At 59.3% G+C, this 56,911-nt stretch carries 55 protein-coding genes and 1 tRNA gene (1 of these 56 only partly in view); 20 read left to right on the top strand and 36 right to left on the bottom strand.

Going from position 1 to position 56,911, the window contains the following annotated elements; genetic code table 11:
• Positions 1–284: 284 nt before the first annotated feature.
• Positions 285–734, top strand: a complete 450-nt coding sequence (rpiB, locus tag JNX03_RS01895; protein ID WP_203210782.1) for a ribose 5-phosphate isomerase B — start codon at positions 285–287, stop codon at positions 732–734.
• Positions 735–896: 162 nt separating this feature from the next.
• On the opposite strand, the gene JNX03_RS01890 is transcribed toward rpiB, so the two are convergent.
• The gene (locus JNX03_RS01890) at positions 897–2,606 is read right to left on the bottom strand and encodes a LysM peptidoglycan-binding domain-containing protein (protein ID WP_203210781.1); all 1,710 of its coding nucleotides are present in this window, start codon (positions 2,604–2,606) and stop codon (positions 897–899) included.
• Positions 2,607–2,706: 100 nt separating this feature from the next.
• Here JNX03_RS01890 and JNX03_RS01885 point away from each other — a divergent pair, with 100 nt between their 5' ends.
• Positions 2,707–3,258, top strand: a complete 552-nt coding sequence (locus JNX03_RS01885) for a TIGR00730 family Rossman fold protein (protein ID WP_203210780.1) — start codon at positions 2,707–2,709, stop codon at positions 3,256–3,258.
• A gap of 314 nt (positions 3,259–3,572) precedes the next feature.
• On the opposite strand, the gene JNX03_RS01880 is transcribed toward JNX03_RS01885, so the two are convergent.
• The 8 genes from JNX03_RS01880 to JNX03_RS01845 form a co-directional block, all read right to left on the bottom strand.
• Entirely contained in the window at positions 3,573–4,028 is a 456-nt protein-coding gene (locus JNX03_RS01880) for a host attachment family protein (protein ID WP_203210779.1), read from the bottom strand.
• A complete protein-coding gene (locus JNX03_RS01875; protein ID WP_203210778.1) occupies positions 4,025–4,234 on the bottom strand; it encodes a hypothetical protein in 210 nt (69 codons plus the stop codon). Before JNX03_RS01875 ends, JNX03_RS01880 begins: the two co-directional genes overlap by 4 nt.
• A 302-nt stretch (positions 4,235–4,536) precedes the next feature.
• Entirely contained in the window at positions 4,537–5,136 is a 600-nt protein-coding gene (locus JNX03_RS01870) for a superoxide dismutase (RefSeq protein ID WP_203210777.1), read from the bottom strand.
• Between the two features lie 96 nt (positions 5,137–5,232).
• On the bottom strand, positions 5,233–5,649 hold the full coding sequence (locus tag JNX03_RS01865; RefSeq protein WP_203240779.1) for a hypothetical protein: 417 nt from the start codon (positions 5,647–5,649) through the stop codon (positions 5,233–5,235).
• 14 nt (positions 5,650–5,663) lie between these two features.
• The gene (locus JNX03_RS01860; protein WP_203210775.1) at positions 5,664–6,065 is read right to left on the bottom strand and encodes a hypothetical protein; all 402 of its coding nucleotides are present in this window, start codon (positions 6,063–6,065) and stop codon (positions 5,664–5,666) included.
• Between the two features lie 141 nt (positions 6,066–6,206).
• Positions 6,207–6,776 (bottom strand): sarcosine oxidase subunit gamma, encoded by a 570-nt coding sequence (locus JNX03_RS01855; RefSeq protein ID WP_203210774.1) that lies wholly within the window; start codon positions 6,774–6,776, stop codon positions 6,207–6,209.
• Entirely contained in the window at positions 6,769–9,786 is a 3,018-nt protein-coding gene (locus JNX03_RS01850; protein WP_203210773.1) for a sarcosine oxidase subunit alpha family protein, read from the bottom strand. The genes JNX03_RS01855 and JNX03_RS01850 overlap by 8 nt, the downstream gene beginning before the upstream one ends.
• A gap of 58 nt (positions 9,787–9,844) precedes the next feature.
• Complete coding sequence (locus JNX03_RS01845; RefSeq protein ID WP_203210772.1) at positions 9,845–10,174, bottom strand: sarcosine oxidase subunit delta; 330 nt, start codon at positions 10,172–10,174, stop codon at positions 9,845–9,847.
• Positions 10,175–10,224: 50 nt separating this feature from the next.
• On the opposite strand from JNX03_RS01845, the gene JNX03_RS01840 reads away from it, so the two are divergent.
• Positions 10,225–10,413 (top strand): hypothetical protein, encoded by a 189-nt coding sequence (locus JNX03_RS01840; RefSeq protein WP_203210771.1) that lies wholly within the window; start codon positions 10,225–10,227, stop codon positions 10,411–10,413.
• Positions 10,414–10,495: 82 nt separating this feature from the next.
• Here the strand turns inward: JNX03_RS01840 and JNX03_RS01835 are convergent, their stop codons facing one another.
• From JNX03_RS01835 to JNX03_RS01825, 3 genes are all read right to left on the bottom strand, one after another.
• Positions 10,496–10,651 (bottom strand): hypothetical protein, encoded by a 156-nt coding sequence (locus tag JNX03_RS01835; protein ID WP_156026898.1) that lies wholly within the window; start codon positions 10,649–10,651, stop codon positions 10,496–10,498.
• 192 nt (positions 10,652–10,843) lie between these two features.
• Positions 10,844–11,089: a hypothetical protein gene (locus tag JNX03_RS01830; protein ID WP_203210770.1), complete on the bottom strand. Its 246-nt coding sequence runs from the start codon at positions 11,087–11,089 to the stop codon at positions 10,844–10,846.
• Between the two features lie 103 nt (positions 11,090–11,192).
• On the bottom strand, positions 11,193–12,437 hold the full coding sequence (locus JNX03_RS01825) for a sarcosine oxidase subunit beta family protein (protein ID WP_203210769.1): 1,245 nt from the start codon (positions 12,435–12,437) through the stop codon (positions 11,193–11,195).
• Positions 12,438–12,701: 264 nt separating this feature from the next.
• Between JNX03_RS01825 and ccmI the strand changes: the two genes are divergently transcribed.
• The 3 genes from ccmI to JNX03_RS01810 are packed head-to-tail and all read left to right on the top strand — an operon-like array spanning position 12,702 to position 14,643.
• The gene (gene ccmI, locus JNX03_RS01820) at positions 12,702–13,931 is read left to right on the top strand and encodes a c-type cytochrome biogenesis protein CcmI (RefSeq protein ID WP_203210768.1); all 1,230 of its coding nucleotides are present in this window, start codon (positions 12,702–12,704) and stop codon (positions 13,929–13,931) included.
• Positions 13,928–14,413 carry a Holliday junction resolvase RuvX gene (gene ruvX, locus JNX03_RS01815; protein WP_203210767.1) on the top strand — a complete coding sequence of 162 codons (486 nt, stop codon included), beginning with the start codon at positions 13,928–13,930 and terminating at the stop codon, positions 14,411–14,413. Before ccmI ends, ruvX begins: the two co-directional genes overlap by 4 nt.
• Positions 14,410–14,643 (top strand): DUF1289 domain-containing protein, encoded by a 234-nt coding sequence (locus tag JNX03_RS01810; protein ID WP_025048683.1) that lies wholly within the window; start codon positions 14,410–14,412, stop codon positions 14,641–14,643. Before ruvX ends, JNX03_RS01810 begins: the two co-directional genes overlap by 4 nt.
• 14 nt (positions 14,644–14,657) lie before the next feature.
• On the opposite strand, the gene JNX03_RS01805 is transcribed toward JNX03_RS01810, so the two are convergent.
• From JNX03_RS01805 to JNX03_RS01775, 7 genes are all read right to left on the bottom strand, one after another.
• Complete coding sequence (locus tag JNX03_RS01805) at positions 14,658–14,894, bottom strand: hypothetical protein (RefSeq protein ID WP_203210766.1); 237 nt, start codon at positions 14,892–14,894, stop codon at positions 14,658–14,660.
• A 119-nt stretch (positions 14,895–15,013) separates the two neighbouring features.
• The gene (locus tag JNX03_RS01800; RefSeq protein WP_231024121.1) at positions 15,014–15,763 is read right to left on the bottom strand and encodes a hypothetical protein; all 750 of its coding nucleotides are present in this window, start codon (positions 15,761–15,763) and stop codon (positions 15,014–15,016) included.
• Positions 15,757–16,578, bottom strand: coding sequence for a sulfite exporter TauE/SafE family protein (locus JNX03_RS01795; RefSeq protein ID WP_203210765.1), 822 nt, complete (start codon positions 16,576–16,578; stop codon positions 15,757–15,759). The genes JNX03_RS01800 and JNX03_RS01795 overlap by 7 nt, the downstream gene beginning before the upstream one ends.
• A gap of 29 nt (positions 16,579–16,607) precedes the next feature.
• Positions 16,608–17,624, bottom strand: a complete 1,017-nt coding sequence (gene dusA / locus JNX03_RS01790) for a tRNA dihydrouridine(20/20a) synthase DusA (protein WP_203210764.1) — start codon at positions 17,622–17,624, stop codon at positions 16,608–16,610.
• A gap of 117 nt (positions 17,625–17,741) precedes the next feature.
• Positions 17,742–19,142 (bottom strand): TRAP transporter large permease, encoded by a 1,401-nt coding sequence (locus JNX03_RS01785; RefSeq protein WP_203210763.1) that lies wholly within the window; start codon positions 19,140–19,142, stop codon positions 17,742–17,744.
• Positions 19,142–19,771 (bottom strand): TRAP transporter small permease subunit, encoded by a 630-nt coding sequence (locus JNX03_RS01780; protein ID WP_203210762.1) that lies wholly within the window; start codon positions 19,769–19,771, stop codon positions 19,142–19,144. Before JNX03_RS01780 ends, JNX03_RS01785 begins: the two co-directional genes overlap by 1 nt.
• A gap of 90 nt (positions 19,772–19,861) precedes the next feature.
• On the bottom strand, positions 19,862–20,875 hold the full coding sequence (locus JNX03_RS01775; protein ID WP_203210761.1) for a C4-dicarboxylate TRAP transporter substrate-binding protein: 1,014 nt from the start codon (positions 20,873–20,875) through the stop codon (positions 19,862–19,864).
• 322 nt (positions 20,876–21,197) lie between these two features.
• On the opposite strand from JNX03_RS01775, the gene acs reads away from it, so the two are divergent.
• Positions 21,198–23,153: an acetate--CoA ligase gene (acs, locus tag JNX03_RS01770; RefSeq protein WP_203210760.1), complete on the top strand. Its 1,956-nt coding sequence runs from the start codon at positions 21,198–21,200 to the stop codon at positions 23,151–23,153.
• Positions 23,154–23,205: 52 nt separating this feature from the next.
• Here acs and JNX03_RS01765 read toward each other — a convergent pair whose 3' ends face one another.
• Together JNX03_RS01765 and JNX03_RS01760 are read right to left on the bottom strand one after the other, a co-directional pair.
• The gene (locus tag JNX03_RS01765; RefSeq protein WP_231024120.1) at positions 23,206–23,616 is read right to left on the bottom strand and encodes a response regulator; all 411 of its coding nucleotides are present in this window, start codon (positions 23,614–23,616) and stop codon (positions 23,206–23,208) included.
• Positions 23,613–24,773, bottom strand: coding sequence for a sensor histidine kinase (locus JNX03_RS01760; protein WP_203210759.1), 1,161 nt, complete (start codon positions 24,771–24,773; stop codon positions 23,613–23,615). Before JNX03_RS01760 ends, JNX03_RS01765 begins: the two co-directional genes overlap by 4 nt.
• Positions 24,774–25,014: 241 nt before the next feature.
• Here JNX03_RS01760 and JNX03_RS01755 point away from each other — a divergent pair, with 241 nt between their 5' ends.
• A complete protein-coding gene (locus JNX03_RS01755) occupies positions 25,015–25,575 on the top strand; it encodes a flavin reductase family protein (RefSeq protein WP_331000441.1) in 561 nt (186 codons plus the stop codon).
• Between the two features lie 3 nt (positions 25,576–25,578).
• Here the strand turns inward: JNX03_RS01755 and JNX03_RS01750 are convergent, their stop codons facing one another.
• The 6 genes from JNX03_RS01750 to JNX03_RS01725 all read right to left on the bottom strand — a co-directional run bounded on the left by JNX03_RS01750 (position 25,579) and on the right by JNX03_RS01725 (position 36,475).
• On the bottom strand, positions 25,579–29,373 hold the full coding sequence (locus JNX03_RS01750) for a translocation/assembly module TamB domain-containing protein (RefSeq protein WP_203210758.1): 3,795 nt from the start codon (positions 29,371–29,373) through the stop codon (positions 25,579–25,581).
• Positions 29,373–31,121, bottom strand: coding sequence for an autotransporter assembly complex protein TamA (locus JNX03_RS01745; protein WP_419584928.1), 1,749 nt, complete (start codon positions 31,119–31,121; stop codon positions 29,373–29,375). The genes JNX03_RS01750 and JNX03_RS01745 overlap by 1 nt, the downstream gene beginning before the upstream one ends.
• A 276-nt stretch (positions 31,122–31,397) precedes the next feature.
• Complete coding sequence (gene eda / locus JNX03_RS01740) at positions 31,398–32,045, bottom strand: bifunctional 4-hydroxy-2-oxoglutarate aldolase/2-dehydro-3-deoxy-phosphogluconate aldolase (RefSeq protein WP_203210757.1); 648 nt, start codon at positions 32,043–32,045, stop codon at positions 31,398–31,400.
• 3 nt (positions 32,046–32,048) lie between these two features.
• The gene (gene edd, locus JNX03_RS01735; RefSeq protein ID WP_203210756.1) at positions 32,049–33,857 is read right to left on the bottom strand and encodes a phosphogluconate dehydratase; all 1,809 of its coding nucleotides are present in this window, start codon (positions 33,855–33,857) and stop codon (positions 32,049–32,051) included.
• 11 nt (positions 33,858–33,868) lie between these two features.
• Positions 33,869–35,317 carry a glucose-6-phosphate dehydrogenase gene (gene zwf / locus JNX03_RS01730; RefSeq protein ID WP_203210755.1) on the bottom strand — a complete coding sequence of 483 codons (1,449 nt, stop codon included), beginning with the start codon at positions 35,315–35,317 and terminating at the stop codon, positions 33,869–33,871.
• A 249-nt stretch (positions 35,318–35,566) separates the two neighbouring features.
• A complete protein-coding gene (locus tag JNX03_RS01725; RefSeq protein ID WP_203210754.1) occupies positions 35,567–36,475 on the bottom strand; it encodes a LysR substrate-binding domain-containing protein in 909 nt (302 codons plus the stop codon).
• 109 nt (positions 36,476–36,584) lie between these two features.
• Between JNX03_RS01725 and JNX03_RS01720 the strand changes: the two genes are divergently transcribed.
• From JNX03_RS01720 to JNX03_RS01695, 6 genes are read left to right on the top strand one after another with little or no spacing between them, the layout of a single operon-like run.
• Complete coding sequence (locus JNX03_RS01720; RefSeq protein ID WP_203210753.1) at positions 36,585–37,646, top strand: dipeptidase; 1,062 nt, start codon at positions 36,585–36,587, stop codon at positions 37,644–37,646.
• Positions 37,647–37,697: 51 nt separating this feature from the next.
• Positions 37,698–39,293 carry an ABC transporter substrate-binding protein gene (locus tag JNX03_RS01715; RefSeq protein WP_203210752.1) on the top strand — a complete coding sequence of 532 codons (1,596 nt, stop codon included), beginning with the start codon at positions 37,698–37,700 and terminating at the stop codon, positions 39,291–39,293.
• A complete protein-coding gene (locus tag JNX03_RS01710) occupies positions 39,294–40,367 on the top strand; it encodes an ABC transporter permease (RefSeq protein WP_203210751.1) in 1,074 nt (357 codons plus the stop codon).
• Positions 40,368–41,279 (top strand): nickel transporter permease, encoded by a 912-nt coding sequence (nikC, locus tag JNX03_RS01705; protein ID WP_203210750.1) that lies wholly within the window; start codon positions 40,368–40,370, stop codon positions 41,277–41,279.
• Positions 41,279–42,136, top strand: a complete 858-nt coding sequence (locus JNX03_RS01700) for an ABC transporter ATP-binding protein (RefSeq protein ID WP_203210749.1) — start codon at positions 41,279–41,281, stop codon at positions 42,134–42,136. Before nikC ends, JNX03_RS01700 begins: the two co-directional genes overlap by 1 nt.
• Positions 42,133–42,873, top strand: coding sequence for an ABC transporter ATP-binding protein (locus JNX03_RS01695; RefSeq protein WP_203210748.1), 741 nt, complete (start codon positions 42,133–42,135; stop codon positions 42,871–42,873). Before JNX03_RS01700 ends, JNX03_RS01695 begins: the two co-directional genes overlap by 4 nt.
• Before the next feature lie 9 nt (positions 42,874–42,882).
• Here the strand turns inward: JNX03_RS01695 and JNX03_RS01690 are convergent, their stop codons facing one another.
• From JNX03_RS01690 to JNX03_RS01660, 7 genes are all read right to left on the bottom strand, one after another.
• Positions 42,883–43,878, bottom strand: a complete 996-nt coding sequence (locus tag JNX03_RS01690; protein ID WP_203210747.1) for an aldose epimerase family protein — start codon at positions 43,876–43,878, stop codon at positions 42,883–42,885.
• A gap of 48 nt (positions 43,879–43,926) precedes the next feature.
• Positions 43,927–44,712 (bottom strand): SDR family NAD(P)-dependent oxidoreductase, encoded by a 786-nt coding sequence (locus JNX03_RS01685; protein WP_203210746.1) that lies wholly within the window; start codon positions 44,710–44,712, stop codon positions 43,927–43,929.
• Complete coding sequence (gene dgoD / locus JNX03_RS01680; RefSeq protein ID WP_203210745.1) at positions 44,706–45,854, bottom strand: galactonate dehydratase; 1,149 nt, start codon at positions 45,852–45,854, stop codon at positions 44,706–44,708. Before dgoD ends, JNX03_RS01685 begins: the two co-directional genes overlap by 7 nt.
• A 33-nt stretch (positions 45,855–45,887) precedes the next feature.
• The gene (locus JNX03_RS01675; protein ID WP_203210744.1) at positions 45,888–46,871 is read right to left on the bottom strand and encodes an ABC transporter permease; all 984 of its coding nucleotides are present in this window, start codon (positions 46,869–46,871) and stop codon (positions 45,888–45,890) included.
• 5 nt (positions 46,872–46,876) lie between these two features.
• On the bottom strand, positions 46,877–47,872 hold the full coding sequence (locus JNX03_RS01670) for an ABC transporter permease (RefSeq protein ID WP_203212096.1): 996 nt from the start codon (positions 47,870–47,872) through the stop codon (positions 46,877–46,879).
• 2 nt (positions 47,873–47,874) lie between these two features.
• A complete protein-coding gene (locus JNX03_RS01665) occupies positions 47,875–49,401 on the bottom strand; it encodes a sugar ABC transporter ATP-binding protein (RefSeq protein ID WP_231024119.1) in 1,527 nt (508 codons plus the stop codon).
• 67 nt (positions 49,402–49,468) lie between these two features.
• Positions 49,469–50,434, bottom strand: a complete 966-nt coding sequence (locus JNX03_RS01660; RefSeq protein ID WP_203210742.1) for an ABC transporter substrate-binding protein — start codon at positions 50,432–50,434, stop codon at positions 49,469–49,471.
• Positions 50,435–50,571: 137 nt separating this feature from the next.
• Here JNX03_RS01660 and JNX03_RS01655 point away from each other — a divergent pair, with 137 nt between their 5' ends.
• Positions 50,572–51,618: a LacI family DNA-binding transcriptional regulator gene (locus JNX03_RS01655; RefSeq protein ID WP_231024118.1), complete on the top strand. Its 1,047-nt coding sequence runs from the start codon at positions 50,572–50,574 to the stop codon at positions 51,616–51,618.
• Between the two features lie 255 nt (positions 51,619–51,873).
• Here the strand turns inward: JNX03_RS01655 and JNX03_RS01650 are convergent.
• Positions 51,874–51,959, bottom strand: a tRNA-Leu gene (locus tag JNX03_RS01650).
• 122 nt (positions 51,960–52,081) lie between these two features.
• Positions 52,082–53,413, bottom strand: coding sequence for a peptidoglycan-binding domain-containing protein (locus tag JNX03_RS01645; RefSeq protein WP_203210741.1), 1,332 nt, complete (start codon positions 53,411–53,413; stop codon positions 52,082–52,084).
• A gap of 156 nt (positions 53,414–53,569) precedes the next feature.
• Here JNX03_RS01645 and JNX03_RS01640 point away from each other — a divergent pair, with 156 nt between their 5' ends.
• From JNX03_RS01640 to JNX03_RS01620, 5 genes are all read left to right on the top strand, one after another.
• Entirely contained in the window at positions 53,570–54,247 is a 678-nt protein-coding gene (locus JNX03_RS01640; protein ID WP_203210740.1) for a DsbA family oxidoreductase, read from the top strand.
• A gap of 82 nt (positions 54,248–54,329) precedes the next feature.
• The gene (locus tag JNX03_RS01635) at positions 54,330–54,722 is read left to right on the top strand and encodes a hypothetical protein (protein ID WP_203210739.1); all 393 of its coding nucleotides are present in this window, start codon (positions 54,330–54,332) and stop codon (positions 54,720–54,722) included.
• Between the two features lie 39 nt (positions 54,723–54,761).
• Complete coding sequence (gene lipB, locus JNX03_RS01630; protein ID WP_203210738.1) at positions 54,762–55,442, top strand: lipoyl(octanoyl) transferase LipB; 681 nt, start codon at positions 54,762–54,764, stop codon at positions 55,440–55,442.
• 168 nt (positions 55,443–55,610) lie between these two features.
• Entirely contained in the window at positions 55,611–55,916 is a 306-nt protein-coding gene (locus tag JNX03_RS01625; protein WP_231024117.1) for a Dabb family protein, read from the top strand.
• On the top strand, positions 55,917–56,911 hold the 5' portion of the coding sequence (locus tag JNX03_RS01620) for an aminodeoxychorismate synthase component I (RefSeq protein ID WP_203210736.1). It continues 136 nt past the right edge of the window; only the first 995 of its 1,131 coding nucleotides appear in the window; it begins with the start codon at positions 55,917–55,919; the stop codon falls past the right edge of the window. It abuts the gene before it with no gap.

Raw genomic sequence — 56,911 nt, 5'->3', positions numbered from 1 at the left:
GTTCCAGTTCGGGTTCCCCGTTACATAGGCCGCTGATCCGGCAGTTGCCAGTGGTTGCGGTGTTTTCCGGCTTTCATCACCCCACTTGCAGGACAATTCTTCCGATCTGACCCTTTTCGCCAAAGGCCTTTTGTGCCACCCCAATATCCGCAACCGGATGGGTCTCTGGCAACGGAGGGCTGATCTCTTTGCGCTCAATGCGCCCATCAAAATTGACAAACCCATGTACAGGTGGTCCAAGGGCGGCACATTCCAATCTGCCTTGAATACGGGACGCCCCTTCCATGACCGCCACAAAACGCATCGTGCTATCAAGTGACCACTCGGCTATTGATCTGCGCCAAACAATTGCCGCGCATATCACATCGCTTGGGTGGGAGGCCGTGGATATCGGCCCAACAACACCTGAAAGCACTCATTACCCCGATCATGGGGAAGCCGCCGCGCAAAAGGTGGCATCGGGCGATTGTCGCTTCGGGATCATCCTGTGCGGCACGGGTCAAGGGATCATGATGGCGGCCAACAAGGTCAAAGGCGTGCGCTGCGGCGTCTGCTCTGACACCTTCTCGGCCGCGATGATCCGACAGCACAATGACGCCAACATTCTGTCTTTGGGCGCAAGGGTGATCGGCGAAGGGCTGGCGTTGAGCATCGTCGACGCCTTCCTAAGCGCCGAGTTTGAAGGCGGACGCCACGCGATCCGCGTTGACATGATCAAGGCTCTTGAGGCCTAGAACCAACTCTCGCCAGCGCCTGAAGCAGATACCCGGGGCTTTGCCCCGGACCCCAGAGGTTTAAGGGCCAAATGAAGAAAAAGGCGCTCTTGTCTTCATTTGGCCAAAAAACCTCCGGGGGAAGCGCCGCGCAGCGGCGATGGGGGCTGGCCCCCTTTTCCATCAGTCGGGCAGATCAAACACCTGTCCGGGGTAGATTAGATCAGGGTCGCGGATCGCATCGCGATTGGCGTCAAACACCCGCACATAAAGCAACCCGTCACCGTAACGGTCCCGCGCAATGGCCCAAAGCGTTGCACCTTTCTGGACCGTGATCGCTTTGATCGGCCCTTCAAGGTCTTGCGTGGCCTCGGCCAGAACCGTCTGGGATTCACGTTTGAAGGGGGTTTCAAGCCGGTGTGTCACGCTGCCGGATGGGGCAAGCCCGTCAACCCGAAGGGTATAGATGCCCGCCGCGATGCCTTGCACCGTACCGCCCCAACGCCCGTCATCGGCAACCGGGAAATCGGCGATGGCAGCATTGTCCAGATAAGCCCGGATGCTGCGTGTGTCACCCTTTGCCCGGCCCGACAGCAAAACGTCGCCGTTGTCTGCATAGCTGATCGTGTCAAGTGCGACGCTATTGTCGATCACCGGCGTGGCAGGGTTGAGCAATTCAACACCTTCCGAGGTGGATTTGAGCACCGCCACCTGCGCTGGGGCTTCTTCCTTAGGCGTTTCCTCGGCCTTGGGTTCGACCTTTGCTTCGGCTGTCGGTGCAGCCTCTGCCACTTTGGTCTCAGTCGGCTCTGGCACAGTAACTGATGCTACGGGTGCAGCTTCAGCCGTTTCTTCCGATGTTGTTTCTGCGGTGGCGACGGTTGCGGGGGCTGACGCGGCAGGTGCTTCTGATACCTTCGGTGCTTCGGTGGGTTCAGCGTCTGCTGCGGCGACCCCTTTTGCCGGTTCCGCTGTTTCGGTGGGAGCCTCCTGCACCGCCTGCGGGACCGCTGCCGAAGGCGTGGCGCTTTCGCTGCTTTCTTCCCCCGCTTGCGCGACTTGGGGCGCCGGTTGGGTCACGTTTTCTGACGCTACCTGCGCTGTGGGCTCGGGCGTTGCCGGCGTTGCGATCTGCGCTGTCTGTGGCGTCTCACCTGCCTTGGCGGGTGGCTCTGCCGCAGCTGTCACATCCACGGTTTGTGGCGCTGTTGCTTGGGTTCCCGTTTCTGGCGCTTCCGCTTCGGCTTTGGCTTCCGCTACGGCTTTGGCTTCCGCTTCGACTTCGGCTTCGGCGTCCGCTTCGACTTCTGCCACCACCACAGGTGCAGACAGCGGCGCGAGAATGATCTCGCCCTCCGACAAGACCTCAGCCCCGTCGATCACCTGCAACAAGGACAACGCATGCGGCTTTCCGTCAGGCAGGATCATCATCAAGGCCGCAAACTTGCCCGACCCATCAGCCGTGGTTTTGGCAATCTGCACGCCATCTTGAAGGATTTGTACAACTGCACCCGGCACTGCGCGTCCGGCGATCACTGTCATCCCGTCCGCCTCGCGGCGCACTTCGTCAAAGGCTGGCGGCAGGGGGGCTTGGACCACCTCTGGATCTTCCGGGGGGGCTTCGGCTTCGGCTTCTGGCTCTGCTGTGGTTGGGGTCTCCGCGTCCACGTTTACCTCAGGCTCGGAGGCGGTTTCCGGCTTGGACGCGCTTGCGGTTTCGGTCTCCTGCACCACCGGCGCGGGGTCTGGCTCTACCTGTGCAGCGGGTATCACGGCGACGCTGTCCTCGCGGCCAAACTGCACCCATGCCACCACTCCCGCGATGACCACACCGATAACACCCGCCACCGTGACGCCTGACGCGCCACCCAGACCGGCCAAAAACTTGCTCATGACTTTCGTTCCCCCAAGGTTGAGCCTTTCTAGCAAGCAGTCTAACACGGGTCAAAACGCGCCCCCAAAGCGCTGCATTTTTTTTGGCTCAGGAGGCAACATGGCACAGAAATCAGTTTGCGTTTATTGTGGATCGCGCCCCGGCGACGATCCGGCCTATACCGCAGACGCCGAAGGTTTGGGCCGCGGATTGGCCAAATCGGGCCTGCGGCTGGTCTATGGTGCGGGCGATGTCGGGCTTATGGGAAGCGTGGCACGGGCCGCGCAATCGGCGGGTGGAACCACCTTTGGTGTGATCCCCAAACACCTTGTCGACTGGGAGGTCGGAAAGACCGATTTGACCAGTTACGTGGTGACGGAAACCATGCATGAACGCAAAAAGGTGATGTTCATGAACTGTGACGCCGTGGCGGTCTTGCCCGGCGGTGCAGGGTCATTGGACGAGCTGTTCGAGGTGCTGACCTGGCGGCAACTGGGCCTGCATGAGAAACCCGTTTATCTTGTAAATACAAATGGTTACTGGGATCCGCTCATGTCACTTCTGGAGCATGTCGTGGCGCGCGGCTTCGCGGATGCCAGCGTGCTTGGATATATCACGATTTGCGACAGTGCTGCGATTGCATTGGATAAGATTCAAAACGATTTGACCTGACGAAATGGGCATCTCCTCAGGTCTTTTTGGATGCTGCGGCGGGCGGCCTGACCGAGGATTGGCGACCAACTTTCAGTGGCCGGAAAGCCAGTGTCAGGCGCCACCAGTCCAAGTTTCGGCCGGAAAGCCGGGCAGCGGCGCCGACGGACTTGCCGGAACCGCGCTGCGGCTGCCGCCTCCCAAAATGGCCTGCGACAGCCGCTCAAATCAGTGATCTGAACAGATTGCATCATGTGGCGCGTTTGCCACATCTGCTAGGGCCAAAACCGGTCTCCGGCCGCCAGGCCCCTGCCCCGCCACCGGATTGCACAAGCTTAGGCTGCGGCCAACTCCGTGCTCACAATCTTTTCGATCTCGTCAATCGGGTGATTGGTCAGTGTTTTGGGCACTTCGCCGATCACCTTTTGCGTGACCTCCTGATGCAATTCCTGCCGCAATTCTCCCAACGTGTTTGGCGGCGCGACGATCACCAGTTTGTCGAACCGGCCCTTGTGCGCCTGTTTGTAGAGAATATCTGCAAGGTCATGGGCAAACCGGTCCTTGGCCAGTTCATGCCAATCCGTATCATCAACCGCTGAACGATGCACGGAAGGTCCGTCGTTGAACCGTCCTGGCCGATTGGCGGCCTGCTCGCGGTTGGGTGGATTGTCCTGTTCCTCTTCGCGGAAAACTTCGAGAAAAGGATCTTGGCCGTCCGTCTTGTTTTCAAGAAAAAGGGCTTTTTCGCCATCTGCGATCAAAACCCAAGTGCCATTGTCGATCTGGGTCATGCTGCATCTCCATGGTTGCGTTTGTCTTGGCCGGTGACGCGGGTCGCGCCAGCGGGGCGTTCCTTGGCGCGTTTTTCCTCATCCTGCGTCGCCACATCCCGTTGCAAATCTCCGCCGGAGCGGCCTTGCTGGCTGATCCGGGTGGTGTCTCCGAGGATCTTTTCGCTGTCTTTGCTGCCGTCGTTGGAGCGGTGTCGCTCTGCCATGGGGGCCTCCTGTTTGTTGTATTTCCATCTGAAAATCAACGTTTGGGGGGCGGAGTAGTTCCATTGCGAGGTCTGTCTGAACGCTGTTTCTCAAGCCAAAATCATGGACGGAACTCGCCGGGTGGCGCCCGGCTTAGGTCAGGCAAGATCGCCTCGCGGTGACCGACCTGTTGAAGGGTCTAGTTGACGGGAAAGGTAAAGATGCCGGCGGCTTGGCGGATGCAGATGTGCATCGACAGCCAATCTCGAGAGGGGCGCAGCGTGCCGGCCGTGCGGCACGCTGCGCATAACTTAGAAAGGGCTTACAGGCGCGACGCCACGTTTTCCCAGTTCACAAGGTTGTCGAGGAAGTTCGACAGGTAGTCCGGACGCGCATTGCGGAAATCGATGTAGTAGGAATGCTCCCATACGTCACAGCCGAGCAGCGCAGTCTGGCCAAAGCACAGCGGGTTCACGCCATTTTCTGTTTTGGTCACTTTCAAACCACCGTCGGTGTCCTTGACGAGCCATGCCCAGCCAGAGCCGAATTGACCCGCGCCAGCCGCTTTGAATTCGTCTTTCATCTTGTCGACAGAACCAAAGCTTTCGTTGATCGCTTTTTCAAGCTCGCCCGGCATCGCATTGCCATCCGGCCCCATCATTTCCCAGAACTGGTTGTGGTTCCACAGCTGGCTGATGTTGTTGAAGATACCATTCTGCGCAACGGCACCCGCATCATAGGTGCCCTTGATGATCTCTTCGAGCGATTTGCCCTCCCATTCGGTGCCCTCAATGGCTTTGTTGCCGTTCACAACATAAGCATTGTGGTGCTTATCGTGATGAAATTCGAGGGTTTCGGCGCTCATGCCCTTTGAGGCAAGAGCATCGTGTGCATAAGGAAGATCGGGAAGTGAAAAAGCCATGAGGTGGGCCTCCTGATTAGAAATTGCGTCTGCATCACATGGAGTGCCTGAAGGGCATTCGTCAAGGTCCAGTCGTGCAAATGGAGGCTATAGGCGTTATTTCGTCCGTTTCTTGCAAACCCCTGTCGCACGCACACCGGTGTCATAATGGGCCGGTATAGCAGTGACTTCGACCTTGCCCGAACTCTTGCTCAGAGAGGCGCGGTACCGAAAGTTGTTGAAGGTGCGGCCGCTGTCGGCTTTTGCGTTTGTCACCACCCATCTGAGGATCATCCGCTTGCCGTCGTTCCTCAGAACTTTGGTTTCAAGTGGGGCGTTGTTGAAGTGCAGCACCACCCCATCCACAACCTTCACGTCGCCTTGTTCTTCAACGACAAAGGCCATTTTGGGCGTGATCCAGCCATAGGCCTTATCGGTACCCTGCAGGTCGCAGTCATACATATAACCGGGGGATGCCGCCGCAGCTTTCGCAAGGAGAGACATAGCAACGACAGAAAACAAAAAATTCTTCATTACATCATCCTAGTCTACTTGATCTTTTTGCAGGTGCCCGAGGCACTGATCACATTGTCATAACCATGACGTTGCCCGCTCAAAGTGAACTTGTTTAGAGATGTGAATAGCGTGACGCGATAGCTGTTGATGCCTTTGCCGCCGTTTGTCGCCTTGAGGCCTCGCAATTTCCACTTGAAAGTAAAAGACGTGTCAGAGCGTGCGGACCAATCAACTGGAATGGGCGCTTTGTGAAGATGATTGATCATCGAATCAAAGGCCGATCCGACCTTTGCCTCGGTGTCATACGCAAGAATAATCCGCTCAGGCACCCAGCCTCCACTACCAAAATGCTTGGTTTCACAATCGTAGGCTTCAGCCATCGCGCCAATTGGCAAAGCGAGAGCCGTCATGGCGGCAAGGAAAAAACGAGTCATTCATTCATCTTTCAGTTGTGTTTCAAGGTGTGAATATCACTGTACACCTGAGACACAACCCAAAAGTGAAAATGGGCGGCAAATTACCGTTTGGTAATGCCGCCCACTTTCAAATCTATCGCGAAACTGGCATTTTGATTGTCAGAAATGCCCCACTTCCGACCCCGGCTGCGCCGCGATCTTGAGCAGGTCAAACATGTATTGCGCGACGGAGCGGAAACAGATGATCTGAAAGGTTTCCGCGTCGCGCATCCAAAAGGCGGCGGGCACCTGCGCCATCCGGCTGCGGCGGAACATGCCGGGGGTGAAGCTTGCGGGCGTCAGGTCCACGGGGGCCAGTTTGGCCATCACCTCACGGGCATTGGGGCCTTTGACTTCAAACACCGCGCGGGCGTCTGACACATTGGCCACCAACGCATGTTTCCCTGACAGGGCTTCGCTCATGCGGGCCACATGACCGTTCGCCTCTGCATAGGGACACATGACCAGCAATTCATCCGGTGACATCCACGCCAATCCGTTCTCGCCATCCACATGACATTCCCGCACATCGGGAAATTTTGCGCCCGTCAGCTTGGTTGTCAGAGTGCGCAGATAGGCGGCAGACAGATCACCGCGCAGGGTGATCATACCCAGCGGACCCAACTCGCGGATCGCGGCGATGCCATTGGTTTCGCTGGCATTGTTCAGGGCTGTGACGGGCTCAGACATTCTGCTTCTCCCCTTCTTTGTCATAAAATACAGGGTCCACGATACGGGCGTGGTAGGTCTTGCCATCGGTGCCGGGGAAGTCGATGACCTCGCCCATGCGGTCCGGCCCGTTGAGCACCAGACCCATTGCAATGCCGCGGTCCAGATTGGCCGAATGATAGGTCGATGTGACCCGCCCGATCATATTGCGCTGGCCGTTTGCATTGGTGCCTTCGCCCACCGCATAGGCACCATCCGGCAAGGTGCTGCCATCGGTGGTTTCAAGGCCAACCAGCTTCCACCGGGTGGGATCCGCCATATGGCTGCGTTCCTGCGCCCGTTTGCCCAGATAGTCTTCTTTCTTTTTCGACAAGGCCCAGTGCAGGCCCAGATCCTGCGGGATCACGGTGCCGTCGGTCTCGTCCCCGATCATGATAAAGCCCTTTTCAGCGCGCAGAATGTGCAGACATTCGGTGCCATAAGGCATCACGCCCAGATCATTGCCCGCCACCATCAGCGCATCCCAGAAGGCCTGCCCATGGCTGGCATCCACGGCGATCTCGTAAGACAGCTCGCCCGAGAAAGAGATCCGGTAAATCCGGCATTTGAAACCGCCCAATTCACCATCGACCCACTCCATAAAGCCAAGCGCCTCTTTCGAGACATCGGTGCCGCCCAGCTTTTCAAGGCATTTGCGGGCGTTGGGGCCAACGACCGCAACCTGTGCGTATTGTTCGGTCACATTGGCCACATAGACATCCCAATCCCACCATTCGGTTTGCAACCATTCTTCCATGTGACCATGGATGGTTTCCGCGCCGCCGGTGGTTGTGTGGCACAGCCATGTATCCTCATCGATCCGCGCAACCACGCCATCGTCGATCAGAAAACCGTTCTCGCTGCACATCAGGCCGTAGCGGCATTTGCCCGGCTTCAGGGTCGACATCATGTTGGTGTAGAGCATGTCGAGGAATTTGCCCGCGTCCGGCCCTTTGACGATGATCTTGCCAAGGGTGGAGGCATCGAGCAGGCCCATGTTGGTCCGGGTGTTCTTGACCTCGCGGTTGACCGCGTCATGAGTGGTTTCGTTGCCACGTTTGAAGGCATAGGGGCGACGCCACTGGCCGACCGGTTCAAACTCTGCCCCGTTGGCCTCGTGCCAGTCATGCATCGGTGTGCGGCGGATGGGCTGGAACACCGGACCGCGCGCCTCACCGCCGATGGAGGCCATCGAAATCGGGTGATAGGGCGGGCGGAACGTGGTGGTGCCAACCGTAGGGATATCCGCGTCCAGCGCCCCGGCCAACGTAGCCAAGCCGTTGATGTTACTCAGCTTACCTTGATCCGTCGCCATGCCCAAGGTGGTATAGCGCTTGGCGTGTTCGACTGAAACGAAGCCTTCTTGGGCGGCCAGACGCACGTCCGACACTTTCACGTCGTTCTGATAATCAAGCCATGTCTTTTCACGCAGTTTGACGTTTGCGCCCTGCGGCATCAGCCATACAGGGGCCATCGGCGCCTCTTCACGGCGTTCGGCGCTTGGGGCAGCTGCATCCTTGGGCAGTTTGAAGCCAAGGCTGGTGACAACGCCATCGGCCGCCGCATGAGCATCACAGAGCACATCATCAAGCGGGAACATGCCCGATGCCGCGCCTGCCGGGGTCACAAAACCCATGCCGTCTGCGCCTTTAGGCGGGTTGTCCAGATCGGGGCTAAAGCAGGCCTGCGTCGTGTCCCAGCGCAGTTTGCCGCCACAATGGGACCACAGGTGCACCACCGGAGACCAGCCGCCAGACATGGCCACGGCATCACAGGCGATCTCTTCCAGCACAGCGCCTTCGCCCGCTTGCGAACAAACGCTCACGCCTGTGACCCGCTTGCCGCCTTTGACGGAGGCAATCGCGTGGCCCATCATCACCCGTATACCCAAAGCCTTGGCCTGCGCCATCAGCATGCTGTCTTGCGGCAGCACCCGCGCATCGAGGATCGCGGGCACATCAAGCCCCGCATGTTTTAGCGCAATCGCGGTAAGATAGGCATTGTCATTGTTGGTCACGACCACGGTGCGATCGCCAATCGACACGCCCCAGTTGACCACATAGTCGCGCACAGCAGCGGCCAGCATCACGCCGGGAATGTCATTGCCCGCAAAGCTGAGCGGGCGTTCAATCGCGCCGGTTGCGGTGATCACATGACCGGCGCGGATGCGCCACAGGCGGTGACGCGGGCCGGCTTTTTGTGGCGCGTGGTCCGTCAGGCGTTCATAGCCGAGCACATAACCGTGGTCATAAACCCCTGCCCCCATGGTGCGGCTGCGCATCTGCACATTCTCCATGCCCTGCAATTCTGCAACCAGGTCATCGACAAATTCCGCGGCGGGTTTGCCGTCAACCGTACCGCCATCCACTGGCGCACGTCCGCCCCAATGTTCGGTCTGTTCCAGAAGCAGCACCTTGGCACCACTGAGGCCGGCGGTTCGCGCGGCCTCAAGCCCGGCCACACCGCCACCAATCACCAGAACATCACAGAAGGCATAGAAATGCTCATAGGTGTCCACGTCGGTGTTTTTGGGCGCTTTGCCCAGACCGGCGGAATGTCGGATGATCGGCTCGTAGACATGTTTCCACGCGGCGCGAGGGTACATGAACATCTTGTAGTAGAAACCTGCTGGCAAAAACCGGCTGAGGTGCTTGTTGATCGCGCCAACGTCAAATTCAAGGCTGGGCCAGTGGTTCTGGCTGGTTGCCTCAAGCCCCTCGAAAATCTCGGTGGTGGTGACACGCTGGTTCGGCTCAAATTTGCCCTCGGACCCCAGATTGACCAGACCGTTGGGTTCTTCTGCGCCGGAAGCGACCACGCCGCGCGGGCGGTGGTATTTGAACGAACGGCCCATCAACATCTGGTCGTTGGCCAACAAGGCTGAGGCCAGCGTATCGCCCTCATAACCGCGCATCTGTTTGCCGTTGAAGGAAAAATTGACCGGTTTGTCAGTGTTCAGCAGGCGGCCACCTGTGGCAAGTCTTGTGCTCATGAGCGGGGCTCCTTGATAGCGGAGAAATCAGAAAAAAGGACGAATGACAGGCCGCGCATCACGCGCCGCTGCCTTTGGACCAACCGGGCCGGCGGTCTTCGATGAGATCAAGAACCTCTTGCGGCGGAGAAACCGTTTGCGCCGAATAGCTGGTGAAAACCTCAAGCGTGGTGGTGTCACGGGCGACATGGAACCACTTGCCGCAGCCGTTGTTGTGGCGCCAGCGTTCAAAATGCACGCCCTTGGGGTTGGCCCGCATGAACAGATAGTTTTCAAACTCGTCATCCGTCGAACCGGGGCCAAAGCGTTTGAGATGCGCCTCGCCGCCAGCATGGAATTCGGTTTCTTCTGCGGTGACCCCGCAAACGGGACAGGTCAGGATCAGCATAGCGCGGCTCCGGGCTTGAGAATTGGGCGTGAAAGGCCCATCTTGATGGAATGATTGTTTTGTATCTTGTTCTTGGCGCCGTGGCGCTGGCCGGCGTCGGCATCGCGATTTACGAATGGCGCAGCAAGCGAACCTTGCTCAAGCATGATCTGAACAAAGCGCGGCAAGCGGATCCGCACACCGAAAGCCTGCGTGAGCATATCACCGGCGTGATCCGCACGGATACGCATCACCGTTGACCTGATTTTTGCAAAAGCGGCCCCTTGCAGCCGGGCAGCGTGCCGGGCTGGCGCGGGTGTTACTGTCGGGCCGAGCCGAGCGTCAGTTGCTGTCTGACGCTGCCGTGCCTGAGGAGGTGCCGCTGGGCGCAGAGCCGTTGCCGAGCATTGCGATGCCCGCGACAAAGACCCCAAGAACGACAAGCGCGATGATAACTCCGCGTTTGGTTCCGCCGTTGTGAATGGTCTCTCCAGCCATGGTTCAATCTCCTGTGCTGATGCATCAAGGATGCCATCATGCGCATTTAACGCAAGCTTTTGCTGCTTGCCGTTTGATATTTGGCTGGGATTGGCCGACGCGGTTTTGGCGAAAAACGACGCATCGTGAACAGGTTGATCAGCCCCAGCTGCGGGACTGATCCATTTCATAAAACCCTTAAGGAATGACAAATCATTCCGAGGCTGTTGCGGCCCCTTCGACGGCTTCGGCTGCGCCTTGAACGGCGTCGCCTGCCCCTTCGATGGTGATGTTGACGTCATCCGCGCCGCTGCTTTCGCCGCTCGCAAAGACAACATAAGCCAGGACCGCGACGACCACGACGACGGCACCAAGGACAAAGCCCATGCCTGCGCCACCGGTGTTTGTGGTGGTTGTTGTGGTTGTGCGTTCCGAAACGGTGTGATCGGGGTGTGCCATTGTGCGTCTCCTTTTGATCTGGATATCGCAACAACAACGCCCCGCCCTGCGGAAAGGTTCCGCAGCGCCGACATTTGGTCCTGATATGAACAGGATAGGTTCATCAGTGCGCCACGCCCGCTGCAACGCTTTCATCAATGAACCGGCCTTCTTGGAAGCGGTTCAGACCAAAGGCGTCGGTCAGCGGCGAATGGCCCTTGGCCATCAATTCGGCAAAACCCCAGCCAGATCCGGGGATCGCCTTGAACCCGCCGGTGCCCCAGCCGCTGTTGATGAAAATGCCCTCGACGGGCGTTTTGCTGAGGATCGGCGAGCGGTCACCGGTTACATCCACGATGCCGCCCCATTGGCGCAGCATCTTGAGGCGCGACACCATCGGAAAGGTCTCGACCAAGGCCCGCACGGTTTCTTCGATGTGGTGGAAACTGCCGCGCTGGGTGTAATTGTTATAGCCGTCGGTACCGCCACCGATGACCATTTCGCCCTTGTCAGATTGCGACATATACCCGTGCACGGTATTGGCCATCACAACCACGTCCATGCAGGGTTTGATCGGCTCTGACACCAGCGCCTGAAGCGCAACAGATTCGATTGGCAGACGGAAACCGGCCATATCGGCCAGATGGCCCGAATGCCCTGCAACCACCATGCCCAGCTTGTCACAGTCGATATCGCCGCGGTTGGTGCTGACCCCCACAACCTTGCCGTTCTCCTGCCGGATGCCGGTGACTTCGCATTTCTGGATCACGTCCATGCCCATGTCGGAACAGGCCCGTGCATAACCCCAGGCCACCGCATCGTGCCGCGCTGTGCCGCCGCGTGCCTGCCACAGGCCGCCCAGAACCGGATAGCGCGGGCCATCCAGATTGATGATCGGCACCAGTTCCTTGACCTTTTCAGGGCCGATGAATTCGGTGGTCACCCCTTGCAGCATATTGGCATGGGCGGTCCGCTTGTAGCCGCGCACCTCATGTTCGGTTTGCGCCAGCATGATCACGCCGCGCGGTGAGAACATCACGTTGTAGTTCAGATCCTGGCTCATGGTCTCGTAAAGGGACCGGGCCTTTTCGTAGATCGCTGCCGAGGGATCTTGCAGGTAGTTTGACCGGATGATCGTGGTGTTACGGCCGGTATTGCCACCACCCAGCCAGCCTTTTTCCAGGATTGCGACATTGGTGATGCCAAAGTTCTTGCCCAAGTAATAGGCGGTTGCAAGACCATGCCCGCCCGCACCGATTATGATCACATCGTAACGTTTCTTGGGTTGCGCATCGCGCCATGCGCGGTTCCAACCAGTGTGATGGCGCATTGCCTCGCGGGCCACGGCAAAAACGGAGTATTTTTTCATTGCGGTCTTCTCCGACAGGGAACCGGCACCCCTAGATTGGGCCACGGAATAAGATTCGATGCCGTCTAGGACGGCTGTTTCTGTTCTGAAGATATACCCAGAAAAAAGGATACTCACCACGGCATTCCTTGACGGATTTGCGACATGGATGTGGATTGAGAAATCGCGCGGCACTCTGCGTGGGCCGGGAGGGCGAATTGTCCCCTTTTTTCATGCGGTCCCATTGATTAGGTGTGTGAGGCAGAGAATCTAGCAGGGCGACACATGACATTCTGGATCATCACCTTGGCCATGACGGCTGTTGTTTCGCTTTTGTTGATCCGGGCGCTGATCCGAAATGACGGCGGCGACGTCGCAGATGCGGCCAGCTTTGACATGCAGGTGTACCGCGACCAACTGGCCGAGGTGGAGCGGGACGTCGCACGCGGGGTTGTGCCCGCCGAGGACGCGGGCCGCATCAAAACAGAGATTTCACGCCGTATTCTGGCCGCCGACACGGCGCTGCAATCGGGCGCAGCAGCGGGCACGGGGCCAAAACCTGTGGTGATCGCATTGGTGGCGCTGTTGGTGGTTGCAGGCAGTCTGGCGCTGTATTTCCGCATCGGGCAACCGGGCTATGGTGATCTGGCGCTGGCCGACCGGATCGCCTTTGCCGAAGAAATGCGCAAAACCCGCCCCGGCCAGCAAGAGGCGCTGGACCGGATGCCGCCCCTGCCCCCGGCGCAAGATCTCAGCCCGCGTTACGTAGAGCTGATGGAAAAGCTGCGCGAAACCGTGGCGCAGCGGCCTGATGATTTGCAAGGGCAACAATTGCTGGCCCAGAACGAGGCTAGCATTGGCAATTTCGCCGGGGCCGCCGAGGCACAGCGCCGTGTCCTGCAGATAAAGGGCACAGACGCGACCGCCAGCGAGATCACTGATTTTGCCGAACTGATGGTGATGGCGGCGGGGGGATATGTGTCGCCCGAGGCGGAACAGGCGCTCAGCGCTGCACTGGATGCCGATCCCGAAGACGGGCGTGCGCAGTATTACGTCGGGCTGATGATGGTGCAGAATGGCCGTCCCGATATTTCTTTCCGCATCTGGAATGCCTTGTTGCGGCGCGGCCCGGCTGATGCCCCATGGATAGAACCGATCAAGGGCCAGATCATGGAGGTTGCCGCGCTTGCCGGTGAAACCCGCTATAGCCTGCCCGCAATCGGCAACGGTGCGGCCAAAGGCCCCTCCGCCGAAGATATCAAAGCCGCCGGAGAAATGACCGCCGCTGAACGCATGGAGATGATCGGCGGCATGGTGGCGGGTCTGTCCGACAGATTGGCCACCGAAGGCGGGCCGCCCGAAGACTGGGCGCGGCTGATCACATCGCTGGGTGTATTGGGACAAAGCGAACAGGCACTGGCAATCTTCAACAACGCCATGCAGGTCTTTGCCGGCAACCCCGGCGCGTTGGACATCATCCGAAACGCAGGCAGCCAGGCCGGGGTGGCGGAATGATCTACGAAGACATCACCGATTTTGTTGCCGCCCTGCCCCCGATGCAGGCGCTGATCGGTCTTGATCTTGGAGAAAAGACCATCGGCGTTGCGGTCAGTGACAGCTTTCACAGCGTTGCCTCCCCGCTGGAAACGGTTCGGCGCAAGAAATTCGGTCTGGATGCGGCGCGCCTGACCGAGATCATCAACGACCGGCGCATTGGCGGTCTGGTGCTGGGCCTGCCGCGTAATATGGATGGCTCCGAAGGGCCGCGATGCCAATCCACACGCGCCTTTGCCCGCAACTTTGACAAGCTGGCCCCCTTGCCGATCACATTCTGGGATGAGCGTCTGTCCACTGTAGCCGCCGAACGCGCCTTGCTTGAGGCAGATACGACACGCAAACGTCGCGCAGAGGTGATCGACCATGTCGCGGCCGGGTATATTCTTCAGGGGGTGCTGGACCGGATGGCAGTGATACGGCGGCAGGGAGATCAGGAATGACAGACGAGATCTGGAAGCGCGACGAGGTCGAAAGCCCCTGCATCAAGATCTGCGTGGTGCATCCCGAGGCGCGGCTGTGCACCGGTTGTTTGCGATCAATTGATGAGATTGGCCGTTGGTCACGCATGAGCCCCGAAGAGCGGCGCGAGGTCATGGCGGAATTGCCGTCGCGGGCCGGTGCATTTGGCAAACGGCGCGGCGGGCGCGCAGCGCGGATGGCGCGGCGGTAGTCGATTCAGGTAGTTCAGCGCTTGCCAGCGATGTTGAACAGCAGTTCCAAAGCCAGATTTGACGTCACGGCACCCTCATACCCTGTAGGCGCGTGATTGCCATTGGCACCAAATGCCGGAAGCCGGGCAAAACCAAGCGCTTGCTGATGCTTGAACCGTCCCTGAAAGCCAAACGCACGTTTGGTTCTGCGCGGTGTTTGCCGGGCGTAATATGCCAGATTGCCCTGCGGTCCTGTCAGAATGATTTTCATAGCGTTATGCCTCAATAGCATTGTTTCGACACTGGCCATTATCGTTTCCGAAATGGCAACATTGTGGCGACCCCAAGGTGATTGTGGGTAAAAATTCTACTTTGGCGGGTGGAATTATCCTACGAAAGCCAGTCTACGGGTGCAATTTCAGGTCTGAAATAGGCAATCATCCGGCCTTCGGGCGGTGCAATATCCTGCGACCCCCATGGGCCGACACCGTGCAGCAAATGCCGATGCAGCAAGATCGATTGCCCCGGCGCGGCCCGCACCGGCGTGGGGGTGATACTGCCAAAGACCGCGCGGCGGGCCGCATGATAAGCGTCTGTAATATCGACAGTCTTCGGATCGCGTTTGCCGATTTCTGCCCGAAATGCCTGCCCCATGATCTTATGACTTCCGGGCCAGACCATCAGCGGCGCAGCATCGCTTTGGTTCAGGGGCAGACCAAGAATAAACCCGTGCGGTTCCTGCATATACCGGCGGCGATCTGGCCCTATGGCCAACAAGCCATCCACATGCGCGGCAAAGCGGGTCACGCGGTATCGGTGGTTGCCATCACCTTCATCGGCATCCCTTTTGGGATAGCCGGGATAAACAATAGAGAGCTGGGCGCGGTGCCATTCTGCGGGCGGCGCAATATGATCTTGCCATGGACCCGTCAGGGGCACGCCGGAAACCGATCCATCCGGCGCATTGGGCAAGACATCCACCCCGACAAACCATGTCTTGCCATGGCGCAGATTGACCTCCTGCACCTTCGGATCAGCGGCAACCGCCTTGGCCACTTGCCACGCGGCCTGCGCCCAGTTTCGGGTCGCGTCATCCGGTTCAAAGACGGCAAAGCCTTTGCTCCGCAGATCCCTTACCACCCCAGCGCCTTGCGCAACATATTGATGGCCACCAGCACCAGAAACACCGCAAACACCCGTTTGAGCGGTTTTGGGTCCATCGCATGGGCCAGTCTCACCCCCAAGGGTGCGGTGATCAGGGTCATCGCAATGATGATTGCAAAGGCCACCAGATTGACCGCGCCAAGGGTCAGCGGCGGCTTGCCCGACTGCATATCCACGAACAGGAAACCGATCACCGAGGGCACCGCGATCAGCACGCCAAATCCGGCGGCGGTGGCCACAGCGCGGTGGATGGGCGTGTTAAACAGGCTCATCAGCGGCACGCCAAAACTGCCGCCACCAATGCCCATCAGGACCGATAGAAACCCGACACTGGGGGACAGAAACGCCCGCAAACCACCCGTGGGCATCGCTTGCCCCAGCCGCCATTCGGCGCGACCAAAGCCCATGTAGAGGCCCACGATCAAGGCCAGAGCACCAAAGATCGCCTGCAAGGTGCCGGACCTCAGCTGTGCCACCAATAGCATGCCGATGATTGCGCCGATCACAATCCCCGGTGCCCAGCTCCGCAGGATCTGCCAATCCACCGCGCCCTTTTTGTTGTGGCTGTGCACGGACCGTAAGGAAGTAACGATGATCGTCGCCAAAGATGTCGCGAGGCACATTTGCATCAATTGCGGGCCATCATAGCCAAGGGTTTGAAACGCATAGAAAAATGCAGGGACCAAGACGATGCCACCGCCCACGCCGAGCAATCCGGCCAACACCCCGGCAAAGGCGCCGATGGCCATCAACATCAGGGCCATCTGTAACAGCAAAGCGGTCTCCGGCATTTGCACTCTCCCTCAGGGTCTTGGTTTTGCTACACCGCTTCGCGGGTCTGTGCCAGTGTCTCGATCTGCTCCAGCGCTTCGAGCACCAGTGACACATCGGCCCCCGGTTTGCTGACACCTTCGGACAGCGTCCGCCGCCAGATACGTGCGCCGGGACGCCCTGCAAAGAGGCCCAGCATGTGGCGGGTGATCTGATGCAAACGCCCGCCGCTGTCCAGATGCGCCTCGATATAGGGCACCATGGCCCGTACGGCCTCTTCGGGCGTTGTGTCGGCACCATCGCCATAAATCCGCCGATCAGCCTGGCACAGAATATCGGCCGGGCTGTGGTAGGCGCTGCGCCCGATCATCACCCCGTCCAACCCAGCGTCCAGAAACGCCTCCGCCTCCTCAAGCGAAGTGATCCCGCCGTTGACCGAAATATGCAGATTTGGAAACAGCTCTTTCATACGGTGGACCAGCGGATAATCCAGCGGCGGGATGTCGCGGTTTTCCTTGGGTGACAGACCCTGAAGCCAGGCTTTGCGGGCATGGATACTGACGCGGGTACAGCCTGTTGCAATGACCCTTGCAAGAAACTCCGGCAAGATCTCTTCGGGGTCTTGATCGTCCACGCCAATCCGGCATTTCACGGTCACATCCACATCCACCGCCGCCCGCATGGCCGACACACAGCGGGCCACAAGCGCAGGGTTCTCCATCAGCACCGCACCAAAGAGCCCCGATTGTACCCGGTCCGACGGGCAACCCACATTGAGGTTGATCTCGTCATATCCAGCCTCTGCTCCCAGCCGCGCCGCCTCTGCCAGCTCAGCTGGATCCGATCCGCCCAGTTGCAGGGCCACGGGATGTTCAGAGGCGTCAAAGTCCAACAGATGGAGCGCCCCGCCCCGCACCAATGCGGGCGAAGTGACCATTTCGGTGTACAGCAGCGTATTCCGGCTCAGCAATCGGTGCAGGTACCGGCAATGACGGTCGGTCCAATCCATCATCGGTGCGACGGACAGGCGGGCGTGCCAGTCGAGGGTGTTGGACAGATGTTGCATGGGCGCTCTGTGCTTGGGTCGGGTCAGCCCGTGGATTAGAACAAATTGGGCAGGGCAACAATAGAGCCGCCCTGCCGCTGAGAGGTATTGCCCCGCCAAAGCCTCCGCGTCAGACGATCAGCTCACCAGCGAGGGCAGCCACAGGACGATCCCCGGAAAGGCCACCAGCAAGGCGATTGTCACGGCATCGGCGACGAAGAACGGCATCACGCCACGGAACACATCTTGAACCGTCAGATCATCACGCACGCCGGCAACCACGAAACAGTTGAGGCCTATGGGCGGTGTGATCAGGCAGAACTCTGCCATTTTGACCACCAGTATCCCGAACCAGATTGCGCACATCGGACCGGACATGCCAAAGGCACTGTCTGCCGCCGCAACCGCCTCACCGCCGTTCAGGGCCATCACCGCCGGATAGACTACAGGCAATGTCAGCAGCAGCATCCCAATCGCATCCATGAACATGCCCAGTACCGCATAGGCCAAAAGGATACAGACCAAGATCACCAGTGGCGACATTTCCAGCGAGGTGATCCAATCGGCAAAGGCATCGGGCAATTCGGCAAAGCCCAAGAACCGCACATAGATCAGAACGCCCCAGATGATGGTGAAAATCATCACTGTCAGCTTGGCTGTTTCCAGCAGCGCTTCTTTCAGCTGTCCCCAGCGCATGCCCCGATAAAGCGCCATCAGGAAGATGATGAATGCGCCCACTGCGCCGCCTTCGGTGGGGGTGCCCCAAGCATCGCCAAAGGGGTTGTAGACAAAGAAGATGATGATCACGACCACCGCCACAATCGGCAGCGCGGGCGGCAGGGACGCAAAGCGCTCGCGCCAGGTAAAGCCGCTGACCGGCGGTCCGACAGATTTGAAGATGACCGCGATGCCAATGATCAGCATCGCATAGACCACGGCGGAGAACGCACCGGGGATGAACCCGGCCAGCAGCAGTTTGCCCACGTCCTGCTCCACGATGATCGCATAGATCACCAGAATGGCCGATGGCGGGATGAGCGAGGCCAGAGTGCCGCCCGCCGCCACAACGCCAGCGGCGAATTGTTTGTTGTAGCCGATCTTGAGCATTTCCGGGATGGCGATGCGGGCAAAGACTGCCGCCGTGGCCACGGATGCGCCCGACACTGCGGCAAACCCGGCGGTGGCAAATACGGTTGAGACCGCCAGCCCGCCTGGCACCCAGGCAAACCAGCGTTTGCAGGCCTCGAACAGGGCCGTGGTGAGTTTTGCATAATAGGCAAGATAGCCGATCATGATAAACACCGGGATCAGCGACAGCACCTGTGCGCTGACCTTGGAATGGGGTGTCAATCCGGCGATTTTGACGCTGATTTCCAATGCCTTGCCAAACCGATCCGGATCATAATCGAACCCGTTCCAGCGCAGCCAGACCAGCCCGACAAAGCCCGCCATACCGGCGGCAAAGGCCACACGCATGCCCAGCACAACCAAAAGCAGCATCCCGCCCGAGACCCATAGGCCAATTTCAATGGGTTCCATCAGTCGGCCCCTTCCAGCATCTCTGCCTCATGCATGGCCTGTTCTGCCACCGTCAGGTTCAACGGCACCGCCACGGGGTTCTCCAACCCCAGAACGAGGGCACGTCCATAGCCCCACGCCTGCAACAACAATCGCAGGCTGAGCACAAAAAACGCGACCGGGACCACCAGTTTGCTCGGCCAGATCGGGATACCGATATCAATGGAGCTGTCGCGGCTGCACAGGGGGCGCGCGCAGTCAAAGGAACGGTCGAAATGTTCCCAGGCGCCCCATGTCAGGGCCACAATCAGCAAAAGCATCAACAACACCGAGATCAGCTCAAACAGCCATAAAAGCCGCCCCTTGAGCGCCCCGACCAGCATATCCATGCGGATATGGGTGCCGTCGCGCTGTACATAGGACACGCCCATGATCGCAATGATCGGCATTGCCGCTTCGATATAGTCGACATATCCCGCCAAGGGAGAGGCAAAAAACTTGCGGCCCGTGACGGAATAGGCCGCCAGAAACATCAGCGAAAAGATCGCCAATCCACTGAGCAAGGCACAGAACCGTTCGATGGGAAGCAAGGCCCGGTCAAGTTTGCTGAGTATACTGGAATCTTCCAGCACTGCGGCAGATCCAGCCATATGCGTCGTCCTTTTATGGGAGGGCAAGACGGGGTGGACCCCGCCCTACCTATGTAGCTTTGGGGCGGGAATACTCCCGCCCCGAAAGGCTTAGCTGCCTTTGGCCTCGGCCAGTGTTTTCACAACCAGGTCATAAAGCTCCTGACCCGGCAGGCCTTGCGCTTCCATGTCTTTGATCCAAGCATCGCGGATCGGATCGGCCGCCTTGGCGCGGAACTCTGCGATCACCTCAGGGGCGATCTCAACTTTTTGCACGCCTTTTTCGGCCAGCACGCTGTCCCATTTTTCAAGCAATGCGGCGTAGTTGGCCAGATAGTGATCCAGCGCCTCGTCAACCGAGCTGTCCAGCGCCTCGCGCTCTTTGTCAGACAGGGATTCGTAGGCGTCGATGTTCACCACCACAGGGCAGTTCACGGTGCCGGGGTTCAGGTTCGCGGTCCACCAATCGGCCTGGTTGATGGTGCCAAAGCTGAGGTGAGCGTGCTGTGCGAAGGCAACGGTGTCCACCACCCCGGATTCCATCGCTTGATAGGCTTCGGTCGCGGTCACGGATGTCGGCACACCGCCCACTGCTTCAAACGCTTTGCCCAACCCGCCGGTGGCACGCACACGCATGCCCTCGAAGTCGGCCAGTGTGGTGCGCGGATCGCCTGTGCCCACCAGATTGTATTGCGGCATTGGCGAGGTCATCAGCAGCTTGGCATTCCATTGCGCCATCTCATCGGTGGCCGCGGGATGCGCGTAAACCGCCTTGGAGACCGCCACTTCCTGCTCCAGATTTTCAACGCCGAGGAACGGCAGTTCCAGCACGGTCACAACCCGGTTCTTGTCGCGGTGATAGCCGGCACAGAACTGCGCCATCTCGAACGCGCCGATGGAAATCCCGTCAAGGTTCTCGCGGTTCTTGCTCAGCCCGCCATAGCTGACGTTCATGGTGAACTCGCCGCCGGTTTTTTCCGAAACCAGTTCAGCAAGTTTTTCAACATGTTCTGTAAAGGCGCGACGTTTGCCCCAGACCGACACGTTCCATTCGGTCGCGGCCGCTTCGGTGACAAAGGCAAGGCTCAGGGCGCAGGCAGCTGCACCGCTCAAATATTTGGTCATTGATGTCTCTCCCATTAATACGCGCAACACTTTCGTGCGCTTGGGGTCAAGGCTAGCCCGCCAAGACCCGACTGCCAAGCCCGATCGCTGAACAAGATTTGGGCGCCCCACGCCGCACCTTGCATTTGCCCGACAAGCCAAGCGTCGCGCAGCCAATCAGGATCTGCCCGATTGTCTGTAAAATGATGCGCCAAGGCTGCTCGGCGTCACAGTTGCGTGTTCCCTTCCTTTCTCAGCCCGCTATGATCCGCTCAGGAGGGATGCAAAGGGCCATTGGCCCGCACGCATCACAGACGACAGATTGCCAAGGGAGGGGACCATCATGTCCGACGACGCCGCCAAGACCTATCCGCCATCCGCCGAGATGGCCGCAAATGCCCATGTGAATGCAGAGCGGTATGCCCAGATGTATCAGGCATCCATGGATGATCCCGATGGGTTTTGGCGCGAACAAGCGGCCCGTGTGGATTGGATCAAACCTTTCACTCAGGTGCAGGATGTCGATTTCACCTTGGGCAATGTCCATATCAACTGGTACGCCGATGGATCGCTGAATGTTTCGGCCAATTGCATAGACCGGCATCTGGAAACCCGCGGCGACCAAACCGCCATCATCTGGGAGCCGGACAGCCCCGACGAAGACGCCAAACACATCAGCTATCGCGAGCTGCACAGCCAGACCTGCAAGATGGCAAATATCCTGCGCGATATGGGCGTTGGAAAAGGCGACCGGGTAATTATCTACATGCCGATGATCCCCGAGGCGGCCTATGCCATGCTGGCATGTGCGCGGATCGGTGCAATTCATTCTATTGTTTTTGCTGGATTTTCCCCCGATGCACTGGCGGCGCGGGTCAATGGATCAGAGGCAAAGGTGGTCATCACCGCCGATTATGCTCCGCGCGGCGGACGGGCCACCCCGCTCAAGACCAATGCCGATCAGGCGCTGCTGCATTGTCCGGACAGCGTGAAACTTCTGGTGGTCAAGCGCACCGGCGGCCAGACCACATGGGTGGACGGGCGCGATTTTGATTACAACGCCTTGGCAGCAGATGCCGCCGACACCTGTGAGCCCGAAGAGATGAACGCCGAAGATCCGCTGTTTATCCTCTATACCTCCGGCTCTACCGGACAGCCCAAAGGCGTGGTGCACAGCACGGGCGGCTATCTGGTCTATGCGGCGATGACCCATGAGATCACCTTTGATTACCAGGAGGGCGATATTTACTGGTGCACCGCGGACGTTGGTTGGGTCACGGGGCACAGCTATATCGTCTATGGGCCGTTGGCCAATGGCGCGACCACGCTGATGTTTGAAGGGGTGCCAACCTATCCCGATGCCAGCCGGTTCTGGCAGGTTTGCGAAAAGCACAAGGTCAATCAGTTCTACACCGCGCCGACCGCCATTCGGGCGCTGATGGGTCAAGGCAATGATTTTGTTTCCAAATGCGATTTGAGCAGCATCAAGGTGCTGGGCACCGTGGGAGAGCCGATCAACCCCGAGGCATGGAATTGGTACAACGATGTGGTGGGCGGCGGGCGCTGTCCGATTGTCGACACATGGTGGCAGACCGAAACCGGCGGGCATTTGATGACACCGCTGCCCGGCGCCCACGACATGAAACCCGGCGCGGCGATGAAGCCGTTTTTTGGGATCAAACCCGTGGTGTTGGAGCCCACCACCGCCGAGGTGTTAACGGAGAATCCTGTTGAGGGCGTGTTGTGCATCGCCAACAGCTGGCCGGGTCAAATGCGCACCGTTTGGGGCGATCATGAACGGTTCGAAAAAACCTACTTCGCCGATTACCCCGGCTATTACTTCACCGGCGATGGCTGCAAACGCGATGCAGATGGAGATTATTGGATCACCGGCCGTGTCGATGATGTGATCAACGTCTCAGGGCACAGGATGGGCACCGCCGAAGTGGAAAGTGCGCTTGTGGCGCATGCCAAGGTGGCCGAGGCGGCGGTGGTCGGCTATCCGCATGAGATCAAGGGCCAGGGCATTTATTGCTATGTGACCTTGATGGGCGGCGAAGAGCCAAGCGAGGAGCTGCGCCTTGAGTTGCGCAATTGGGTCCGCACGGAAATCGGGCCGATTGCCTCCCCCGATCTGATCCAATGGGCGCCGGGCCTGCCGAAAACAAGATCGGGCAAAATCATGCGGCGGATCCTGCGTAAGATTGCCGAGAATGATTATGGCGCTTTGGGAGACACGTCGACTCTGGCCGACCCGTCGGTGGTGGATGACCTGATCGAGAACCGGATGAACCGCTGATTTTATGGCGGGGGGCCCTGGCCCCCTGCCCCAAGATCACCAGAGCCGGACCCTATTCAACCTCCGCCAGCAGATTGGCGACATGCACCACGTCTTCATGGCTGAGAGGTTTGGAAAGAAAATCGCGCACCGCCTCAAAGCTTGCAGCGCGCGCACGGTCTTCGGGCGCGATGGATGTGGTCAGCATGACAACGCAGACTTTCACAAACCGGGGGCCAAGATCACGGCTCGCCGCCTCCAGAAACTCAAAGCCGTTCATCCGCGGCATATTGATATCCAGAAAAATGACATCGACCTTGGGCCTGTCCTCCCGCGCAAGGTATTCCAGCGCCTCTGCCGCATATGGAAAACCGATCACCTGATCGACCAGCCCGGACCGTTTCAGGATGCGTTCATACATCATTTGGTCAAAGGGTTCGTCGTCAACAATCATTGCACAACCGATGGAGGCCTGGTCTGTCATGATATCTCTCCGCCAGATTTTGCGGGCAGGATCAGTGAAAAACAACTGCCCTCGCCGGGATTGGATGCCACTTCAAGCGTGCCTTGGTGGATCATCGCAATGCGCAGGCACAGCGGTAAACCAATGCCGGTTCCGGCAAAATTTTCGCGGGTGTGCAACCGCTGAAACAGGGCGAAGATGCGCGATTGATCCGCCTCAGGTATGCCAATGCCATTGTCGGTGAACCGAATAGTAACCTTGCCATTCGCCGGATCTGTTTCTGCATCCAAACGCACCACCGGCGCGACACCATCGCGGTGAAACTTGATCGCGTTGTTGATCAAGTTTTGAAACAAGATGTTCATCTGGGTGGCGGCCCCATCAACCCAAGGCAGCGGGCCGATTTGCACCTCACCGTTTGCGCCGCGAATATCGGCCTGCAACGCGGCCACGGCATCGGCTGCGACCTTTGACAGATCAAGCGGTTCAAGCTTGGGCTCAAAGCCGATGACACTGGTGTAATCAAGAATATCATCGATTTGGGTCTGCATCCTCGTGACAGTTTTTTGGGCCATATCCAGAATGGATTGTGCCTCGGACCGCTCTGAGCCAAGGCCAAGATGCTCCAACTCGTCCAAAAGCAGCTTGAGCGTATTTGCGGGGGCTTTCATGTCGTGCGACACGGAATAGGCAAAGGATTTCAGCTCAGAATTGGCCAGTTCTGCCGCCCGCCAGCCATTGCGGGCGTTTTCTTCCGACTTCTTGACAGCGGTCAAATCTGTATGTGCGCCCAGCATTCGAATGGGTTTGCCTGTCTCATCACGGATCGCAAGGCCGCGGCAGCGCACCCAAACCACCGATCCATCCGCATGGCGGTATCGCACCACCTGATCGTATGGGCATTCGGGATCTGCACAATGGGCCTCAAAATTCTTGAGCGCCAAGGCCAGATCTTCGGGAAAGATGATGTCCTGCCATTCATCCGGGCAATGGGTTTTGGTTGCTGGGTCAATGCCGAACAGTTCCCATAACTCGGGGCTCATCCATTCGTTTGCCGGATCTTCGAGATCCCAATACCAGATTCCGTCAAGCGAACCTTGCTGAATAAAATTCCAGGTGCTTTCGTCCGATTGGATCAGATCGGTCAATTCCGCTTTGAGATAATTGTTGTCTTTCACACCTGCTCCGGAATGTCTGTTAGTGTGCTGGTTTGCGGGTGGAACGATCGCTAAAGTGCAATTCTTGAGAAGAGGTTAATTTTCGAATTTTGCCGCCCACAGCGCCGCAAAACACCAAATTCAAACTCACCTGGGCGAAGAATTCTTGGAAATGCCGCATTTTGACCCTGCGCAATGCGCATTCGCGCCCTAGATAGAAGGTCTGAGAAACCGATCCAGAACAGAAAAGGCGCAACCACACATGGCGCGTTATGGACAATTACAGGCAGCCGTGGCACCGCTTGGCGCGATGGATGACGATGTGATCACTTTTGCCCCGCAGTCTGACGATGGCGCGGCCCTGCGCCATGCCTTTGGTCGATTTGGTACCGGTGTGACCGTGGTCACTGTGGATACCCCGATGGGGCCCATTGGCATGACGGCCAACAGTTTCTCGTCGATCTCTTTGGACCCGCCTTTGGTGCTTTGGTCCCCTGCTTTACGCTCGCAGCGTCATGACGCTTTCGTGCAGGCCTCGCATTTCTGCATTCACGTATTGGGCGACAACCAGCAGCCCCTTGCAGACCATTTTGCCCGTAACGGCGATGGGTTTGACCGCTTTGACTGGACCGCTGGTGATCAGGGCACACCGCATCTGGCGGGCTGTCTGGCCGCGTTCCAGTGCGAGACTTTTGCGGTGCATCCGGCTGGCGATCATTCGATCGTTCTGGGCAAAGTGACCGAAGTCACAGAACGACGCGGCAAAGGCGCCGGGTTGATGTTTGATCAGGGCCGGTTCGGGCGTTTTCAGCCCAACAGCTAACCCTCAATAGTCTTTCTCAAAGAAGATCCCCAGACCACTGTTCCCGTCTGAGCCAAGCGTGCCCTTGGCCTTGAGATTTGGCGTAAGATCAAGGTTCAGGGACACCTCACCAGTGCCGTCTGAGGCGGCGGTTATATCGGTATAGATGTTCTCGGATATATATTTGCCCGCCCGCACGGCGGTGGCGCCATTGCTGTTTGTGGTGACATCAAAATCATCCAGACCGAAACCGTCCCGCAGGTTTGAGATCACCCCGCCGCCGCCACGGCCAGCCAAGGTGGCCACGGCCCCCGCCAATTGCAGCGCCTGGAAGGCGGAGATGTCCGATAGGTTGCGGTCAAACAAAAGCTGCGCAAGCACTTCGTCTTGCGGAGCATCAGGTGTGGATTCGAACGACACCCTGGGATCATCGGCGGGGCCCTCCACGATCACCCGTGCCTCACCCATCTTGGTATCGGTCGAGGAGACAAAGCGGATGAAAGGGATCAGATCCCCAAGGAAAGAGATCGATCCCTCGACCAGATTGAACCTCTTGCCCAGAATATCGAGCCGTCCCCGGACCAGATCAAACGCACCGGTAGAGATCACCCGGTTGGTGCTGCCTGTCACCTTGAGACTGCCGCCGAGTTCGGCGTCCAGTCCGCGACCGCGCACAAAGATGCGGCGCGGTGCGTTCACCTGAATGTCCAGAGCAAACCCCGGCCCGCCACCGCGCGCCGCTGGATCTGTGCCCGCGCCTGCACCGTTCAAACCGGCCTTTCTGCGGGTGGACAGAACCGGCCGGGTTGCGCCGATGTGGGTGATCTGCGGAATGTCACCAATGCTTGTCATGCCGGTCGAGGGCACGCTCACATTGGTTTCGCCCACGTCGATCTGCCCGCTGATCCTTGCACCGCCCGTCAATGGTCCGGCAAGGCGCAGCGCCCCGCGCAGCGAGGTTTGGTAAAGCTGGGGATCAATCAGCACCAGATCGCGCAGTACAATGCTCAGATCGGCAGGCAAGGCGGGCGTCAGGGTCACAGCCCCTTCTGCCTGCAGAGAGCCGCCATTGACCGCTTGCCCCTGCACATCAATCACCGCGCGGTTGCCGCCCAGTTGGACCTTTGCCGCGATATTGTTCAACGCGACTCGCAGATTGGGCGCGGTAAAGGAGGCATTGTTCGTGACCACCGTCCCGCTGAGCGAGGACAGCGCGGCCGGGCCGTTGATTGCCAGATCAAAGCGGGCCTGCCCCTGCAAATTGCGCGGCGCCAGAAACGGGCGGCTCAGGCCAAGGGGCGCATCCCCGCGCAGCGTTGCGTTGATCGTGCCGTCTGTGTTGATCAGCCCCGCAAATGTGGCCTGCGTGCCGGACGGACCATTTGCATCGGTATCGACACGCCAGCCGTTCCCTTCTTTGCGGGCGTTGCCTGTGAGGTTGAGCGGTCCGTTCACCTTGTCCACCACAGCCCCGATGTTTGGCATCGCCAGCGTAAAGTTCACTGCCGCATTCGGGCCTGTTACCACACCCTGAACAGAGGCGCGGGTGGCATAAGGTCCGGTGGCATTCGTATCCACGGCGATCCCCTCCGGGGTTTGCCGCAAGACCCCTTTGGCCGCCAGGGGACCGGAAACACCGGGGGCGAGCGGGCGTACATCGGGCAGCGAGACATCAAAGGTCAGTGACATGTCCGGCCCTGTGGCAAGCCCTTCGACCAACGCCTTAGCGCCAAAGGGGCCGCTGGCCGCCGTGTCGATGAAAAAGCCTTTGTCGGTTTGTTTGACCGTGCCGGTTGCCTTGAGTGGTCCCCTAAGCTGTTCGGCCAGCGGGCGCACCTCCGGCACATCCAGATCGAAGCGGATATCCACCGCAGGCGTCACCGCGCCGTTCACTGTGGCCACAGCGCGGTAAGGCCCGTCGGTCTGCGCCTCGATGCGCCAGCCGCTTGCGTCTTGGGTAGCGACCACTGCCGCCTGCACCGGTCCGCTGTATTGCGGCAGGACCGTCCCGATATTCTTGAGCGTTGCGTTCAGCTCAGCGCGGCTGCCTTCGCTGCGCAATTCGGCATCACCGCTGAGGTTCAGCGCCGCGTTCCGCAAGGAAAGATCGCGCAGGAAGGTACCATCGGGAGTGCGTTTGGCCAAAACATCCAGAACCGTGCGCCCGCGCAGCAGGGCATCCGCCTGCGGCACTCCGAGGGCGAGATCCTGGGTCGTGCCCTTGATTTGCACATCGAATTCCCCGCTCAGCGGCGTCACCTCACCGGCCACGGCCAAATCGCTGCGCCCGTCCAGTTCCTGCCCCGCCAGAGCCGAGAACCGGCTCAGGTCATCGGCCTTGAGCAGCAGATCCAACTGGGTGGCAAAGCCCTCGGCAAGCCCCTGAACCACAGCCATGCCTGACAGCCCGTAGTCCGTTCCGGTCAGCGTCAGACCGTCGATTCTGGTGGGCTGGCCCTCGCTATAAGAGACCGCCGCCGCGCCCGTAATCCGCTCACCCAGCGCCTCAGACAGAGCCGGATCAGAAAGCGCGATGCCCGTCGCCTCAAGCGTCACATCACCGTCAAAGGCCCGCAGATTGCCCTGCGCCGATTGCAATGTCCCGTCCAGCGCGACCCGGCTTTGCCGTACCGCAGTGCCGCCGGCGACCAAGCCTGCCGTATCAAACACCGCTTTGACAGCTTCGCCCCTGGATGCGTCATAGACGATTTTCAGGTCCGTCTTTTCCACGCTCAAACCCGCGCCACCTGCGGGCAAAACCACAGGCGTGCCGTCAGGGCTGGCGATCTGGCCGTCGATGTCGATGAGCACAGGCCAGCTTTCCGCATTCAGCGCCAACTTGCCCTGTACCTGCGCCGATTGCGCCTTGAGGGCGAAGGCATCCACTGCCAATGCGCCGTTGGCCTCCTGCACCGCATCAAGAGTCAGGCGCACGTCATCGCCAAAAAAGGCGCGATATCGCGGGGCGAGCAAGGCGGTGATGTCGCCTCCGATGTCCGCCTGAATGCGCCGGTCCGGCGTGTCGCTGGCGCGGCGCGGGGCCTGCGCGCCAATGGTGATCTCGCCAGACAGCCGTTCCTGCCCTTCTGTCGCAACCACAACGTCAGTGGCAAAATCATCCAGCGGGCCTTTGCCTGCCACTTGCAGATCCACCGAAGGTTGCCCCGGCAGGTTCAAGAGCCTGGCTGCGATGCCATTCTCGCCTTCGCTGAGTTTGACCAGCAGATCCAATATGTTGTCACTGCGGGAAAAACTGGCCCGGATCGCAAAGCTGCCGCGTTTGGCGTCTGTGCGATCTGCGGTCACATCCACATCCGCCACCGTATCAGTCAGCCGCGCCGACGCCCGCACCGAAAGCTGCGCCGCCTCGCCCAGCAATGGCGCGCCCAGATTGATCTGCCGCACAGCGAATTCGGCCAATTCCACCGAGACCGGCAATTCCGGCAGGCTGAACGGGGTGGCCTCTGCCTGCGGCAATGCGTTTTCATCGGGCAAAGGCAGGCGCGGAATGTCCAGTGTTTGGGCGGTAAGCTTTTCCACCTCAAGACGTCCGCGCAGCAAGGCCGACCGGTTCCAGACCAGTTCAACCCCATCAAGGGTCAGCCAGACGCCATCCCTGTCGGCGATGGTCATCCGGTCAAAGGACGCAGAGGAGCTCAGCGCGCCTTTGAACCCATCAATACTGACATCGCGCCCCGCCCCGCTGAGGGCGTCTTGGATGCTGCGGGTCAAGAAGCCTTTGTCATCCTCTTGGGCCAAGGCCGCTGTCAGCCCCAAAGCCCAGAACACAATAACGAGGAGGAAACGAAAACAACCCATCAAAACGACTGCCCGATACCGATATAAACTTGCACATTCTCGCCCGTGTCGGGGCCGGAGGTCGGCACCGCCACGTCAAAGCGGATCGGCCCGATGCCTGTGGCATAGCGCAGGCCAAGCCCGGCGCCGGAATGCCATTCGCCCGAGCCGTCAATAAATTCTTCCGCGCCGATATAGCCGGCATCGGCAAAGCCGACCAAACCGATACGGTCTGTGAGGGACATCCGCGCCTCTGCCGACAGGCCGACAAAGCTGCGCCCGCCAACCACGTTGCCGCCGCCCAGATCAACGCCAAGTGCCTGATAGGGTTGTCCGCGCACTGTCCCGCCCCCGCCGGAATAAAACAGGTAATCCGCCGGCGCCGTGCTCAGATCCGGGCCATAGACCGATCCGAACTGTCCGCGAAACGCCAAAGTGACCGGACGGGCGCTGCCAAAAGTGCGATAGGCACGGGCGTCCACATAGGTGCGCAAACCGTTGTCAGACCCGCTGAGCGCGACAAAGGGGGTCACGGCAGCCTTGAGGTAATAGCCTGATTTGGCGTCCAGCCGGTCATCGCGATAGTCAAACTCCGCCGACAATGGCAGGGTCAGCAACGTATACCGGTTCGTACCAAAGGCATCGCGGGTCTCGGCCCGGCGCAAACCAAGGCCCAGCGTATAGGTACGCTGTTCATTGGCATAGCGTTTGATCCCTGCCTCCAGATCCAATTGGCGCGAGAAGAAATTGACCTCGTCCAACTGCGCAAGGCTGGCCAGCGCATAGAAATCCGTATCCGCGTTAAAGGTCGCCGGGCGATCAAAACGCGCGGACAAACGGTAATCCTCGCCGCCTGAATTGCCGCCGATGCCCTTGACCTCACCCTCCAGCCGCAGGCTTTCCGCCCCGCCCAGCAGGTTGCGATGCAGCCAGAATCCGCTCAGCGTCAGACCTTCCAGCGAGGACAGCTCTGCACCAAAACCGAACCGACGCTTGGGCGCTTCGGTGATTTGGGCGGTGATGGGCAATGTATCGCCTGGCCCGATCATGTCGGCCTCGATCAAGGCGGCAGAACTGAACGCACCCGTGCGGCGCAGACGGCGCTGGGATAATTTCAGATCATCCGGCGAAAACACCTTGCCCACTGGCAGATCGGCGATCTGGCGAATGCGTTTGGTGCGCACATCCTTGTTGCCCTTCACCTGCAACGGACCGAAGCGCAGCTTGGGTCCGGGGGCGAGGCGCAGTCTGGCGTTGATGGTCTTGTCAGGATGCCGTGCCGTCAGTTGTTGATCCGCCAGCGCGGCCTTGGCATGGCCCTGCGCCCGCCATCCGTCGATGCCATCCGACACGGTCTCTTTCAAAACCCCCAGACCTGCCACTTGCCCCTTCGCAAACCTTTCGGGAAGCTCTGTGCCGGGGGCCAGCGGCGCGATTTCCACACCGCCAAAGCGGAACAGGGGGCCAGGCGTGACCGAGATCACCGCGCGGTCGATGCGGCGCGGCGGTCTGACGGGAGGGATATTGGCCGCATCCGTGCCATCCAGCGTGATCTTGATTACGGGGCCAAAATACCCGTTGTCATAAAGCACCGCCAGAAGACGACCATAATCGGCCTGCGCTGCCGCGACGGTTTCCTGCGTGGTGGGCTGTGTGTCGGATTGCCCTTGCTCAACCAACAGCGAGCCGCCCAGAAGTGTTTGATAAAGATCGCTGCCTTCAGGCACGCCAGTGATGCGGACATCCGCTGCCTCAGCCGCAAAAGCCATACCAATAGACACGGCTGCGCTCAGCACAGCCAACCGCCCGGCCTGAAAACCCATAGACATCACACGCACTCAATTGCCCTTCGCTACACCACCGCCGCGGTTGTCCGCGGTCAAACCTCTGACGAAGCACTTAGGGCGATTTAGCGTGATTTCTCCCGTGGCCGCAAACTGTCTCTTGCGGCAGAGGGCCATTCAGACCACTAAATCTGGCAATTTTCCGTGATTGTCGGTCATTCGGGGCAAAAGCGGCAATAATCCGCACATATGGGATGCGGGTTAGCGCCCCAGTTGCGATGCGGCGCGGGCCAACTCGGTGATGCCATCCCAATCCTGCGCAGCGACCAGATCCTTGGGGGCGACCCAACTGCCGCCTGCGCAGATCACATTGGACAGTGACAGGTAACTTTCCGCATTGGCAGGGCTGACGCCGCCGGTGGGGCAAAAGCTGACCTGTGGCAGAGGGGCGCCAATGGCCTTGAGCGCGGGTGCGCCGCCAGACGCTTCGGCGGGAAAGAACTTGAGCATGTCATAGCCCCGCGCCAGTAGCGCCATCGCTTCGCTTGCTGTCGCCGCGCCGGGCAGCAGCGGCATGTCCTCTTCTGCGCAGGCCGCCAACAATGCCTCCGTCGCGCCCGGAGATACGCCAAAGGTCGCGCCAGCCGCCTTGGCGGCGCGAACATCTTCGGGGGTGATCAATGTCCCTGCCCCGACATGTCCGCCCGGCACCTGCGCCATGATCGCAATGGCCTCAAGCGCTGCGGGGGTGCGCAAAGTCACCTCAAGGGCGGGCAAACCGCCCGCGATCAGCGCCTCTGCCAAGGGGCGCGCGGTGGCCGGATCGTCGATCACCAAAACTGGCACAATCGGGGCCAATGCGCAGATCGCTCGGGTTTGGCGGCTTGCGGCTTTTGCGCTTAGGGTCATGGATCAACCTCCAAAAATTGTTGCGCCACTGTCCGCACCGCCCACGGTGTTGCGGAACATGGCAAAAAGTTCACGGCCCGTTCCGGCCTGATTTCCCGACAGATCGGCGGCGGCGGCAGGGCGCTCCGCCACCCCCTCCGTGAGGATCTGCAATGTGCCTGCCACCGCATCCACGCGCAGCACATCGCCATCCTGTAATTTGGCGATCGGCCCGCCGTCCAAGGCTTCGGGGCAGACATGGATCGCGGCGGGCACTTTGCCCGATGCCCCCGACATGCGCCCATCGGTGACCAGCGCGACCTTTTGCCCGCGCCCCTGCAAGATCGACAACAGCGGCGTGAGGCTGTGCAATTCAGGCATGCCGTTGGCTTTCGGCCCCTGAAACCGCACCACGACAATTACATCGCCTGTCAATTCGCCTGCTTTGAACGCAGCTTTGACGCTGTCCTGATCGGCAAAGACCCGCACGGGCGCTTCGACGATCTGATGCTCTGGCGCGACGGCAGAAACCTTCATCACAGCAGTGCCAAGGTTGCCGGTCAAACGCCGCAAACCGCCCGTCGGGGCAAAGGCTTCGGCCACTGGGCGCAGAATACCGGGGTTGAGCGATGTTTCCGGCCCGTCCTGCCATGACAATTCACCATCCAGCAGCTTGGGATCGCGGGTGTAGTGGGCCAGTCCGGTCCCTGCGACGGTCTTTGTGTCCGGATGCAGCAGGCCCGCCCTCAGCAACTCGCCAACCATATAGCCCAGACCGCCCGCCGCATGGAAATGGTTCACATCCGCCAGACCGTTGGGATAGACCCGCGCCATCAGAGGTGTGATGTCGCTGAGCTCCGAAAAATCCTGCCAATCCAATATGATCCCGCCCGCCTTGGCCATGGCAACAAGGTGGATCAACAAGTTGGTGGAGCCGCCCGTGGCGTTCAGCCCGACAATCCCGTTCACAAAGGCGCGTTCATCCAGAATATCGCAGACCGGGGTGTAATTTTCCCCCAAGGCCGACAGCAACAGCGCCTGTTTCGCCCCATGCACGGTCAGCGCCTCGCGCAGCGGGGTGTTTGGCGTGACAAAGCTGGCGCCGGGCAGGTGCAGCCCCATGAATTCCATCAACATCTGGTTGGTGTTGGCAGTGCCGTAAAAGGTACAGGTGCCGGGGCCGTGGTAAGCGGCCATCTCGGCGGCCATCAGGGCATCGCGGCCCACTTCGCCCGCGGCAAACCTCTGTCGCACCTTGGCTTTCTCGTCATTGGCCAGACCGCTTTGCATCGGACCTGCGGGCAGGAACACGGCTGGCAAATGGCCAAAGGCCTGCGCCGCAATCACAAGGCCCGGCACGATCTTGTCACAGACGCCAAGAAATACAGCGGCGTCAAAGGTGTTGTGGCTGAGCGCGACAGAGGCCGCGAGGGCAATCACATCGCGCGAAAACAGGCTCAGCTCCATCCCCGCTTCGCCCTGGGTTACGCCATCGCACATCGCGGGCACACCGCCCGCCACCTGCGCGGTGCCGCCGATGGACCGCACCGCCGCTTTGATCTGTTCGGGATAGGTTTCAAAGGGTTGATGCGCCGAGAGCATGTCGTTGTAGGTGGTGACGATGCCCAGATTGCCCGCGCTGGTCTGCGCCAGGGCATCTTTGTCCTCGCCCGACGCCGCATAGGCATGGGCCTGACCGCTGCAAGACAGATGGGCGCGGGCCGGACCTTTGCCCTGCGCGATGCGCATCCGCTCCAGATAGTCGGCACGGGTTGGCGCGCTGCGCTCAATAATGCGATCCGTAACGGATTTAACGGTTGGATGCAGTGTCATGGTCTGTCCTTTCAGCCAATTTCGCGCCAGCGGCGGCCATCGCGGTGCAGCAGCATCAGCGCGTCTTCCGGGCCGGAACTGCCGGGATCATAGGGTTCGGGCGTGGTGCGGCTGCGGCTCCATTCATCCAGGATCGGGTCGGCCCAGCCCCAAGCCGCCTCAACCTCGTCGCCGCGCATGAACAAAGTCTGATCGCCCCGGATCACATCCATGATCAGCCGCTCGTAAGCGTCCTGCGGTGCTGCATGTTCGCCCAGAGCCTCGGCAAAGGTCATATCAAGTGTGACCTCGGCCAGCCGCATGCCGCCCGGCCCCGGTTCTTTGATGGTGGTGCGCAGAGTAATGCCTTCATCCGGTTGCAAACGGATGATCAGGGCATTGCCGCGCTGATTGTCAAACTTGGGGAAGATCATATGGGGCGGGTCCCGGAATACGACGACGATCTCGGAGGTGCGCGCCCGCAGTTTCTTGCCCGTGCGCAGGTAAAACGGCGTGCCCGCCCAGCGCCAGTTGCCGATGTTGACCTTCATCGCGACAAAGCTTTCGGTGGTGCTGGCGTCATCACCTGCATGATCGCGATAGCTGCCCTCGCCGTCACGACCGCGATATTGGCCACGCACGATGTCGGCCTGCGCCACAGGCTCCAGCGCTTCGATCACCTTGACCTTTTCATCGCGGACCGAATTGGGCACAAAGCGCGAAGGCGGCTCCATCGCGGTCAGGCACAAAAGCTGCATCAGATGGTTTTGCACCATGTCCCGCATCGCGCCGGACTTGTCGTAATATTCGCCGCGCCCCTCGACGCCCAGGCTTTCGGCCACGGTGATTTGCACGTGATCCACATGGGTCGCGTTCCAGAGCGGCTCCCACAGGGAATTGGCAAAGCGAAGCGCCATCAGGTTTTGCACGGTTTCTTTGCCTAGATAATGATCAATCCGGTAGATCTGATGCTCGGCAAAGCTGCGGCGCAGATCAGCGTTCAGCGCCTGTGCAGAGGCCAGATCATGACCAAAGGGCTTTTCGACCACGATCCGGCTTTCGGCCGTGGCGATGTCATGCTCGTTGAGCTTGGCCGCGATGGTGCCAAACAGGTTCGGTGACACCGACAGGTAAAACGCCCGCACCAATCCGGGGCGCAGCATCTGGGCCAGTTCGGGCCAGCCCCCTGCCCCTGTTGCATCGACCGCGACATAGCTGAGCCGTTCAAGGAATTGATCCAGCGTCTCTGCGTTATCGGGTGCCTCCTTGGCAAATTCGAGCAAGGTTTCCCGCACCGAAGTGCGGAATTGTTCTTTCGTCATTTTTGATCGCGCAGCGCCAATGATCTGGGCCTCCTGCGGCATTTGGCCAACCAGAAAGCGGTGAAACAAACCGGGCAGAATTTTGCGGCGGGCCAGATCGCCGGTGACGCCAAAAATAACCAGATCAAAAGGGTCTACAGGGATGACGCGCGATACCATGGGGCGTGGTCCTTTGCGGGTGGCCATTGGCCGGTAAACGATTGGCACGGCCCAAGTCGGCCCTGCGGCACAGCGGATCGAAAGATCCTTTTTTTGCCCAATAGCACAGCGATTTGCGCAATGATAGCGCTAACAATGACCAGTTTCGAAAAAAACCAACCTATTTGGGCGCTGTTCTTGATCCTTCAGAGTGCCAGTTTGGCACGGCGGCAACCACTTCACCATGAAATTGCACCTTTCCCTAACCGGTCAGGCCTTTTCTGAAAACCTATCCTTGGCGGTGTGCAACCGAAGATGGCGCATAAATGCACGGGCCACACTGGGCGCAGGCCGGTGATCGGGCGAGACAAAATAACTTCGGTACTCGATCTGGCTTTCGAACAGGCGGAACACCAGATCGTCGGACCTGTATTGCACAATTGGGAACGGGTTTACGACCGTTACGCCCAGTCCCGCCTTGGCAAGATCCACTGCGGCAAAAGAGGTCGACGCCTCGGCGACGATGCGGGGTTTGCTGGCAACATGGTGCAGCACCTTTTCAAGCTGCGCTCGTCTGGCATGACGATGGGACAGCGCCACCAAGGCTTGATCATGCAGATCCCTTGGCCGGATCACATCCTGCGCGGCCAGCGGATGATCGGCAGGCATCGCGCAGACCGCACCGGAGCGGCGGTAGGGTGTCAGTTTGACGCCATCACGGGACAGTTCCACCCCCGTCAGACCCAGATCAAACCGGTTTTCCAGAATGCCGCGGATCACATCCTCAGAAGGGGCGACCTCAAGGCTGACAAAGAAATGCGGATTGGTTTTGAGAAAGCTGGCGATGTGTTCCACCAAGAACCTGTGGGCATAGGTTGGTGGTGCGATAATCCGCAGGGTTTCCTGTGCGACCTGCGGCGGCCCGTCGATCCTGTCCAAGGCCTCGAACAACGGATCAAGGCGGCGGTTCAGTTGTGCAGCCTCACCGGTTGGCCGCAGCCGTCCGCCGTCACGCTCAAACAACATCTTGCCTGTGCGCGCCTCAAGGCTGGAGATCGAGCGGCTGATGGCAGATTGCGACAACCCCAGACGGATCGCCGCCTTGGAGGTGGTGCCGCTTTCCATCAGCGCCCGGAGCGCCTGGTACTCGGACAGACTATGCCATGCTTTGACAACCATAGGTGCGCTGCGGAATCCTCATCGGTGTATGAGACAATATCATGTCCTTATCTGTGGTCTATGAGAATTTCTGGAATAAAGTGACCTGATCCGGGGGGACAAGACAATCGTGACCGAATTTACCCATCCCGTCATCTTTGACGGGCACAATGATGTTCTATTGAAATTGCACCGCGCTGGCGGGCTGGCCGCGTCCGAGACTTTCGTCACCGGGCGGCAGGGCGCGATTGATACACCCTCAGCGCAGACCGGTGGATTTGGCGGCGGCTTCTTTGCGGTTTACGTACCCTCGCCCAGCAATCTTGAATTCAAATACGCGGAAATGTCCAAGCCGACCTATGATCTACCACTGCCCGAGCCCATTGATTGGGAAGATGCCTTTCCCGTGGTGATGGCGCAGGCGGCGGTGTTGTTTGATCTGGAGAAACGCGGTGCGCTGAAGGTCTGTCGCACGGTGGCAGAATTGCGGGCGACGCTGGGCAGCGGCAAGCTGGCCGCGATTTTTCACATCGAAGGGGCGGAGGCGATTGACGCCGAACTCCACACACTTGAGATCCTCTATCAGGCGGGGCTGCGGTCCATCGGCCCGGTGTGGAGCAGACCCACGATCTTTGGGCATGGGGTTCCGTTCCGTTATCCCAGCACCGCAGACATCGGACCGGGACTGACCGATCATGGCCTGCGACTGGTGCAGCGCTGTGATGAGCTGGGTATAATGATCGATCTGTCGCATTTGAACGAGGCCGGTTTCTGGGATGTCGCGCGGCATTCGGGTAAACCGCTTGTGGCCACACATTCAAACGCCCATGCCATCTGCCCGCACAGCCGCAACCTGACCGACAAACAACTTGCCGCCATTCGCGAAAGTGATGGTATGGTGGGTTTGAATTTTGCAGTGGCCTTCCTGCGCGAGGATGGCCGGATGCTGGATGATGTTCCACTCGAACAGATGCTGCGCCACCTTGACCACTTGATAGAACACTTGGGTGAAGACCGGGTCGGCATGGGATCAGATTATGACGGGGCCGTTGTTCCCGAGGCGCTTACGTCTTGTGCAACTCTGCCCCAATTGAGACAGGCCATGGCTAAACACGGTTACAACGATGCGTTGATGACCAAACTTTGCCATGGAAACTGGATGCGTGTGCTTGAAAAAACCTGGGGTCAATAACCCTGAGCCACGTACATTTGAAAATGAAACAGAACGGGAGAGGTTCCAAAAATGAATGTTATTAACCGATTACTGACAAGCGCCGCGATTGGTATCGCGGTCAGCATGTCGTCCTTTGCGGCCCATGCTGAAACGCCAGCCAATATGCTGGTCATTGCCCACCGGATTGACGATGTGACAACCGTGGACCCGGCCGAAAGCTTTGAATTTGCAGGCTCCGACATCAGCCGGAATGTCTACAACCGCCTGGTCAACCTTGATCCTCTGGATCTGGGTGCAGGCTACAAACCGGATCTCGCCGAAAGCTGGGAAGTTTCCGAAGACGGCAAGACCATCACCTTCACCATGCGTGAGGGTGTCAAGTTTCACTCCGGCAATCCGGTGCGGGCCGAGGACGCGGCGTTTTCACTGCAACGCGCTGTGATCCTGAACAAGACACCTGCGTTCATTCTGACGCAGTTCGGCTTTACGCCTGAAAATGCGACGGAAACCATCCGCGCAGACGGCAACAAGCTCATGATCACGACGGACAAGCGCTATGCGACGTCCTTTGTGTTGAACTGTCTGACCGCGACCATCGGCGGCATCGTCGACAAAGAAGTTGTCATGGCCAACGAAGTTGACGGCGACATGGGCAACACGTGGCTCAAGACAAACTCTGCCGGTTCCGGCCCGTACAAACTGGACGGTTGGAAGCCCAACGAAAGCGTCACAATGTCCGCCAATGCCGATTACTATGCCGGTGCGCCTGCCATGGAGCGCGTGATCGTGCGCCACGTTCTGGAAAGCGCCTCACAGCGTTTGCTGCTGGAACGCGGTGACATCGACATTGCGCGCAACCTGAACCCCGAAGACATCGCCGGTGCAACAAGCGCGGATGGCGTCAAAGTGGTGGATGAACTGAAGGGCCGTTTGATGTATCTGGCGCTGAACCAGAAACACCCTGTTCTGTCCAAGCCAGAGGTGCGTCAAGCGTTTAAATATCTGATCGACTATGAAGGTATGCGCGACAGCTTCCTCAAGGGTCAGTATACGATCCACCAGAACTTCCTGCCTGCCACCTATCTGGGTGCGTCGGATGAGAACCCGTTCTCTTACAACATCGAAAAGGCCAAAGAACTGTTGGCCGCTGCCGGTGTTGAGAACCTCGAAGTCGAGATTGGTGTGCGCGAAGCGCAGGAACGTATCGAGATCGGCCAGTCCTTCCAGAACGCGGCCGCGCAGGCGGGGATCAAGGTCAACATCACGGTTGGCACAGCCAAACAGATCCTCGCCCGTTACCGCGCGCGGGAACTGGATGTCTACCTTGGGGCATGGGGTCCGGATTATCCTGATCCACAGACCAATGCGGGCACCTTTGCCTACAACCCGGACAACTCTGACGCCGCCAATGCGACCGGCCTTCTGGCATGGCGCACCGGTTGGGACACAGGCGGTCTGACCGACAAGGTTGCCGCAGCCGTGACCGAAAATGACCGGGACAAGCGGGTTCAGATGTATCTGGATATCCAAAAAGAGTTCCGCGAAACCTCGCCGTTTGTGGTGATGTTCCAGCAGATCGAACAATCTGCCCTGCGTGACAATGTGACCAACTGGTCCACAGGTCAGGCTGTGACATCCGCCGCTTACTGGCAGGTGACAAAGTAAATGGCCCTCACTGAGGACAATAACGGGGGGCGCCCATCGCGGGCGCCTCTTGCCAGCAGTTTCATGCCGTTTTTCAAGGCAAGTCTGCTGACGCTGGGCTCCATCGCGGTGACGATGCTGGGTCTGTTGTTCATCACCTTTATCATCGGCCGCGTCATGCCGATTGATCCTGTGCTGGCGATTGTGGGCGAAAGGGCCTCACAATCCACCTATGACGCCGTTTACCAACAGCTTGGGCTGGACAAGCCGCTGCTGGTGCAATTTGCATATTATCTCTGGGATGTGCTGCATCTGGATTTTGGCACGTCGTTGCTCAATGCCAGACCCGTCTCGGAAGACATCGCGCGGGTGTTCCCCGCAACCTTGGAACTGGCCACGCTGGGCATTTTCTTTGGCGTCATCCTGGGCGTGCCGCTTGGCGTTCTGGCCGCGGTGCGCAAAGGATCATGGATTGACCAGATCGCCCGCGTGGTCGCTTTGGTTGGTTATTCGATGCCGATCTTCTGGCTGGGCCTGATGGGGCTTTTGGTCTTTTACGGGATTCTGGGCTGGGTCGGCGGGCCGGGCCGCGTCGGGATCTTTTATGTGGATGTGGTGCCAAGCGTGACGGGGCTGATCCTTGTGGATGCAGCGCTGGATGGCAATTGGGACGTGTTCAAGGATGCCTTTTCCCACATCATCCTGCCGGCCTCACTGCTGGGCTATTACTCTCTGGCCTACGTCAGCCGGATGACACGGTCTTTCATGCTTGAACAACTCAGCGCCGAATATGTGACCACGGCGCGCGTCAAAGGTATGTCCGAGTGGGATGTGATCTGGAAACACGCGTTCAAAAATATCCGCGTGCAGCTGATCACCGTCATCGCGCTGAGCTATGCCAACCTGCTCGAAGGGTCGGTTCTGACCGAGATCATCTTCTCATGGCCAGGTATCGGCAGCTATATCACCACCGCCCTTCTGAGCGCTGATATGAACGCGGTTCTGGGCGGTACTGTGGTGGTCGGGCTGATCTTCATCCTGCTGAATATTTTCTCTGACCTGCTTTACAAGGTCTTTGATCCGAGGGCGAAATAGATGGCTGACACACAAACGTTGCGCGAATGGCTGTTGACAGAAACGCCCACCTCGCGCCGCCATGCCAAGATGTCTGCGCTGTACCAAGGGTGGCTTTCCTTCCGGTCCAACACGATGGCAATGGTCGGCCTGGGCATTCTGGTGGCGCTGGTGTTTATTGCCGCCGCAGCCCCGCTGATCGCACCGCATGATCCCTATGTGCAGGATCTGGGCAACCGGTTGGCCCCGTTGGGGTCGGAAGGGCATATCTTTGGCACCGACAGTCTGGGGCGGGATATCCTGTCACGGCTGATCTACGGGGCGCGGATTACCCTCTATATCGTGGCGCTGGTGGCCCTGATTGCGCCCATCGCCGGGCTGCTCGTCGGCACGGTGTCGGGCTATGTGGGCGGCTGGACCGATACTGTTCTGATGCGGATCACCGATATCTTTCTCGCCTTTCCGCGCCTTGTTCTGGCGCTGGCATTTGTCGCGGCCCTGGGGGCGGGCATTGAAAATGCGGTGCTGGCAATCTCGCTCACTGCTTGGCCGCCCTATGCGCGGATTGCGCGGGCCGAAACGCTGACCATCCGGTCGTCCGATTACATCAGTGCGATCAAATTGCAGGGCGCGGGCGCGTTACGGATCATCACCAAGCACATCTGGCCGCTGTGCATTTCCTCGCTGATCGTGCGGGTGACACTGGATATGGCGGGCATCATTCTGGCCGCAGCCGGCCTTGGCTTTCTTGGCCTTGGCGCACAGCCGCCCAGCCCGGAATGGGGCGCGATGATTTCCGAAGGACGGCGGTTTATCCTTGATCACTGGTGGGTGGCCACAATGCCCGGACTGGCGATCTTTACCGTGTCTTTGGCGTTCAATCTGCTTGGCGACGGGCTGCGCGATGTGCTTGATCCTAAGGCGGGCGAATGATGACCAAGCTACTTGATGTTGAAAACCTATGGGTCAAATTCCCAACCCGTCAGGGTGTCTTTGACGCGGTGCGCGGGGTGTCTTTCACGCTGGGCCGTGAACGTCTGGGTATTGTCGGCGAGAGCGGCTCGGGCAAATCCATGACGGGCCGCGCCATCCTGCGCCTGATCCGCCCGCCGGGCATTGTGGAGGCCGATCAGATCGCGCTGGACGGCGTAGACCTGATGGGCAAATCCGAGAAAGACATGCGCGCCGTGCGCGGCCAGCGAATTTCGATGGTCATGCAAGACCCGAAATTCTCGCTCAATCCGGTGATGACCATCGGCGATCAGATCATGGAAGCCTATCGCCTGCATTCCAAAGCCTCCAAATCGGAGGCCTACGCAAAATCGCTTGAGATGCTTGAAGCCGTGTCGATCCGCAATCCTGAACGGGTGATGCGGGCCTATCCACATGAGATGTCAGGCGGCATGGGGCAGCGGATCATGATCGCGATGATGCTGATCCCCAACCCCGAGATCCTGATCGCGGATGAACCCACCTCGGCGCTGGATGTCTCGGTCCAGCGGCAGGTGCTGGATATCATGGACCGGCTGGTCAAGGAGCGCGGGATGGGGCTGATCTTTATCAGTCACGACCTGAACCTCGTCGCCGATTTCTGCGACCGGGTGTTGATCATGTATGCGGGCCGGATCGTGGAGGTCTGCGATGCTGACAAGCTGCACGAGGCGCAGCATCCCTATACGCGCGGATTGCTGAACTCCCTGCCCCGTCTGGATGCGCCGCGCAAGCGGCTCGAAGTGTTGCAGCGTGATCCAGAATGGTCCACTGCCCCAAGTGTGAGTGGCCGGATATGAGCATGTTAAGCGTTCAAAACCTCAACGTCTGGTTCGGAAGCAACCGCGACCGCGTGGATGCTGTTATTGGAGCCAGCTTTGACATCCCGCGCGGCGAAAGCTTTGGCCTTGTCGGCGAAAGCGGATCGGGCAAATCGACGATCCTGCGGGCGATCACCGGATTGGCGCCCGATTGGTCGGGCACAATCACGGTGGATGGTCAGCAGATCGGCAAGGTCCGGCCCAAGACGTTCTTCAAGACCGTGCAGATGGTGTTTCAAGATCCCTATGCTTCACTGCATCCACGTCATTCGGTGGATCAGGTGCTGGGCGAAACGTTACATTTGCATGGGTTCAAGGACATCGACAGCCGTGTGGTCAAACTTCTTGACGATGTCGGCTTGGGACAGAAGTTCCGCTTTCGCTATCCGCACCAACTCTCGGGGGGGCAACGTCAGCGGGTGGCAATTGCCCGTGCGCTGGCCCCGGAACCGGCGCTTTTGTTGCTGGATGAGCCAACCTCGGCGCTGGATGTGTCGGTGCAGGCCGAGATCCTGAACCTGTTGGCAGATTTGCGGGCGGACCGGGATTTGACCTATCTGATGGTGTCGCACGATCTGTCAGTGGTCGGGCATATGTGTGACCGGCTGGCCGTGATGAAAGACGGCGAGATCGTCGAGGTGCTGGATGTCGAAGCCTTGCGGGCGATGGAAGCCGCGCATCCCTACTCCAAACAATTGTTGGAGGCCTCGGTCTAGCGGCAAAGCCTATTTGCGGCTGAACGCATATTCCGACACATGGCGGTAGGTCTGACCGGGCTGCAGGATCACGCTGGGAAAGCTGGGCTGGTTCGGCGCATCCGGCCAGCCTTGCGGCTCCAGCGCCAAACCTTCGAAGGCCTTGAAGGGCTTACCGGTCAGCGTCGTGCCTGCGGGTTCATCCAGAAATTCGCCGCTGTAGACCTGCAGGCCCGGTTCGGTTGAGGACAGGGTCATTGATACCCCTGACTCCGGCGCAGCCAGCGTGCAGATCGGGCGGCAAACGACCTGTCCCTTGGCGGTGCAAAAATTGTGGTCAAGCAGGTGATCGCCGATCTGCCGCGCATTGCAGAAGTCAAAAGGCGTGTCTGCGACCGCTGCCACCTCGCCCGTTGGAATCAGATCTTCGTTGACCGGCAAATAATGCTCTGCCGTGATGGCAAGTTCGTGTTGCCGCACATCGCCCGCGCCATCGAGATTGAAATAGAAATGCGGCGCGAAATTGCACGGTGTGGCCTCTTGCCCCCGCGCCGATATTTCCAGACGCAAGCTGGCCGGTGCCTCAACGCTGTAGCGGACCTGAACATCCAGCCCCCCGCCAAAGCCCAAATGGCCGTCAGGCACATGCAGTTGCAAGGTCAGGGATGCCGCGGACTGATCCGTCACCGTCCAGACCATCTTGTCCACGCTGCCAGCCCCGCCGTGCAGGGTGTGCCGCCCCAGAAAATTCTGATCGGTATGAAATGTCTGGCCGGCCAGATCATAACGCCCATGCGCGATCCGGTTGGCGCAGCGCCCGACAATCGCGCCCAGGTAAGCGGTGCCGGTTTGGTAGTCCTTCGGATCAGCCAGACCCAGCACCAGCGGATGATCCACGCCGTCCAACCTGAGATCCTGCAAGCTGGCCCCGAACGGCAGGATTGTTGCCGTCAGCCCCCCGTTTGAAATTTCAATTGGGGTGAAAGCCGCTGAACGGTCAGGTGTCGTTGCGATGTGGTCAGCCAATGGTTTTCTTTCTTATCTGGCGCAAGGGCGATGATGCGGTGCAACGGGTCATCCGGTGGCCACCACCCCGCCATCGACAACGAGGGCCTGCCCCGTCATCCCGAAACTCATATCCGAAGCCAGAAACAGCGCCGGCCCCACCATGTCTTGCGGCATCAACACCTGTTTGAGGGCTTGGCGTTCCATATGCGCCGCCACGGCGTCTTCGGTGGCCCACAGCGCCTTTTGACGCTCAGTCATCACCCAACCGGGGATCAATGTGTTGATGCGGATGTTGTCTGCGCCAAACTCACGGGCAAGGCTGCGGGTCATGCCGGTGATTCCCGCCTTGGCGGCGACATAGGCGGGATAGCCGGCATTGCCCATCATGTAAGAGATCGACGAGACGTTGATGATTGTCCCGCCGCCAAGGCCGCGCATGTCTGCAATTGCCGCCTGACAGGCAAAGAACTGTGCCTTGAGGTTGATGGATTGGGACCAGTCCCAGAACGCCTCGGTAACGTCTTCGGTGCTGTGCCGCTGATCATTGGCGGCATTGTTGATCAGCACCGAAAGCGGCCCTTGGATTTCGCGGGTTTGTTCCATCGCCCGTTTGAGCGCAGGCACATCTGTCAGATCGCATTCGATATAATGCGGGCGGGTGCCGGTTTCCTGCTCTGCCTGATCACAAAAGCCGATGCCGTCCTGGTTTTGCACGAATGTCACCTTGGCCCCTGCCGACAGGAACCCCAGCGTCAGCGCCGCGCCGATGCCGCTGCCGCCGCCGGTGATCATGACCGACTTGCCGGTCAATGACGGGGCCGGATCGCCCACTGCGCCGGACGGGTTCACCATTCCGCCAGACTTCCATCCTCGTGACGCCAGATCGGGTTGCGCCAGCGGTGGCCTACCTTGGCGCGGTCCTTGACATAGTCCTCGTCAATTTCGACCCCCAAACCGGGGCCATCGGGTATTTTGACAAAACCGTCCTCGTAGGCAAAGACATCCTTGTTCACCAGATAGTCGAGGATATCGTTGGACTTGTTGTAGTGGATGCCCAGAGATTGCTCCTGGATAAAGGCGTTGTGGGACACCGCATCAATCTGCAGACAGGCGGCCAGGGCCACCGGACCCAAGGGGCAATGCGGGGCCAGCGCCACATCGAAAGCCTCGGCCATGGAGGCGATCTTGCGGCATTCGGTGATGCCGCCCGCATGGGACAGATCGGGCTGAATGATATCCACATAGCCGTCTTGCAGGATTTTCTTGAAATCCCAGCGGGAATAAAGCCGTTCGCCCACCGCAATGGGCGTCGAGACATGATTGGCGATCTCGCGCAGGGCCTCGCTGTTTTCTGACAGGACCGGCTCTTCCAGAAACATCGGGCGGAATTGTTCCAGCTCTTTGGCCAGCACTTTGGCCATCGGTTTCTGCACCCGCCCGTGAAAGTCGATGCCGATGCCCAGATCGTACCCGACCGCATCACGGATTGTGCCGATGGTGGACACGGCGGCATCGATCTTGGCGTTTGAATCGATGATCTGCATCTCTTCGCAGCCGTTCAACTTGATCGCCTGAAAGCCCCGCGCCATTACATCCCGCGCGTTTTGCGCCACATCTGCAGGGCGGTCCCCGCCGATCCATGAATAGACCTTGATCTTGTCGCGGCATTTGCCGCCCAGCAGCGCATGCACCGGCAGACCCGCAGCCTTGCCCTTGATATCCCACAGCGCCTGATCAATGCCCGCGATGGCCGACATGTGAATGCCGCCGCCCCGGTAGAAGCCGCCCCGATAAAGGACGTTCCAATGGTCCTCGATCAACAGGGGGTCTTTGCCAATCAGGTAATCGGCCAGCTCGTTCACCATCGCCTCGACCGCCAATGCGCGGCCTTCCAGCACAGGTTCACCCCAGCCGGAGATCCCCTCATCCGTTTCGATCTTCAGCAAGCACCAGCGCGGCGGAACAATATAGGTGGTCAGTTTGGTAATCTTCATCGGAACGCTCCGTCGTGGGTCAACTGGTTAAGCTCAGGTCGTGCTGCGCCGCCGGACCAAACCGCCGCCGCTTCGGGATTGCAAAATAACGACGATCAACAGGAAGCCCCCGCGAATGACCGATTGCCAATAGGCCGACAGGGAAATCACCCCCAGACCGTTTTCAAAATTCAGGATGTTGAAGATCAGCCCAAGCAGCACTGCGCCCGCCAAAGTCGCAGGGATCGACCCGACACCGCCCGTCAACAAGGTGCCGCCCACAACAACGGATGCAATCGCCGACAACTCCCACCCCAGTCCTTCCAGGGGTTGGCCCGCGCCAAAGCCGGAGGCAAGGATCACACCTGCAAGCCCGGCGCAACCGCCCGAAATGATATAGGTGATCGCAAGGGTCCGGTTGACCGGCACGCCCATGAGTTTGGCCGCCTCGGGATTGCCGCCGATGGTCAGGATGCGGCGGCCCAGCGTTGTCCGCTCCAGCATGATCCAGAGGGCAAGAAACACCAGTGCGGCGAGGATCACCGCCCATGGGATCAGACCAAAGGCGCGGGTCAGGCCAAACTTGGTAAAATTCGAGGTCCAGTCCACCGAGACCGATTTGTTATCCGCCAGCACCAACGCCATGCCACGCGCGCCCAGCATCATCGCAAGGGTCGCGATAAAGGGCACGATCCGCATCTTGGTGATCAGGAACGCGTTGATCGCCCCTGCCGCGATGCCGGTCAGAAGCCCGGCCGGCAGCGCCACTTCGATGCCGTAGGGGCTGGTATAGGCGGCGACCACCGAGGACAGCGCCACCACTGACCCGACCGACAGGTCAATGCCACCCGTCATGATCACCAGCGCCATGCCCAGCGCGATCAGGATAAACATCGAGTTGTAGCCAAAGAACGTCTGTACATTATACAGACCCATAAAGTTGTCGTACCGCAGGGTCGCAAAGATCACGACCAGCACAACGGCGATCCAGACACCCTCCGTGCGCAGATCACGGGACCGGTTGAACATTCCAAACATCACATTCACTCCGCCCGGTTGAATTGAAAATAGACGGCAAGGATGATGATCACCGCCTTGGCAATCAACGCCACGGCGTCATGCACCCCATTGGCCAGCAGGGTGTATTTCACCAGTTGGATGATCGCCGCGCCGATCAAGGCGCCGATGATAGGAGCCTTGCCGCCCATCAGGTTTGCACCGCCCACCACTGCCGCCGCGATGGCGTCCAGTTCCATCAATTGCCCGGTCTGGTTCGCATCCGAGGCCGAATTGATGGCAGAGACCACCATCCCCGCAAATCCGGCCAGCACGCCGCAGATCGCATAGGTGGCAAGGCGCACCCGGTTCACCGAGATACCTGACAGCCGGGCCGCCTTGGCGTTGCCGCCCACCGCCAGCAGATAGCGACCATAGGCCGTGCGCCGGACGACCCAGCTCAGGATCAGGGCAAAAACAACTGCCATCAACGCCTGAAACGGAATACCCAGCACCCGGCCCGATCCAATGAATTCAAACGCCGGGTTCTCAAAAACCTGCAAGTTGCCGTTGGTCAGCACCTGTGCCAGCCCCCGCGCCGAGATAAACAGAACCAGCGTGGCCACAATCGGCTGAATGGCGAATTGGTTGATCAGCCAGCCATTGAACATCCCGCAGAGCAATCCGGCCAGCAGTGCCACCGTGATGGACAGCACGAGCGCCAACCCCGGACTGGCCATGCCAAATTCGGACAGGAACACAAAAGGCGCCAATGCCCCGGACAGGGCCATCACCGCCCCAACCGACAGGTCGATGCCGCCCGATGCGATGACCAGGGTCATGCCGATGGCCACGATCGCGATGGTCGCCACCTGCGTGAGATTCACATAAAGGGTCTGCACCTGAAGGAAATTCGGGGTGATGACCATGTTGATCACAATAAGCGCGATCAGGGCCAGAAAGGTGCCATTGTCGCGGGCCAATTGCCCAAGATTGATTTTCGCCACAGTGGAAGAGCCGGTCATATCTTTTGCCTTTGCCATCGTCATACTGCTGCACCTGCCGCTTCACCGGCGACCGCCGCGAGCAGGTTGTCTTCGTTCAGGTCATCGCCGGTCAGTGTGGCAATCGTCTTGCCCTCTTGCAAAACCACAACGCGGTTTGCGCCTTCGACCAATTCTTCAAATTCAGACGAGATCATCAGCACCGAAAGCCCCGCCGCCGACAGCCCCTCAATCAGGGTCTGGATTTCGCGTTTTGCACCCACATCAATGCCGCGTGTCGGTTCATCAAGGATCAGCAAATCCGGCTGGGTCGCCATCCAGCGGGCCAGCAGCACCTTTTGCTGGTTGCCGCCCGACAGCTCACGAATGGGCTGGTCCATGCCGGCACATTTGACGCTGAGTTTGTCAATGAAATCCGCCACCATCTCACGTTCGGCCACGCGCGGGATGACCCCGCGTTTGGCCATGCGCGGGATCATCGCAAGGGTGAGGTTCTCGCGGATCGACAGGCCGGGGATGATCCCCTCGGCTTTGCGGTCTTCGGTGCAGTAGCCGATGCCGGCATTGATCGCATCTGCCGGTTCGCGGAAAAAGGATCTGCGCTCCTTGAACGCCATGTTGCCGCCCGAGGGTTGGTCTGCGCCAAAGATCATGGAAACGGTTTCCGTGCGCCCTGCCCCCAGCAATCCGGCCAGACCAACAATCTCGCCCTGATGCACGATCAATGAGGCGTCTTTGACGTTGGTTCCGTTCGACAGGCTCTGAAGCTCCAGCACGACGGTCTTGCTGCCTGCGTGGGTCTTGCCAAATCCGGTGGCGCCACTTTCGGCGATCTGGTTGGCATCGCGGCCGATCATCTCGGACACCAGACCCAGTTTTGTGACATCCGACATCTCGTGCGTGGCAATCATGCTGCCATTGCGCATCACGGTGACGCGATCGCAAACCTCGAACAGCTCTTCAAGGTGGTGAGAGACATACAGGACAGCAACGCCCTGCGCGGACAGATCACGGATCACCCGGAACAGCACCTGCTTTTCCTGACTGTCCAGCGACGAGGTCGGCTCGTCCATAATCACCAGCCGCGCATCAAATGACACAGCGCGGGCAATGGCGATCAGTTGTTGCACCGCGATATTGCAATGATGCAAGGGCTGGCGCACGTCGAGGTTCAGACCGAAGCGCTGCAACACTTCTTCGGCGCGGCGATGGGCTTTGGGCCAATCAATCATGCCGAATTTCTTCGGCTCCTGCCCCAGCACGATATTTTCTGTGACAGAGCGGTAATGTACCAGATTGACCTCTTGAAAAATCGTGCTGATGCCGCCCAGTTGGGCCTCGTGAGGAGATGAAAATCGGACAGGCTTTCCGTCCAGCTCAATCTCGCCCGCGTCCTTGCGATAAGCGCCGTTGAGGATCTTGATCATCGTGGATTTGCCCGCGCCGTTTTGCCCGATCAACGCGTGCACCTCGCCAGGGCGGATCGTCAGCGCCGCATCTGTCAGCGCTGGCACATCGCCAAATGATTTGCGGATTGCGGTCATCTTCAGGACCGGAGTTTCGACCATCTTTGCCCCCAAAATTCAGTCGGACCCCGCACCCATGGCGCAGGGTCCGTTTGGTCATTCGCTTAGCTTAGTATGCTTCGCCGATGTGGTCAGCCGCGTTGTCTTTTGTGAACACGCGGTCTTCGACCTTGACCCATGTCGGGACATCTTCGCCGGCGGCATAGGCTTTCATCGTGTCGCAGGCGACCGGGCCAAAGAACGGCGCGGATTCAACCGAAACGCCGAGCTTGCCGTCGATGATGGCCTGCAAGGCATCGCGCGTGCCGTCGATGGAAACCAGCGTCACGTCTTCGCCGGGTTTGCGCCCCGCAGCCTCAAGCGCCTGAATGGCACCGATCGCCATTTCGTCGTTGTGGGCATAGACCACAGTGACGTCCGGATGCGATTGCAGCAGCGTTTCCATCACCTGACGGCCCTTGTCGCGGGCAAAATCGCCGGATTGGCTGGCTACGATCTTCATGCCGGGCTGCCCGGCGACCGCGTCATCAAAGCCTTTTTTGCGGTCATTGGCCGGGGATGATCCGGTGGTGCCTTCCAATTCAACGATCACTTCAGTGCCGTCGGAATTGGCGATCAGCCATTCTGCGGCGCGGCGGCCCTGCTCAATAAAGTCGGAGCCCATGAAGGTGACGTAATCAACGCCCGCCTTGGCCACATTGGGATCAACCGAACGGTCCACGAGGAATACCGGAATGCCGGCCCCTTTGGCGCGCAGCACGGCGGGCAACAGGGGTTGTTCTTCGCGCGGCGGCAGGAAAATCGCATCGACGCCCTGGGCAATCATCGAATCGACATCGGCGACCTGCTTGGCCGCAGACCCGGCGGCGTCCGTATAGACGAGGTTCCAGTTGCAGCTTTCCGCTGTGTCCTGAAAGCTTTTGGTCTGGGCAATACGCCAGGGGTTGTTGCTTTCTGTTTGTGCAAAACCAACGGTATATTGGTCTTTTTGCTCAAGCGGTGGCAGCCCCTGCGCGGTTGCAGCGGTTGTCACCAGTACGGCGGCGAGCGTTGCAAGTGATGTAGTCAGTTTCATAGTTTCCTCCCTAATGTTTGCCGTACGACAACATTACTATTATCTATTAGCTGTCAACTAATATTATTTAGTAATCGACTTGATGAGCCCCCTTTTCAGGGCTAGGTTAAGGCAATACAGCCGGTCAGGAGAGACTGATGCCCAAGACAAGCCACCGCGACAAAAGAGTTACAATGAGCGACGTTGCGCGGGCGGTCGGCTGTTCCCAGTCCACTGTTTCGATTGTTCTCAATGGCAATCAGAGCATCTCGATCTCGCCCGACACCCGAGAGAAGGTGATCGAAGCGGCCCGCAGCATGGGCTACAAAATCCGCCAGGCCCAGTTGTTGAACACCACCAGCACACGCGCACCGGAATTGCGCCGCGTCGGGTTCTTGATCGATTCCCTTTCCACCAGCCCCGAAGGCATCATGGCGATCCGCGGTGTTCAAAATGCCTTGCAAGACACCGGCGCAGTGCTGGTCATCTATGAGGTGGGCAACGACCCCAAGAAAGCGCCCGCCATCATTGATGCCATGGTCCAGGACGGGGTCGAGGCCTTTATCTATGCCTGCATCTTCACCCGTGAAATCACCGTACCCGATGCGCTTCGGTCGCTGGACCGGCCTTATGTCCTGCTCAATTGCACTGACAAGACTGCAGAGGCGCCATCAATCGTGCCCAGCGAGATCGCCGGCGGACAAAGCGCCACCAACGCCCTGATCGCGGCCGGCCATCAGCGGATTGGCACCATCATGGGAGAAGACTTCATGAGCGCGGCTCAAGACCGTCTCAAGGGGTACAGGCGCGCATTGGCCACGGCGGACATCCCGTTTGATCCCGCGCTCGTGCAGCCGGGCGATTGGTCGGCCAGCGCGGGCTACAGCGGCACCAAGGCGCTGATGGAAGCGGACAATCCTCCCACCGCAATTTTCTGCCAGAACGACCGGATGGCGATCGGCTGTTATGAATACCTCAAGGAACACGGCCTGCGCATTCCTGAGGATGTGTCGGTGATCGGCTATGACGACGAGGAAATCTCGCGCCATCTGACGCCGATGCTGACCACGGTCAACCTGCCCCACCGCGAAATGGGTGAATGGGCCGTTGAACGGCTGATCGGGACCGACGATCACGGACACGGGCCCGCCGCAGAAAAGCTGGAGTGCGAGTTGGTCCCAAGGGATTCTGTTGCGGCGCGATAAAGGTTGCAGCCAAGGCAAGCTGTACCGGTTTTTGCCCGCATATTTGCCAGCGTTCCCCCTCCCGGTTGAAAAATTGCGGGAAGGACCGCACATTCCTGCGCCTCAATTAGAGAAGGGCCGTCGCTTTGCTGCGAAAAGGGAGTGTGGTGCAGCAGGGCGGACAAATCCATAACCAGATGCTCTCATTGCTCCTGCGGAGCAACTGCCGCATTCAACTGATCCGGTCGTTTCGGCATCTTCCTTTGGAAGAGCCTTTGGTGCGGCTGAGAAGACTCGAACTTCCACGGGTGTTACCCCACAGCGACCTCAACGCTGCGCGTCTACCATTCCGCCACAGCCGCACGCCGTGGTAGGTGGGCACCGTTTAGACAAAGATGCAGAGCTTGTGAAGAGGCAATCGGCAACAAAATGCCCCGCTGCCAACGGGCAACGGGGCTTTGATTTTTGGAAGGTCGGCTCTGCCCTATTCGCTGATCGAAAAGGTCGGCAAACCGGAGCTTGAGGCAGGCTGCACCTGCGGCAGCGTGCTGGCCGGTGCCCCGGCCATACGCATGGAAGCCTGGCGCAGCAACTCTGTCCGTTCAGGCTGGCCGGGGACAAACACCGCGGCGGCGCCCGTATCCGCCGCCATCAATGCCGCCTGATACCAGCTTTGCGCCATGTCGATCCGTTTGGCCGGACCGAACCCCTGGCTGAGGTGGTGGCCCATCAATTCGCCATAGACCCCCTCACCCATCGTATAAAGCAACAGCGCCGATCCAATGGCGACATCCATATTGTCGGTGCGGTATCCAACGCCCAGACAGATCCGGGCGGTGCCTGCCAGCTGCGCCGGGGACATGCCGGTGGTCAGCACAAAGGAGGACACATCCGCCACCACCGCATCCCGCGGCTTGAGCGAAAGCGAGGCGACCTTGTCCTGCATGGCGGGGCCAAAGCCCGCGCATTGCTGGGCAATCTGATCGGGGGTGAACCCCTGGATCTGGCTGACCAGTTCTTCGGATTTTGCGATGGCATAGGTCCGCGCCAGACAGAACTGTTCATTGAGCGCCACGTTCGGGTCGCTCATCGTGGCCAAGGTGGTGAAGCCGCCATTGGTGTTGGTGATCAAAGACACCGTGTTGCAATGCGAGGCCAGCGAGGCTTGCGTACCTGCCCCCATGAAGTTGGGCAAGCCGGATGCGGCGGGTGCCACCGCATTGGCCAGCCCTGCCACACCGGACAGGGGCGCGGCGGCAGTGACAACCTGTTGGGTTTGCGGCACCTGCTGCGGCGCGACCACGATGGTGGTGGATGGCGCGGTGGCCGGTGCCGCCTGCCCGGCCATTTCGGCGCGGTAGGTTTTCAGCAGCCCGCGCGTGCCGTCCGGTGTGGAGGCGACCTGCTGCTGCACCGCATAGCCGCCCGCCTGCGCGCGGTTGTAGCTGGAGATCAGCAGGTTTTGTTCAAACGCCGACAGTTGCCCTGTCACCGGATAGCCAAGATAGGCCTGATACTGCGACACGGCGTTGCGCGTCTTGCGGCCCAACTGGCCATCCACGGATCCTGCATCAAAGCCGAAATAGTTCAGCGACGCCTGAATGCTTTTACCTTCCTGGGTGGATGGCAATGTGGAGCGGGATGACTTTTTGCGGTAGGTTCTGGTCGAGCGCCGCTGCTTTTTCGCATTCGCCCCCACGATCCCGCCGATGATCGCACCAGCGATGAAATCGCCTGCATCTGCTTCCACACGTTCCGCCGGAAGCAGGCTTAGCGATGCCGCCAAAACGGCACCTGTCATGACCTTAAAGTACATTTTCCGCTCCAAAAATTGAATCACTCTATTGGCAGCAAGGCTACCACAGGTTGCTTGGGGGCCAAGCTAAAGTTGATCACAAATCGCGCATTTGCCCTTGAAACACGGCATTTTCGTGCCAATCTTGGCCGCTTAACCCCCAATTGCGAGGCCCTCATGTCAGACCAAACAGCCCAGCCCGACGCCCCGGTCATTCAAATCGATATCGTCTCTGACGTGATGTGCCCTTGGTGCATTGTCGGTTTCAAGCAGCTTGAGCAGGCGCTGGGGATGACCGGCGTGGGCGCTTATATCCGGTGGCATCCGTTTGAATTGAACCCGGCCATGCCGCCCGAAGGTCAGAACCTGACCGAGCATATTGCAGAGAAATATGGCGCTTCGGCCGAGCAGTCCGCGCAGAACCGCAAGCATCTGGCCGATTTGGGGCAATCGCTTGGGTTTCCATTCAATTTCGGGCCGGACAGCCGGATTGTAAACACCTTTGCCGCGCATCAACTGTTGGATTGGGCGCAGGAGCACGGGTTGCAACATCCCCTGAAGATGGCTTTGTTTGCGGCGCATTTTCAGGATGGCAAGGATGTCTCGACGCAGGAGGTTCTGCTAGACACGGCGCAGTCGGTGGGCCTTGACCGAGATGCCGCCGCAGAAGTGCTTGAGAGCGGCAGTCACGCAGAGGACACCCGCGCACGGCAGCAATTCTGGACCTCGCGGGGGATTTCGGGCGTGCCGTCGATGGTGTTTGCAGGCAAATACCTGCTGACCGGGGCGCAGGGCGCGGAAAACTATGCGCAAATGCTGATGAAGGTGGTGCAAGAGGCCGATGAGGCGGCCTGACGGAGAGATCAGAACGTGGTCACAGCCACTGATCGCACCATGACGTCATAAGAATGTCCAAAAGCTTTGGCAATTGGACCAGATGGCACCGACCTCGCGCATCAATCTGGACATCTCACCGACCCAGCCCTCCGGCTGGGCAGTACGGTTCGGGCTTGCCGGGCTCTTTATGGCAATTGCAGTTGGGCTGTACGGCGTGTGGAGTGTCGATTACCGCTGGTCGGTGGTTCTGGATGTGCAGCAGGTCGCGGGCAAAGATATGTCTGAGCGCGTCGTTCTGTTTGAAGCTGATGGCCGAACGCGGCTGGTGCGTATTGCAGATCGGCTGGTGCAGGTTCGCAAGGGCGGCTTGGTCTGTATCTCCAAACGCAGAATGATAGCGCGGCGTTGGGCCCGCTATGGTGTTGCCTTGCCCGGTTATTGTCGCTCCCTACCCTTTCCCGCAGGGGATCAGACCGTCCTGAACCGCGATTGATCTCTTTCCCCGCCTCCCACGACAGGCTAAACCCTGCCCATGGTAGAATGGATCACAACAGACGGCTTGACCGATTACCGCGAGGCCGAAACCTGGATGGAGGCACGCGCCAACGCCATCGCGGCGGGCGAGGCTGAGGAATGTATCTGGCTGGTCGAACATCCGCCGCTTTATACTGCTGGCACCTCTGCCAAGATCGAAGATTTGACAGACCCGGACCGGTTTGACGTCTATGAGACCAAACGCGGTGGACAATACACCTATCATGGGCCGGGACAGCGGGTGGCTTATGTGATGTTGAACGTGGCCGCACGTGGCCGAGACGTGCGCTGCTTTGTGCGCCAGCTTGAGGCCTGGGTGATTGCGACGCTGGATCAATTCAACTTGCGCGGGGAGATCCGCGATGGCCGCGTTGGCGTTTGGGTGCAGCGCCCTGAAAAACCGCCACAGCCGGATGGCAGCCCTGCCGAGGACAAGATCGCTGCGATTGGCATTCGCCTGCGCAAATGGGTCAGCTTTCACGGCATCAGCATCAATGTGGAACCCGATTTGGAGCATTTCAGCGGCATTGTGCCCTGCGGGATCACCCAACACGGTGTGACATCACTGGTGGACATGGGCCTGCCCGTCACCATGGATGACGTCGATGTCGCGCTGCGGACGACCTTTGAAGACGTGTTTGCAGAACAACCTGCCGGGGAATGCACTCTGCCCGGCTAGGCAAAGTTGCCTGATCTGGCGCGTCCAAACCCGGAGTGCTCAAATGTCCGCCCCCTGCCCGTTTTGCCCTTGTCAGGGCAAAGGGTTGTGTAGCAAGAGGCGGGATTGAACCCACCAGCCGTTTTGGCAATCGCCCAATTTCCCCAAATGTCGCGCAGGACCACTCAAGTGCCAGAACAAGACCCCCGCTCCGATTTCATCCGCCATGTCGTTTTCTTCAGCAGCAAGAAAGTGGATGACATTGACCGCATCGTTGACGGCTTGTCAAAACTGGCCGAGATCCCGTCGGTCAAACACTTTGAAGTGTCGCGCAACCGGAATGAAGATCGCTTTGGTAACGAAGTCGATGTCATTGTTTACGCAGAATTTGAAAACGAAGAGGCTTTGTCTGCCTACCGCGCCCACCAGATCTATCAGGACTGTATTGATATCGTGCGCCCCCTTCGCGATCTGCGCATCGCTGCCGACTTCTAGATGACGCAAGGCATCTCGCAGGCATCCGTCCTGTTTGATCGGGGGCCGCTCGAAACCGGCTCATTGTTTCGGGCTCCCGAACACCTTGTCGAAGCATGGCATCGCGATGAGATTGACGCGGCACTGCATGCGATGGATGCGGCCCAGCGCGGCGGCAAATGGCTTGCCGGATACGCATCATACGAGCTGGGCTATGTGCTTTGCCCTGATGTCTTTCCCAATTTCCGCAGTGCAAGCGCAGAGCCGCTGCTGCGGTTTGGGGTGTTTGACCAGGTTCGCCCCACCGACCCGCCAGCCGAAGGGAACGCCGCCCACCTTGGCCCATTCGCACCGGAATGGAGCTTTGAGACCTACAAAGAAGCCTTTGATACCGTTCATGAATTTCTAAAATCCGGCGATATTTATCAGGCCAACCTGACCTTCCCTCTTGCTGCAACCTATGACGGTTGCTTGCGGCAGCTATATGAAAGGCTCAGGCAGAAGCAGACCGTGCCCTATGGTGCATTTGTCGATCTGGGGGCGACAAAACTGCTGTGCCGTTCACCTGAATTGTTCTTTTCCCTGTCTTCGGACCGACAGCTGCGGGCGCGTCCCATGAAAGGCACGATCAAACGCAGTGCAGATGCCGCAGAAGATGCAATGTTAAAGGCCTGTTTGGCAGCATCGGAAAAGGATCAGGCGGAAAACCTGATGATCACCGACCTGCTCCGCAATGATTTTGCGCGGATCTCTGAAGTGGGCAGCGTTCAGGTTCCATCGCTTTTCGAGATCGAAAGCTATGCCACTGTGCATCAAATGATCTCTGAGGTGACGGCCACCATCAGACCGGATTGCGGCCTTGCCGAGATCTTGATGGCGATTTTCCCCTGTGGATCAATCACAGGCGCGCCGAAAATCCGGGCGATGGAGATATTGGCCGATTTGGAGATCGGCCCCCGCGAGGCCTATTGCGGCATGATCGGCTGGATCGCACCCGATGGCGCGATGGAGTTCAA

Origin of the sequence: Sulfitobacter mediterraneus (genome assembly GCF_016801775.1) — a bacterium.
GTDB classification, from domain to species: Bacteria; Pseudomonadota; Alphaproteobacteria; order Rhodobacterales; family Rhodobacteraceae; genus Sulfitobacter; species Sulfitobacter mediterraneus_A.
The sequence above is the reverse complement of the archived record's forward strand: the minus strand, read 5'-3'. Positions and strand labels throughout refer to the sequence as shown.

Coding starts and splice junctions, on each gene's coding strand:
- rpiB (WP_203210782.1), top strand. CDS start 285: ATGACCGCCACAAAACGCATCGTGCTATCAAGTGACCACTCGGCTATT.
- JNX03_RS01890 (WP_203210781.1), bottom strand. CDS start 2,606: ATGAGCAAGTTTTTGGCCGGTCTGGGTGGCGCGTCAGGCGTCACGGTG.
- JNX03_RS01885 (WP_203210780.1), top strand. CDS start 2,707: ATGGCACAGAAATCAGTTTGCGTTTATTGTGGATCGCGCCCCGGCGAC.
- JNX03_RS01880 (WP_203210779.1), bottom strand. CDS start 4,028: ATGACCCAGATCGACAATGGCACTTGGGTTTTGATCGCAGATGGCGAA.
- JNX03_RS01875 (WP_203210778.1), bottom strand. CDS start 4,234: ATGGCAGAGCGACACCGCTCCAACGACGGCAGCAAAGACAGCGAAAAG.
- JNX03_RS01870 (WP_203210777.1), bottom strand. CDS start 5,136: ATGGCTTTTTCACTTCCCGATCTTCCTTATGCACACGATGCTCTTGCC.
- JNX03_RS01865 (WP_203240779.1), bottom strand. CDS start 5,649: ATGAAGAATTTTTTGTTTTCTGTCGTTGCTATGTCTCTCCTTGCGAAA.
- JNX03_RS01860 (WP_203210775.1), bottom strand. CDS start 6,065: ATGACTCGTTTTTTCCTTGCCGCCATGACGGCTCTCGCTTTGCCAATT.
- JNX03_RS01855 (WP_203210774.1), bottom strand. CDS start 6,776: ATGTCTGAGCCCGTCACAGCCCTGAACAATGCCAGCGAAACCAATGGC.
- JNX03_RS01850 (WP_203210773.1), bottom strand. CDS start 9,786: ATGAGCACAAGACTTGCCACAGGTGGCCGCCTGCTGAACACTGACAAA.
- JNX03_RS01845 (WP_203210772.1), bottom strand. CDS start 10,174: ATGCTGATCCTGACCTGTCCCGTTTGCGGGGTCACCGCAGAAGAAACC.
- JNX03_RS01840 (WP_203210771.1), top strand. CDS start 10,225: ATGATTGTTTTGTATCTTGTTCTTGGCGCCGTGGCGCTGGCCGGCGTC.
- JNX03_RS01835 (WP_156026898.1), bottom strand. CDS start 10,651: ATGGCTGGAGAGACCATTCACAACGGCGGAACCAAACGCGGAGTTATC.
- JNX03_RS01830 (WP_203210770.1), bottom strand. CDS start 11,089: ATGGCACACCCCGATCACACCGTTTCGGAACGCACAACCACAACAACC.
- JNX03_RS01825 (WP_203210769.1), bottom strand. CDS start 12,437: ATGAAAAAATACTCCGTTTTTGCCGTGGCCCGCGAGGCAATGCGCCAT.
- ccmI (WP_203210768.1), top strand. CDS start 12,702: ATGACATTCTGGATCATCACCTTGGCCATGACGGCTGTTGTTTCGCTT.
- ruvX (WP_203210767.1), top strand. CDS start 13,928: ATGATCTACGAAGACATCACCGATTTTGTTGCCGCCCTGCCCCCGATG.
- JNX03_RS01810 (WP_025048683.1), top strand. CDS start 14,410: ATGACAGACGAGATCTGGAAGCGCGACGAGGTCGAAAGCCCCTGCATC.
- JNX03_RS01805 (WP_203210766.1), bottom strand. CDS start 14,894: ATGAAAATCATTCTGACAGGACCGCAGGGCAATCTGGCATATTACGCC.
- JNX03_RS01795 (WP_203210765.1), bottom strand. CDS start 16,578: ATGCCGGAGACCGCTTTGCTGTTACAGATGGCCCTGATGTTGATGGCC.
- dusA (WP_203210764.1), bottom strand. CDS start 17,624: ATGCAACATCTGTCCAACACCCTCGACTGGCACGCCCGCCTGTCCGTC.
- JNX03_RS01785 (WP_203210763.1), bottom strand. CDS start 19,142: ATGGAACCCATTGAAATTGGCCTATGGGTCTCGGGCGGGATGCTGCTT.
- JNX03_RS01780 (WP_203210762.1), bottom strand. CDS start 19,771: ATGGCTGGATCTGCCGCAGTGCTGGAAGATTCCAGTATACTCAGCAAA.
- JNX03_RS01775 (WP_203210761.1), bottom strand. CDS start 20,875: ATGACCAAATATTTGAGCGGTGCAGCTGCCTGCGCCCTGAGCCTTGCC.
- acs (WP_203210760.1), top strand. CDS start 21,198: ATGTCCGACGACGCCGCCAAGACCTATCCGCCATCCGCCGAGATGGCC.
- JNX03_RS01765 (WP_231024120.1), bottom strand. CDS start 23,616: ATGACAGACCAGGCCTCCATCGGTTGTGCAATGATTGTTGACGACGAA.
- JNX03_RS01755 (WP_331000441.1), top strand. CDS start 25,015: ATGGCGCGTTATGGACAATTACAGGCAGCCGTGGCACCGCTTGGCGCG.
- JNX03_RS01750 (WP_203210758.1), bottom strand. CDS start 29,373: ATGGGTTGTTTTCGTTTCCTCCTCGTTATTGTGTTCTGGGCTTTGGGG.
- JNX03_RS01745 (WP_419584928.1), bottom strand. CDS start 31,121: ATGGCTTTTGCGGCTGAGGCAGCGGATGTCCGCATCACTGGCGTGCCT.
- eda (WP_203210757.1), bottom strand. CDS start 32,045: ATGACCCTAAGCGCAAAAGCCGCAAGCCGCCAAACCCGAGCGATCTGC.
- edd (WP_203210756.1), bottom strand. CDS start 33,857: ATGACACTGCATCCAACCGTTAAATCCGTTACGGATCGCATTATTGAG.
- zwf (WP_203210755.1), bottom strand. CDS start 35,317: ATGGTATCGCGCGTCATCCCTGTAGACCCTTTTGATCTGGTTATTTTT.
- JNX03_RS01725 (WP_203210754.1), bottom strand. CDS start 36,475: ATGGTTGTCAAAGCATGGCATAGTCTGTCCGAGTACCAGGCGCTCCGG.
- JNX03_RS01715 (WP_203210752.1), top strand. CDS start 37,698: ATGAATGTTATTAACCGATTACTGACAAGCGCCGCGATTGGTATCGCG.
- JNX03_RS01710 (WP_203210751.1), top strand. CDS start 39,294: ATGGCCCTCACTGAGGACAATAACGGGGGGCGCCCATCGCGGGCGCCT.
- nikC (WP_203210750.1), top strand. CDS start 40,368: ATGGCTGACACACAAACGTTGCGCGAATGGCTGTTGACAGAAACGCCC.
- JNX03_RS01700 (WP_203210749.1), top strand. CDS start 41,279: ATGACCAAGCTACTTGATGTTGAAAACCTATGGGTCAAATTCCCAACC.
- JNX03_RS01695 (WP_203210748.1), top strand. CDS start 42,133: ATGAGCATGTTAAGCGTTCAAAACCTCAACGTCTGGTTCGGAAGCAAC.
- JNX03_RS01685 (WP_203210746.1), bottom strand. CDS start 44,712: ATGGTGAACCCGTCCGGCGCAGTGGGCGATCCGGCCCCGTCATTGACC.
- dgoD (WP_203210745.1), bottom strand. CDS start 45,854: ATGAAGATTACCAAACTGACCACCTATATTGTTCCGCCGCGCTGGTGC.
- JNX03_RS01675 (WP_203210744.1), bottom strand. CDS start 46,871: ATGTTTGGAATGTTCAACCGGTCCCGTGATCTGCGCACGGAGGGTGTC.
- JNX03_RS01670 (WP_203212096.1), bottom strand. CDS start 47,872: ATGGCAAAGGCAAAAGATATGACCGGCTCTTCCACTGTGGCGAAAATC.
- JNX03_RS01665 (WP_231024119.1), bottom strand. CDS start 49,401: ATGGTCGAAACTCCGGTCCTGAAGATGACCGCAATCCGCAAATCATTT.
- JNX03_RS01660 (WP_203210742.1), bottom strand. CDS start 50,434: ATGAAACTGACTACATCACTTGCAACGCTCGCCGCCGTACTGGTGACA.
- JNX03_RS01655 (WP_231024118.1), top strand. CDS start 50,572: ATGCCCAAGACAAGCCACCGCGACAAAAGAGTTACAATGAGCGACGTT.
- JNX03_RS01645 (WP_203210741.1), bottom strand. CDS start 53,413: ATGTACTTTAAGGTCATGACAGGTGCCGTTTTGGCGGCATCGCTAAGC.
- JNX03_RS01640 (WP_203210740.1), top strand. CDS start 53,570: ATGTCAGACCAAACAGCCCAGCCCGACGCCCCGGTCATTCAAATCGAT.
- JNX03_RS01635 (WP_203210739.1), top strand. CDS start 54,330: ATGGCACCGACCTCGCGCATCAATCTGGACATCTCACCGACCCAGCCC.
- lipB (WP_203210738.1), top strand. CDS start 54,762: ATGGTAGAATGGATCACAACAGACGGCTTGACCGATTACCGCGAGGCC.